A 56,204-nucleotide genomic window follows, 5' to 3' on the forward strand; every position below is an offset into this window, starting at 1 on the left:
AACTGTACAAAACCATTTCTTACCTTCTGAAGCAGCGTGGTCATTACGATAAAGAACTTTGGATTACTCAAAAAATTCTGGAGTGGCGACCTTTTGATGCACAGAGTCACAGAGATTACGCTTTGGCGTTGGTAGATAACAAAAGACCACAGGAAGCTTTAAATATTTACAAATCAATTTTATATCAGGAATTTACAGATGAAATAGCTGATCGTGACAACGGAATCGAGGAAATTTTGATTATGGAAATCAACAATATTCTCAAACAGAATAAAAATGTAGACGGAAGTAAGGTAGATGACCGTTTAAAAGCTGATTTACCCGTCGACATTCGTGTCGTGATCAACTGGAATAAAGACAATACCGACATTGATCTTTGGGTAACAGATCCGAAAGGAGAGGATTGCTCCTATTCTCACAAATCTACACAGATTGGAGGTAGGCTAAGCAATGATTTTACGCAAGGTTTTGGTCCTGAACAGTTTTTACTGAAAAATGCCATTAAAGGAAAGTATAAAATCACAACCAATTTCTTTGGGGAAAGGCAGAATGTTTTATCTGGACCAACAACGATTATGGCTGAAGTTTATCTGTATTATTCTGATGGAAGGCAGGAAAGAAAAATTGCTGTTTTCCAGAATCAAAAAGAAAACAAACCTGAAAGCGACAGCAAAATTCTGATAGGAGAATTTGAATTTTGACAATAAAAAATGCCGGAGACAGTTCTTCGGCATTTTCCTTTAATTAAAATTTGCTAAGCTTTGTCTGCGAAAGCAAAAATATTTCCAAGTTTAATGCTGGAATATCCACTGCTTTTAATTTTTGCAGAATTAATCATCGCTTTGGCCAGAATTTGTGTCGGTAAAGGTTTGTGACTTTCCAAAAGTCCTATTTTATTGGCGAATTTAATGATTCGTCCGCCCAAAACTTCGCCGTTTCTTTCAGAATCTTTACGTTCAAGCATTCCAGGTTTAAAGATTGTAATTTTATTAAAATGAAGTTCTCTGACAGCGATTTCGAGCTCGCCCTTCATTCTTGAGTAAAATATTTTTGATTTCGGATCCGCACCATAAGCCGAAACCAAGACAAAATCTTCAACATCATTTTCTTTGGCAGATTTGGCAAAATTGTACTGATAGTCGTAATCAACCTTCCACTGTGCATCTTTGCTGCCTGCGTCTTTCAACGTTGTCCCAAGACAGGAAAAGGCAACGTCGCCTTTCACAAGATTTTTCCACCGATCGGGTTTGTTGAAATCCACCACATGAACCTTCAGTTTATCATTAAAAATTCCCAACGGTTTTCTGACGAAAATATCAACAGCTGAGTAATCCGGATCGTTGAGAAGTTGCTGTACCAGATCTTTGCCTGTGGCGCCCGTTGCACCAATAACTAATGCTTTCATGTGTGGAAAAATTTTGCGATGACCTAATTTATGAAAAAAGATTCAAAATGGAGTAGAACCTCAGGACTTTTACTGCAATCTGTATTCCGAAATATCAGGTTTAATGCCGGATTGAGAAGAATATATATTTTAACTTAAATTTTCCGCGATTATAATAAACAGCAAAGTTTTTTAACTTATGTTTAACTACAACATAAAGCTGTTTCGGCAATTTGATAATTGTATTAGCCGTACCTTTAGCGATTATAAAAAATGATTGATGGGGATATTTGATATGTTTACGGAAGAGATTGCGATAGATTTGGGAACAGCCAACACGCTGATTATTCACAACAATAAAATTGTGATCGATGAACCTTCCATTGTAGCGATTGACCGTTTAACAGGTAAGGCACTTGCTGTAGGGACACAGGCAAAATTGATGCAGGGTAAAACCCACGAAGATATAAAGGTAATCAGACCGCTGAAAGATGGCGTTATTGCAGACTTTCATGCATCTGAACACATGATAAAAGAATTTATCAAACAGATTACTCAGATAAAAGGCAAACTGATACAGCCAGCATTGAGAATTGTAATCTGCATACCGTCCGGAATTACGGAGGTCGAGAAAAGGGCAGTACGTGATTCTGCACAGAAGGTTAACGCAAAAGAGGTTATTTTGATTTACGAACCGATGGCAGCAGCCATAGGAGCAGGGATTGATGTTGAAAGCCCTGAAGGAAACATGATTGTAGATATTGGTGGCGGTACAACTGAAATTGCCGTCATTGCTTTAGGTGGAATTGTAGTCGACAAATCACTGAAGATTGCCGGCGATGTTTTTACCAATGATATTTCATATTTTATCAGAACACAGCACAACCTGAACATCGGTGAGCGCACTGCGGAAAGAATCAAAATTGAAGTAGGTTCAGCTTTGGAGGAATTGGATTTCGATTTAGACGATATTGCTGTTCAGGGAAGAGATCTGATCACGGGTAAACCTAAAGAAATAATGGTGAGTTACAAGGAAATTTTCAGAGCGTTGGATAAATCCATAATGAGAATTGAAGATGCCATTTTGGAAACGCTTTCAATAACCCCGCCGGAACTTGCAACCGACATTTACAAAACCGGAATTTTTCTCGCCGGCGGCGGCGCATTGCTGAACGGGCTTGCAGAAAGGCTTCACAAAAAAACGGAACTACCGGTTTTTGTTGCCGAAGATCCTTTGAGAGCAGTAGTTCGGGGAACCGGAATTGCACTTAAAAACAAAGATAAATTCAGATTTTTGATGAAATAATAAATTTTGCAACAAGTTTTAAGACGAATTTATTTATATATTTTGGATAGAGAATAGTTTTACTTAAGAAATTTGTTTAAATTATTTTTTTCGTATTATCTCAACCAACCTCAATTACACATCCAAATAATCTGATGTGCAGTGAATGCATGGTCTGGATTTTTGATTAAAACTTTCACCTGATCCTTTTCATAAACATTAATTTCTTCACCATTCGCATCTTTTATGGTTTCAGCCTTAAATTTGTCCCGATGTAAAGTACTGTTGAACGTTGTAACCTGCTCCCGGTCATGTGAAACAATAGAAAATACATGGCATCCGCTGTTTTTCAGAATGACTGTCAATACTGTAAAAGCCGTATTTTCCAAATGTTGATTGCTGTACACTTTTACATTGGCCTCACTCGCTTCAGGATGATGTACAAGATCGAAATGTGCTGAAAGTTTGGTGTCAAGAATTTGTTCGTCAGATTGTGAAAGATGCCGAAGATTCTCAATAGTAAGTAATTGTGCTGATGACAAAAATGCCAAATGCATCAATACAAATGGTAATAATTTTGGCATAAAAGTTTTTCTGTAAATTAAATAAATAATTTTAGGGCACCAGCTGATTCAGATCATAAAAAATCCGCTTCCATGATGGAAGCGGATGGTGGTTTTTAGTTGTTCAGATCTTCAAGATTTTTAAATTTATCATGTGAAGCTTTCAGATGATGAAGCTGGTCGAGTACCACTCTTGAGCTTTCCGGGCAAAGATCGCCACTGTCTAATGCGCTTTGATACGCATCAATTGCAGCCTGCTCGCCATAGACTACATTTCCAAGACTTGCTTCGGCGTTGTCTCCTGAAAATGCATTTTTCACATCAATCCAGGCTCTGTGGATAGATCCTGCTGCAGAACCCGTCTGATCCAGCTCCCCGCCGCGCTCAGTGATTAGACCAGATAATTCATTTTTCATTGTAGCAGACTGTGCAACCATATTGTCGTAGTCGGCACGCAGGTGAGGATATCCTTCCCATACTTTGTCTTCCACTTTAGAAAATCCCTGAATTCTGTCGTTGGTAATTGTCAGTAGATCATTTAATACTGAAACTGTTTTGGTGTTGTCCATATTGTTATATTTTTTGGTACTTGTCAATTTACAATAATGGTGCCCTAAAACCTTTGTTATTGCACATGTGGTACCTAAAGTTTTTTTTCATTTGAAAAAGGGCAGACTAATTGTATCTGTGATTGTACAAACACTAAAATATATTATTATGAGAAGTATTCTTTGGCTTGTAGCCGTAATTTGTATCGCAGTATGGATTTTGGGAATGCTGGGAATTATTCCAGGTTTAGATACGGGAAGTCTTATACACGTCTTCCTGGTGATTGCCGTAATCGTAGTTGTAATTAACCTCTTTACTGGCAGAAGGCCTTTAGACTAAATCACATTCACCAAATCACATTATTATGGAAACAAACGAAACTCAGGCAATACTGAAAGACCTCATCCAGATTACCAACGACAGAATTTCTGCATTTGCAAAAGTGGAAGGTCAGATTTGGGAGAGTTATCCTGATATCAAATCTGAATATGAGAAAATGATTTCCCACACGAACGTTATGAAAAATGAGCTCGTGAATATTCTAAGGGAAAATGATTCTGAAATGAATGAAGATTCATCATCTGTGCGCGGTAACATTCACAGTACCTGGATTGATATTAAAAGTGCTTTCAATATAGATTCTGTCAACTCCACTTTAAACAGTGTGATTTCAGAAGAGGAAGCTGCTTATAAAGCGTATGAAAAAGCATTGGAGACAGAAGGTTTTTCAGTTGAAACAAAATCTGTTCTGGAAGATCATCTTTATCACCTGAAACAATCTCACAAACAGTTCAGGGAAATTCTGGAGTACAGACAAAATAAAGATTAAAAATAAGCAGTATGACATACGAAGAGGCTTTAAAACAAAAAAAAGAATCTGTAAAAAATGCAGATCAATCTGTATTAAACTTATATCACATCCTGATTTCGCCCGAAAACACAAAAGAAAGTGTAGACTTTATTGATCACTATCTGAAAAACCCAGACAGCTGCAACGATGAATCCTGTAAAAAGTTCTCGTCATCAGACAACTACCAGATTGTAAGTATCAGAAAGGAAGATCAGGAAGTATAAATTTAGATAAAAACAAAATTAAAATGGAAATAAACGACCTGCTGAAAAAAGAGATTACAGGCCTTTCAGAAGAGATTAAAAACATTATTGTAAAATATCGGAAGAAAAAAACAGTAGAAGGAATGATTTCTGAATCACATCATAATCCATTCAAAGTAGAAATTTCGCAACGTGATGTAAAAGATCCTGAAGAAAAATTTCACGAAATCGATTTTGAAAAAGCAGTTGAAATTGCTATTTACTACTATAATGGCAAAATCAGTGTTCACGCCGACAGTAAATACACAGAGTGATGATGCTCTAAAAATTTTTGAATAATTAATATGATTTCTTCAGACAACAAATTCAGCTGCTGTGCAATACTCAAAAAGAAAGATCGTGAGACTTTCGATTTCCTGTATGCCGAATTCAACAGCCAGTTTTACGGTATCGCCCTGCAGTGTCTTGGCGACAAAGATCTTGCAGACAACATTATGATCCTTACTTTTACGAATATCTGGAGAGATTTGGAAAAGTTTAAAGGAGATACCCATCAGTTAAAATCATTCTGCACTTGCATACTCATGCGTTCTTTGAGAAATCACTTTCCACCAGCATCATCGGCAGAAAACGAAGAAATCAAAAATGAAAAACAGCTGAAAACAATTTCAATTTAATATCCAACTCACTTAATAATACCCCAAAATAATGTTTAATACCCCTATTGAAAAAATTGATTTCCTACGTTTCTTTTTAGGAAATGCCAACGGCAAAAGTGCCGAACTCATCATCGACAAAGGCTTTGTTTACATCAGTGAATATTTTGGCTACTTTAAAGAAATTCTTCAGAATCCGGATAAAAAATTTTCGGAAATGAGCGAAAAGAAACTTATTTCTACATTTGAAGAAATAGGGATCACGGAATGGAAAGAAAATTATAGCAACAATGATATTTTTGAAGGAAAAGAGTGGGAGCTTGAGATGAAAATCAATAATGAACAGAAGCATTATTATTTCTTTGGTTATGAGGAATATCCATCTAAAACAGGTCATTCCAGCAGCATGAAATATTCTAATGAATTCAGAAAATTACTTCAGACTCTTAATTCCGTTTCACATTCCTCCTATTTTGCATAAAAACGGAATGACTTTTGAGAATTAAAAATAAAATAAACTATTATGAACGTTAAGAGAACATTCGGAACCATTCTTACAGTTCTTGGCATTGCCGGTTTACTGTACACAGGTTATCAGCTGATGCAAAAAAGTGAAGCCTACACCAATATGGCTGTGGTAGGAGTTATCGGATTGATCTTCTTTTTTGCAGGAATCGGTCTGGTACAAAACACCAGAGACGAAAGCTGAAAAAAGATCTGAAATTGTAATGAAATGTAAAAAAGGCATCATCCAATTCGGGTGATGCCTCTTTAATTGCTCTCTATTCATCTTTTATCTGATCATAAATCAGCTTCGTGACAATTGCTCCGAACAGATAATATCCTACAGTCATTATTTTCTTTTGATTCGTGCTCGCTACAGGATCGGGATCAAGTCCTAATTTTTGAGGGAGGGCGATGGCTCCGACACCAGCCATCAGTCCACTTGCCAGATTGTGGGTTGTAGCTGTTGTTGCGTAGTAAACTGCATTGCTGATTACGTCTCCTGCAAGTGTAGCTGCATAGAGTTGGTTTGGGTTGTTGATTTCCAAAGCAGTGCCATCGGTCATTTTAGCAAGAGCTTCTTCGCCAAGTTCGTTGATGTGCGGAACATCCTTACAGGTTTTCCTCACGATTTCGTGCAGCAGGTTGAGGGCGATTGCTCCTCCAAGTCCTGCGATCATTTTTTTTAACATAATATTTTTGTTTTGGAGTTAAATTTAGATTTAATCTTAAGTATATCTGCTTAAAAGAAGTCAAGAATAGTACCAAGTAAGAACTTTTTTAACCTCAAATAATTTTGATTCAAACTATATCAAATTATAAAATTTTCTGTAAAAAAAACTTCTTTCAGAAAAATCAAAGTCATTTATATTTCACGGAGTAAAGTTTTATAAATTATGATGTGTGACAGTAATCATAAGTTTTACCCACATTTAAAGACTATCTTTGAAAAGACATCAAATAAACTTTTTTATCACAAAATAATTTATGATAAATAAAGTGTTTTACCAAACCACAAAAAATTACAAATGAAACCTAAAAATATTCATGGAGTTCCAAAACAGGTGAAAGGTGGCTTTCACGATTCTGAAAGTATCCTCAATTTAGAAAATAATGACGAAATCGAAATTCAGTTTCATCATCTTAAAGAAAGATTTTTTGGAATAGGCGAATGGCACAAATACTGTCCGGAAACCACAGCAGATTTTAAACTCTGCAACTTCAACGGAAATGTTGTAGACCGCCTGCCACAGTTGGGTGATTACATCAGGATTGATATTCCCGGTCCCGGCGGAACAGAAGGCCGGTCATTTGACTGGACAGTTATTGATAAAATTGATTTCGAATCTCCGGACAGACTTTTAATTCAATGCAGACCTTCGCCCGATCCGAAAAAAATGAACAGTAAAAAGATTGCCCATTTCTATTGCGACAAAGCAACTTCCACTTTCGTCATTGAGCGAAGAGAAAATTCTCTGATAGCGGCTGTGTATGGCAGAAACGAATCTCCGAACTTGAAATCGGGCTTCATCAATTCGGCCAGAAATATTATGATTGCCATCGGCGGAATGTTCGGACTTTCAAAAATTCAGTGGGAATGTCTTGCGGAAGGAATGCTTAGGCCAGAAAAAACAGATCTTTAATTACAAGGTAAGATTTCCGGATAAAATAATTCAAACATCACAACAAAAAAAGGAGCAGTTTTTCAACCGCTCCCTTTGTATTTTCATACAGATTTAAAATTGAAGTTTAAAAGGTCCTTCAAAATAAGTATCGTACGAGTCGACGAGGTTTCCTTTTAAATCAAATACTCCAATGGTTATATTCTGTTTGGAAAGATCCATCTCTTTTTCAGGAAATGTAATGGTAATGGTTCCTTTCGATATTTTGTCTTTAGGAATTATAATTTTATCAGATCCGCTGAAAATCACATTTCCATGTGATGGCTCAATAACTTTTATAGTGACTGTTTTTTTGTCTGTGGATTTGTTGAGAAACGTATAACTGTAGGTATTGGTAATTAAACCGTCCCTTACAAAATAAGTACTTCCTGCGGGCTTTATAAACTTAGCTTCCATATCTCCGCGGCTGTAGAGCAAAAATCCGAGGAAAATCTGTAGTGCAATAAGAATGACCATAAAGATCTTCATCCTACCTGTGAATTTCGTTGGTTTTTCTGTTTCAATTTCTGTTTCAGAAGCGTATCTGATAAGACCTTTGGGCAAACCTACTTTTACCATTACTTCATCACATGCATCAATACACGCTGTGCAGTTCACACATTCCAGCTGCTGGCCGTCACGGATGTCGATTCCTGTTGGACAAACCACAACGCACTGGTAGCAATCTATGCAGTCACCCTTGTTTGCAGCTTTTCTGTCTTCTCCTTTTCTCCATGTAGCCCTGTTTTCGCCTCTTTTATAATCATAAAAAACATTGATGGTATCTTTATCGATCAGTACGCCCTGCAGTCTCCCGTACGGACAAACCAATGTACAAACCTGCTCACGAAACCACGCAAAAACAAAGTAAAATGCCGCTGTAAAAAGAATAATTACTATGAAATTGGTGGGATGGGCGAGTGGCCCTTCTGCGATGGTTCTGAAAACTTCTTCATAGCCCACAATCACCATCATCATAAAGTGAGTGAATATGAGAGAAAGAATAAAAAATATAGTCCATTTCAGAGATCTTTTCCAGATTTTTTCTGCGTTCCATTCCTGACGGTCCAGTTTCATCTGACGGTTTCTGTCTCCTTCAATCGCAAATTCAATCTTACGGAAAACGCTTTCAAGAAAAATTGTTTGAGGGCAGATCCAGCCACAGAAGATTCTCCCAAATGCTATTGTGAAAATAATAATGCAGATTAAACCCACGATGGCACCTAAAGTTAAGAGAAAGAAATCCTGAGGATAAAAAGGTTGTCCGAAAATAAAAAATTCCCTGTCGATAACATTAAGCAGGAGGAAAGGATTTCCGTTAATGCGGATAAACGGCACAGCCAAATAAATTGCCAGCAGAATATAAGCTACTATTGTCCTGTAATTGGTAAATTTTCCTTTCGGTCTTTTGGGAAATACCCATTTTCTTTTTCCGGACTGTTCCATTGTCCCGATCGAGTCGCGGTAGGATTCAGGATCTAAAACCTGACCTTGTCCGCCACGGATTTCTTCATTTTCATTTAAAGCCATGATTATTATTTTTCGGTAAAAGAAAAATTTCAGAATAGAAATCTTCAATTCATCATTAAGGTACAACTATGAGACCAAAGACCATCTAAGTTGAGCCTATAGGATTGATATATTTAAACTTATGACTGTAATCACAACATACACTTTAAATAATTAAAATTGTAACACAGAATAAAAAAAGACCCTTATGCGGGTCTTTCAAAATTTTGAATTATGCTTTAATCGCTTTCGAATTGAGATTGGTATCAGCAATTTTAGACAGCAAATCGTTGCAGTTTTTTTCTTCATTTAAAGTTAAAAGAAGATGCTTCAGACATTCCTTTTCTTTAAGAATTTTAGCATAAGCTGCCAGAGTTCCATAGGTTGCAATTTCGTAGTGCTCTACCTTTTGCGAAGCGGCTATAATACCTGCATCACGTACTGCTCCTGCTTTTGTTTCCTCCATGATTCCGGTTCCTTCGTCAAGAAGTCCCTGCATCGCATCACATTTTTTGGCTTCAGCTTTTTTATTTAAAGCTTTAAAACAAGCCTCAAGTCTTTTTACCTGCTCTTTTGTTTCTTCCAAATGTTGTCCGATTGCCTGTTTAAGCTTGGCATCAGTAGCATTTTTCTGCATTTTAGGAAGTGCTTTTGTCAAAGCTTTTTCAGCCCAATAGATATCTTTCAGAGAGTCTTCAAACAAATCATTAAGATTTTTGGCAGCATCATCCTTTGCCGGTGTCTTAGCAGATGCCTTCACAGCGTTTTTGGACGTTGATTTAGAAGTTACTTTTGGTGAAGATTTAGCAGAAGAAGCCGCTGTTTTTTTAGCCGGACTTTTTTTTGCGGTGGCTTTTTTGGTTTCCATAAAATAATATTTGATTGGTTTTGTTACATCAGGAGTTACAATTACCAGACCATCGGCAAAGGAAAAATCTGAATGTGGTATTTTATTTAAATTTTCCTCAGCAGATGATTGTAAGCATAGTTTCGCAGTTTTATTGGACATACATTTCACCTTTTGATTACGTAATTTTCAATCTCAGACCATATTTTTTCAATCATTTTTTATCTTTTTTTAAATAAAAGTTCTGAATTTTCATATCTGGTTTTAATTGAAAGTCTTTAAAACTAATGTGGAAGCAAAATAGGCTTGAAATTTGAGATGACTGAATCACCAACATCAAATCTTAATATAACATTTCCATGGAAATTGAACGAAATTTATTGTATGAAGTAGCAAATTTGCTGAAGAATTCTAAAGAAACAGTTTCTGTTGCCGAAAGTGTAACATCCGGTTATCTGCAGTATTCATTTTCACAGATGGCTGATGCTTCCAAATATTATCACGGTGGGATCACTGCCTACACTCTTGAAAAAAAGGTGAAATTTCTCAACATTAACAGTGAAGAGGCAGAAAAATGCGATTGTGTATCTGATAAAATCGCTGAAGAAATGGCCCGTAACATAGCAAAGTCTTTTGAAACCGACTGGGGAATTGCCGTGACAGGCTATTCTACGCCTGTGGAAGAATCTGATTTTAAAATCTATGCTTATTTCAGCTTCAGCCACAAAGATGAGATCGTCTTTACAAAAAAACTAGAACTTCACCCGAGAACAAACCAACAGAATGCACAGATCTACTATTGTGAATTTATTCTGGGATGTTTCAAAACCAAACTGTCTGAACTTCAATCTGAATAATTTTTAAGGAACAGACTTTGAATTGAGTTCGAAAATTCTTTTCTCCAAAACAAAGAAAATATCTTCTTCACAATCCTGTATCAAATGTATTTTCTTATGCCTATAGTCATAGTATTGATCGGCTTTATAAGGTTATTTTTACAGCCGATTTATTGCATGGTTAGGGAATTATTTCTTCTTTCTAAGAAATTTTGCAATAGTTTTTTAAACTACTAATGATTTATGATTATTGACGAAGAATTACTTTTTAAAAATGGAGCAGAAATTCAAAAATATAAAGCAGGTGAAACAATTTTTATAGAAGGTTCCGTACCGAAATATTATTATCAGATTCGCAGCGGACTTATTAAAATTAACGTTTACAAAGATGACGGAAGCGAGTTTATACACAGTTTGCCGTCTGATGGTCATTGCTTTGCCGAAACTTTTCTGTGGTACGATGTTCCCTACTGTGTGAATGCGGAAGTGATGAGCGACAGTGTGGTTTTGAGGGTTAGAAAAGAAAATTTCATGGAGATTGTAAACTCAAATTCCGATTTGATGCACAAACTGATGTCTCACACTTCAGAACGCATGTTTTACCGCTATAAAATGCTTACCACTTTGTCTGTCAATAATCCGTCTCACAGAATTCTGAAGGTTTTGGAATTTTTGAAATCCCATCATCAAACCTTTGAACCGTTTGATTTTATCGTTCCTTTTTCAAGGCAGCAACTGGCGTCTTTAACCGGCTTGCGCGTGGAAACAGTCATCAGAACCGTTAAAAAACTCGAAAAGCAGAATCTGGTGAAAATATCCAACGGAAAAATCTGTTTTTGATTCTGTAATTTGCTTCTTAGTACATATTATTTTGTTTACTTATATAATAAAAAATTAAGTATGATTACGGTCATAAGAAACGCCGAATTATAAAGTTAAATTTGATAACACCAACATCAAATTTAAATTTTATGAAAACTTTTTTATGCAGTTGCCTCGCGACAGGGGCAGCATCTGTGAGCTTTTCCCAGGCTTGCAAAAATAATTATCTCAGGAGAAATCACAATATTATTTCATCTACAGGATTGACTTCCATCTTTCCACCGCATTCTGAACCGTCGATAAGTTTAACCTAAAAAACATCTCAAGTTCTGAAACTATTTCGCTGGAATTTCAGGCAGAAAAATTTCAACAGATATTGCATTACAGACAGAAATCTGCATGTATTTACAATACATCAAACCTTATAATTCGACAAGTAAATAAAGGATTTTAAATTAATTACCCTTATTACTGATTTTTAAAACATTCACACAATTAAATAATATGGATACAAACAAAGAAAACAACGACAAGTTAGATCAGCTTGATCTTTACAAGACAGACAATTCCGGAGAGAAACTGACGACCAACCAAGGCCTTAAAATTCGCAATAATCAGGATTCTCTTAAAGACGGTGAGCGTGGTGCTACACTTTTGGAAGATTTTATTCTCAGAGAGAAAATTACCCATTTTGACCATGAAAGAATTCCGGAAAGAATCGTTCATGCAAGAGGTTCTGGTGCACACGGAGTTTTTAAGCTGAATAAAAATATGCAGCAGTTCACAAAAGCTAAATTATTCACAGACCTTGAAAAGGAAACTCCTGTATTTGTAAGATTTTCTACCGTTGCAGGAAGCAGGGGTAGCACCGATCTTGCAAGAGATGTACGCGGCTTTGCGATCAAATTTTATACTGACGAAGGAAACTACGATTTGGTAGGAAACAATATTCCTGTATTTTTTATTCAGGATGCGATGAAATTTCCGGATTTGGTACACGCCGTAAAACCAGAACCGGACAACGAAATTCCGCAGGCTGCCTCTGCACATGATACTTTCTGGGATTTCATTTCCCTGATGCCGGAAAGTATGCACATGATCATGTGGCTGATGAGTGACAGAGCTTTACCAAGAAGTTACAGAATGATGGAAGGTTTTGGGGTGCACTCATTCAGATTCATCAACAGTGAAGGCTCAGCATTTTTTGTGAAGTTTCACTTAAAACCAAAACTGGGTGTGCATTCAGTTGCATGGCCGGAAGCTCAGAAAATTTCGGGTGCAGATCCTGATTTCCACAGGAGAGATCTTTGGGAAGCCATTGAAAACGGTGCTTTTCCGGAATGGGATCTAGGTGTACAGATTGTGCCTGAAGAAAATGAATTCGATTTCGATTTTGACCTTTTGGATCCTACAAAAATTATACCTGAAGAAACCGTTCCGGTAGAAATTATGGGAACTTTAACCTTAAACAGAAATCCTGATAATTTCTTCGCAGAAACTGAGCAGATCGCTTTCCATCCAGGGCATTTAATTCCTGGTATAGATTTTACCAATGATCCTTTGTTGCAGGGACGTTTGTTTTCATATACAGACACACAGCTTTCAAGATTAGGTTCTCCAAATTTTCATGAGATTCCGATTAATAAATCTGTACCAACTGTTCACAACAACCAGCGTGACGGGCACATGAGACAGCAGATTGCCAAAGGAAAAGTAAGTTACGAACCCAATTCTATGGGCGGAGGTTGCCCTTATCAGGCTATGATGTCTGAAGGTGGTTTTGATACTTATGGTGAGAGAATCAGCGGTACCAAAATCAGAGCCAGAAGCGAATCTTTTGTTGAGCATTATTCTCAGGCAAAATTATTTTACAACAGCCAGTCTGCTCCGGAAAAAACGCATTTACAAAAAGCATTGGTTTTCGAATTGTCTAAAGTAACGATTCCGGCAATCAGGGAAAGAATGGTTTCGCAGCTTAATTTTATCAATAAAGAATTGGCTCAAATGGTGGCCGAAAAACTGGGAGTTGAGGTGAAAACTCTTGAACAGCCCAACGGAAGCATACCTGCGGACGCCGATGTAGAATCTCTGCAAAGCGAAGAACGTGAGACTTCATTGGATTCTTCAGATGCCCTGAGCATGAAAAATACGGTAAAGGATTCAATTGAATCGAGAATCATCGCTTTTGTGATTGCAGATGGTTGCAATGCGACACGTATTTCAGAATTAAAATCAGAACTTGAAGCAAAAGGCGCGGTAGTACAGTTTGTAGCGCCTGAAATGGCTACGGTAAAAGCTGACGATGGCACTGAACTCACGCCAAAACATTCAATATCAAGTACAATGAGTGTATGTTTTGATGCAGTTTACGTAGCTGCCGGAGCAGAATCCACGCAACAATGGCTTCAGCCTGATTATAAAAACAGCGTTATTGAATTTGTAAACGAAGCTTACCGTCATTGTAAGGCAATTTTCTTTGATAAGGAGACAGACGCGCTATTTAAAAAGACAGATGTCGCTGATTATCATTCTGAAGATCCAGCTGTTGTTCTGGAAAAAAACAATGATGCTGACAACAGTTTTATTACAGCAATAGCTTCTCACAGAGTCTGGGAATTTGAAAAACACAGAAACGGATTCACAGGTCACGACAACCAGCCAAAAAATTAATTATTATGAAAGCAGCAGTTTTTCATTCTCCAGGTGTAATTACCTGTGACACTGTAGAAGACCCAACCATTCAGGATGAAAATGACATCATCCTGAAAGTAACTTCCACGGCGATTTGTGGCAGCGATCTGCACATGTATTCCGGCGGAATCCCGCAAGCCAGACCCATGGTGATGGGACATGAATTTATGGGAGAGGTCGTGGAAAAAGGAAAAAACATTACCCATCTTCATCAGGGAGACAGGGTAGTGGTACCATTTCCCGTGGCCTGCGGTTGCTGTTATTTCTGTGAAAACGAACTTCCTGGAGGCTGCGAAAATTCCAATCCGGAAAATTATGGACCCGAAGGTGGAATTATGACTGAAAAAGGAGGAGGAATGTTTGGCTACACAGATCTGTACGGAGGCTACACTGGCGGACAGGCTCAGTATGTGAGAGTTCCTTATGCCAATTTTGGCCCCAGAAAAGTACCGGATATTTTAACGGATGAGCAGGCATTATTCCTCACCGATATTTTCCCTACCGGATACACCGGAGTGATGTGGGGTGATTTGAAAGGTGGCGAATCGGTAGCAATATTCGGTGCAGGCCCTGTAGGATCAATGTCTGTAAAAAGTGCCATTTTGCATAATGCAGGAAAAATAATCGTAATCGATACTTTACAGTACAGATTGGATCAGATTAAAAAACTCACAGGCTGTGAAACGATTTTGTGGGAAGATGCAGAATCAACCGTAGAAAAAATAAGAGAAATGACTCATGGCAGAGGTGCAGATTTATGTATTGATGCGGTGGGATTTGAACCTGAAAGATCATTTTTAGACAGAGCAAAAGCTGTAGTTAATTTTGAAAAAGGTTCAATGAAAGTATTGGAAGCCTGTATGAGCGGCGTAAGAAGAGGAGGAACTGTTTCCGTTTTGGGAGTGTATGCTGTCAATTATGATAACTTTAGATTGGGCCAGATTTTCGATAAAGGAATTATCCTCCGAGCAGGTCAGGCGCCGGTTCACGCGATCATAGACAAGCTTCTGAAATATGTTGAGAGCGGACAGGTTCGTCTGGACGATATTATCACTCACCGTCTGTCTTTAAATGACGTGGCGAAAGGCTATCAGATTTTTGATAAGAAAGAAGATGGTTGTGTAAAGGTGATCCTCGATCCATGGAGCTGAAACAAACTGTTTTAGTGTTCATAATTAATAAAAACAACAGCTTCGTAAATGAAGCTGTTGTTTTTATTTTAATTTTCTGAGATTTAATTAAACATAAATCTTCCGGTCAATAATTTTAAGGTAGTTTTCTTTCTCGAGTCTTTTTACTGTCCGGATTACAGTTTCTACGCGGAGTGCGGTCAGTGCAGCAATTTGCTGTCTTGTAAGCGGAATTTCATAGGAATATTTATCTTTATTGTCGCTGAAACTTTTATGGTATTCCAGTGTTCCTTTAATTCTTTTTTCGGGGCTCAGTGCTGAATTATTTTCCAACATAATGTATTTGTAGTACAGCCTTTCCGATAAAAATCTGCGGATATCAGCTGCTGCATCAGGATTTTCATCGAGAAGAAGATTAAATGCTTTCTTCGGCAGTTTCAGAACTGTGCATTTTTCGAAAGTGATTGCATTTACAGGATAAGTTTTGTCTATAAACAAAAGCAACTCGCACACGCTCAGTCCTTTATCTAAAATTGCGAGAATGAGCTCCTTACCTTCATCATTGTAATGATTTAGTTTTATTCTCCCTTCAGTGATCTGATAATAATTTTTTGGCGTATCGCCTTCATCAAAAATGGTTTCGCCACGTTTGTAGGTTTCTTCGGTAGCACCATATTTCAGTAAAATATCTTTGGGAATCAGCATAATTATTAGTTTTTTAAAGTCAATAATATTTGTCAAAAATGCAGAAGTTTAGCAGGATAACTTTTTTAAATATACGTACATTTATAATTCAAACCTGCAAAAATTTAAGGTAAAAATTTTTCCGGATACAGACATTAAATTATCAATGAAAAAAACCAAAAACAAATGCGCTTTTGGTTTATAGGCTTAAAATTGATTTTAAATCTATTTCTTCCGAATCAAATTTTCAATTTTTTCGATTACATCATCGATATCGAAAGGTTTGCTTACAAACACATCTGCATCACAACGTTCTGTAACCTCTGTATTTTTCGCATGAGCACTCATAATCATAACCGGAATTCCCGCGGTTGCAGAATCATTTTTGAGCTGATTACAGACATCGGTGCCCAGACCGTCGGGCATCATCACATCCAGAATAAAAATATCCGGAACTTCAGACTCCTTTCTGCTGTTAAACGCTTCAATGGTAGAAAATGAGCGTACTTCATAATTTTCAAATGATAAGAGCAGTTGTAAAGCATCTCTGATGCCCGTCTCATCTTCAAGTATATAGATAGTTTTCATATCCGTGGTTAAGCAAATCCGAAGCCAACCAAAATTTTTAAATCAAAATATTTTAAATTTAATTCTAAATTTCTTTTCTGATTAAAATTTGAATTATGAGAATTTATCATTGTCAGCTCATCGTTCCTGATTTTCATTCAGATAAAATAAGAGAACCTAAACGGGAAGCGTAAACCAGAAAGTACTGCCGTTACCTTTCTTGCTTTCCACACCGATCTCGCCGCCGTGTCGCTTGATAATTTCAGCGGAAATATAAAGCCCGAGTCCCAAACCTGAATAATGTTTCTCTTCATGATTGGCCCTGAAGTATCTTTCAAAAAGATACGGCTGTATTTCTTCATCGATGCCGTCACCGAAATCCTGCACCCCAATTTTTATAAAGTCATCAGTTTTTTCGATATTCAGATGAAATTCCTTTGACTGAGACGCGTATTTCACAGCATTGTTGAGGAAATTCACCACCACCTGATCAATTCTGTCTTCATCTGCAAATGCCTTAATATTCTGATCTCCGGTAATTTTCACTTTATGGCTGTCGGTAAGTCTTGTAAATTCACAACAGGATTCCAGCATTTCAGAAACATTGAATTCAGTTTTTACCAGTTCCATTCTTCCTCCGCTTAATCTGTTCAGATTTAAAAGATCATCTACCAGACCTGTTAATTTTTCGATACTTTTTGTAGACTGCTCGATTAATTTCGGAATTTTTTCGTGTGTTGGTTTATTTTTAAGCCTGTCAAGAAGCTGAATGCTCGCTTTCAAACTTGTAATCGGAGTTTTCAGTTCGTGGCTTGCGATGCTGAGAAAATCGTCTTTTTGCGTCTCGTAATTTTTTCTCTTCGTTACATTGGAAGTTACACCTGTCATAAATGCGGGGTTGCCATCTGCGTCGTAACTTGGCAAACCGGAGGCATTCATCCAGTGAAAGGAGCCGTCAGGCCTTTGTATCAGATATTCAGAGTTATAGGGCATCCCGCTTTTTATCGAATCATTTACCTTTTCACTGACCATTTTTCTGTGTTCGGGAACCACGGTTTCAATAAAATCGTCAAAATCAAATCTGTCACTGCTGGATCTTCCGTAATTACTTTTGCAAACATCGCTGCAGATCATTTTACCCGTTTTCAGATCCAGAGTGTACGTTCCAAGCTGACCGGCTTTCAGTGCAAGTTCGTACCGTTGATTCAGGTTTTCCAGTTCTTCCTTTTTGTTGATTCTATCGGTCACTTCGTTGGCAATCACAATAATTGATGAGGTATTACCATTCTCATCCTTTAGAGGTTCGTAAATAAAATCAAACCAGCCTTCGTGCAAAACACCTTCATCCTCTAAAATTGCTTTGGCAGTATTACCAAAAAAAGGCTTCCCCGTTTTTAATACATTTGCCAAAATATCAAAATAGGGTTGGTCTTTCAGTTCAGGAAGTGCTTCGCGAATGGGCTTTCCAATAACATCCCTGTCTTTTCGCCATACTTTTAAGATCATCTCGTTGGCGGTTTCTACAATTAAATCATCACCGCGCAAAATACCAAACGCAATTGGGGCCTTGGTAATAAAAGACTTTAACCTGAGCTCGCTCTGCTCCAGTTTTTTATTGGATAAATTTAATTTATTGTTGTACTCACGTGATTCCTCATTGATTCTGGCCAACTTTTCAATTGTTTCAAGTGCAGAAAGCCGTAGTTCTATCTGATCCATCACAGTTTTGGCAAGTCCCTGCAGAATTTTACTATCGTGACTATCAAAAGTACGTGGTTTCTGATCGATGATGCAGAGGGTACCAATCATGTAGCCGTCCTGCGTTGTAAGTGGTGCTCCAGCATAAAACCGCAAACCAAAATCTCCGATAACATTAGGATTTGAAAGCAGACATGGCTCCTTCAAGGCATCTTCGAATACAGTAACATCCTTATCAAGCACAGCAAGAGAACAAAGGCTTTTTCCGCGGTTGGCTTTTTTTGCATTTCCCATCCCAAAATTTGCTTTGAAGAAAACAGATTCTGCATCAACCAAAGAAATCAAAGCAACGGGCACATCAAAAATCTGAGCCGCCAGCCTGGCAATTCCGTCGAAACTTTCTTCAGACGGAGTATCTGTAATGCGGTACCGGTGCAGTGCCCTTAACCTCTCTTCCTCGTTATCAGGAATAATATTTTTACCAAAGGTATTGTCAATCATTGGAGGGAAATTAAAAGTTTATAAAGGTATGGATATTTGCCTATCAAACAGTATGCTAATAAATTTTAAAAGAGGATGAAAAACTGCTCATAAGTGCAATAGGTACAGATTTTGTTCAAAGCAAATTGATCAAAGATTTTTAAGATTTTTTTCTGAAAATTCCTTCGGATCTCATCACCAAATTTCTTACAATGAAAAAACTGAAAACCATAATCCTTAAGATATTTAAATGGACGGGAATTGCCGTTGTCACGGTACTTTTTCTAATGTTCATTATTCCTGTCCTGTTTCCCGGAACCATTTCTAAGCAGGTGAAGTCTTTTGCCAACAAACATCTTGCGGGCGAGCTTGATTATAAAAAAACGCATCTCACGTTTTTCAGACATTTTCCCTCGCTCACGGTTTCAGTGGATGATTTACTTTTAAAAGGTTCAAAACCTTTTCAGAAAGACACTTTGCTTGCAGCTAAGGAAGTTTCTGTGGGAATTAATCTTAAGAATCTGATTTTCGATGGTGAAGTAAAAATCGATGAAATCTACGTTACAGATGCGGTTGCCAATGTTTTTGTGAATACAAAAGGTCAGGCGAATTACAACGTTTACGTTTCAAAACCTTCTGAAAAACCGAAAGATTCAACGGAAAGCGGAGCCTCAATAAAACTGGATTTAATAAAATTTAAAAACTGGAATGTAAAATACCATGACCTTTCTGCCAGAGTTTTGGTAGACGCAAAAGGTTTGAATTACACAGGTGAAGGTGGTCTCAGTGAAGATGTATTTGATCTTCAGACCGATTTGGATATTAATAAACTTGATTTCAGCTTAGACCGAATTTATTACGCCAAACAGAAAACTTTACATGCAGATTTAATTACAAGAATCAATACCGATGCTTTGACTTTTGTTTTGAGGAAAAATGAATTGAGAATTAACGAACTTCCTTTAAAGTTCACAGGTTTTTTGAGTATTCTTAAAGATGGATATGATCTGGACATTAAAGCTGCTTCAGAAAAAACAACAATTCGCGATATGATTTCAGTTTTGCCGCCACAATATCTGGAATGGGCAAAAGACACTAAAATTCAGGGGAACAGCGATCTGTTTTTCAGTCTAAAAGGTAAATTCAGTGAAGCCAGGAACCTGAAACCCAATTTAAATGCAAGACTTTTGGTAAAAGAAGGCTTTGTTTCCAATGCGAAAGCTCCGGTTCCGATGAACAATCTGAATATGGATTTAAATGTTGCTTTACCGGCTTTGAATACCGACATACTCACAATCGATCTTAAGAATCTAAGTTTTGACTTGGGTAAAAATAACAGTTTCCGCGCTGTGGTGAAGACCAAAGGTTTAGACGAGATATTAGTCAACGCAAAAATAAAAGGTGCTGTCAATCTTCAGACACTTGATGACGCTCTGGGATTGAACGAGATTGATATGAAAGGCTTCATTGACACCGATATTCAATCCAACGGGATTTTTAATTTAGACAAAAAACTTTTTCCTAAAACGAAAGGTTATTTTAATCTTAAAAATGGCTGGCTGAAAACTTCATATTATCCAAATGCGATTCAGAATATCAACATTTTAGCGAACGTAAGCAATACCGATGGAACATTTAAAAGTTTAGGTGTAAAACTCGACCCATTTAAATTTGATTTTGAAGGAAATCCGGTGTTCATCAATGCAGAACTGCAGAATTTTGAGGATTTGCTGTATAAAGTCCGTGCAAAAGGAACGCTGAATGTGGGAAGAATTTATAAAGTATTTGCTAAAAAAGGTTTCGATGTTTCTGGTTTAATTATGGCAGATTTATCTTTAAAAGGAAGACAAAGCTATGCAACAACAGGTCAGTACAGCAAGCTTGATAACAAAGGAACACTGATTCTGAAAAATATTAAAGCGACAACAGAAACGCTTCCAAAATCATTCTTCATCAGAGAAGGAAATTTCGAGTTTGAAAATGAAAAAATGTGGTTCAGAAAGTTCTTTGCCAATTATGGAAAGTCAGATTTTGCACTGAACGGGCATCTTTTAAATACCATCAATTATTTTATTGAAAGAAAAGGAACACTGCACGGAAAGTTTAATTTAAATTCAAAATACATTCTTGTTGATGAATTTATGGCTCTGAAAAGTGGCGATAATTCCAAAAAATCCATCGATGTGGAATATGCCAAAGTTGAAAATCCCAACAGCAGTGGTGTGGTGGTTATTCCGAAAAATCTGGATGTATCTCTTGGTGTCAACGCACGTAAAGTAGAATTTCAGGGTTTAGGATTAAATAATGTGAAAGGAACGGCATCTGTAAATTCCGGTCAGGTCTATTTAAAAAACACTACGTTCGACATTATTGGAAGCCGGATGGGTATCGACGCAAGATATCAGGATGAATCTCCGCTTACGGCTAATTATGATGTGGCGGTAAAAGTTCAGGATTTCAATGTTCAAAGGGCGTACAAGGAAATTGACATGATTAAAGAAGTAGCAACATCTGCTAAAGATGTGAAAGGAATTGTTTCCATAGACTACAAACTGAAAGGTGATTTTGATAAAAACATGAACCCAATTTATCCGTCGCTTGAAGGCGGTGGTGTGATCAATCTCCGTGATGTGGAAGTAAAAAACCTGAAAATGCTCTCTGCAGTAGGAAATGGTATTGGTTCGAAAGGGTTTAATGATCCCGATATGAAAGGTGTTGACATTGAAACGCACATTAAAAACAATCTGATTCACGTAGATAAATTTACCTTTAAAGTTTCGGTTTTAAGACCTTCTGTGAGCGGAACCACGAGTTTTAACGGTCTTCTTGATCTATTAGTCAGAATCGGATTGCCACCAGGAGGATGGATAGGTTTGCCAGTCGTGGTAACCGGAACACATGAGAAACCAAAAATCAAATTTCTGAGTAAAAACGGACAGGGAATTACAGAAGCACTCTACAATAAAAAAATAAATAAAGTAATCAGACAGGAGCAAAGAGCAGAAAAGAAAACCCGCAGACAGCAGCGTTTAGATAAAAAAGCTCAGGAAGCCAAAGCCAAATCAGCAGAGAAACAGATTGATAAAAATCTAAAAAAATAGAATATATCTTGTAACATTTAAAAGTCATCAAAGCTTTATTCATAACAGTTTTGATGATTTTTTTATCTTTAAATTTAAATCAGACTCAATGAAATACAATTTTGATGAAATCATCGAAAGACGAAATACCAATTCGGTAAAATGGGATTTTTTTGCTGACAATATTCTCCCAATGTGGGTGGCAGATATGGATTTTAAAATCGCTCCGGAAATTCAGAAAGCCGTTACAGATAAGGCATTGTCGGGAATGATGGGCTACCAGTTTCTCTCACCTGATTTTAAAACAAGCACAATCAATTGGTTAAAAAAGCATTATCATTTTACCGTTTCTGCAGATAAAATCCTGCCTGTTCCGGGAATGCTTTTGGGTGTTTCTGCCATCATCAGAACATTTTTGAAAACAGATGAAAAAATAATCCTGCAGCCACCGGTTTACGATCATTTTTTCGAAACTGTGAAAAACAGCGGTGCAGAAACTTTTTGCAACGATTTGATTTACAGAGAAAATTCTTACTCAATCGATTTTGATGATTTAGAGGAAAAAGCATCAGACCCATTGACAAAATTTTTACTGTTTTGCAATCCACACAATCCCATTGGGAAAGTCTGGAAGGAAGAAGATCTCAGGAAAATTGCTGAAATCTGTTCTGCAAATAATGTGATCGTGATTTCGGATGAAATTCATTCTGATTTGGTTTTTGAAGGTTTTAAACATATTCCGTTTGCTAGAATTGCAGCTGATTATGATCTGATTTCGTTTACTTTGGGTTCGCCGTGTAAAACGTTCAATCTTTCAGGTTTGTCTGCAGCTTACATTATCTGTGATCAGGCAGAAAGTTTAGAAAAAGTTAGAAAAACGCTTCAACAGCAGGAAACCGAATGGCTCAATCCGTTTTCAGCAGAAGCTTTTACCGCAGCTTACACCTTTGGTGAAGACTGGATGATGGAAATGAAAAATTACATTTTTAAAAATTATCTTTTTGCTAAAAGTTATATTGAGGAGAAAATTCCTCAAATAAAAACAGTTCACGCTGAATCAACTTATCTGATGTGGCTGGACTGCAGAAATTTGAATTTAAACTCAACAATTTTAGAAGATAGATTAATCAATGAAGCTCAACTTAAACTCAATGCGGGAAACAGATACGGCCTGGCTGGCGAAGGTTTTATGCGGATTAATATTGCGTGCCCCAGAGAAATCCTGACGGAAGGTTTGAAAAGACTTGAAAATTTCGTGAATTCTTTATAATTAAAAAATATTTCGGGCTGATTTGGCATTTTGATTGTTTAAAAGTAAATACATCAAAATTATTCGATATGAAAAATTCAACAAAGATCTATTCCGTACTTACGCTGGCATTTTTGTTGGCAGCATGCCATCCGCCACCAAGACCAAAAAGACCGGAACCACCACGCAGACCCGAAAGACCAAGACCTCCACACGGTATGATTGAAAAGAAAACGACAGATAAAATCGCAATCTTCCAAACAGTAAAAACTTCAAAAGAAGTCTGAATATAAAGCTCCATTTCGGGGCTTTTTTTGTTTTAAAAATGTAAATCTTGCTTTATTCACGAGTTTTGCAGAAATTGCAGTTAAGTTGAAGATTAAAATTTAAACTTTATCACATCGCATGAACAAATTAATCTCAGAAGAATTCGGAAAAACAGCAAATGGCGAACCTATAAACAAATATATCCTTCGCAACGAAAACGGGATGCAGGTGGAAATCATCAATTTCGGAGCAATTATTACTTCATTGAAAGTTCCCGATAGAGACGGGAAATTTGATGATGTGGTTTTAGGTTTTAAAAATTCTGAAGATTATTTCAATTCTAATCAATATACCTACGGTGCAGTGGTTGGAAGATATGCCAATCGTATTGCAAATGCCAGATTTTCAATTAAATGTAAGGAATATCAGGTGACAAAAAACGAAGGCAATAATCATATCCACGGCGGTAAACAGGGATTTTCCAACAAAATCTGGAATGCAGAAATTTTAGAAAATTCAGAATCCTGTTCTCTTGCTTTGCATTATTTAAGTGAAGATGGGGAAGAAGGCTATCCCGGAAACCTTTCTGTGAAGGTGCTTTACACTCTTACAGACGAAAACGCACTTGAAATTGAATATTCTGCGACAACAGATCAACCGACAATCATCAATCTCACGCAGCATTCTTATTTTAATCTTTCTGGGGATCATTCTCAGGAAATTACAGATCATCAACTGCAGCTCAACGCTGATCACTATCTCCCAATTGATCAACATTCAATTCCAACCAGTGAGCTCTCTGATGTAAAAGAATCTCCATTTGATTTTAGCAGTATGAAGGAAATCGGCAAAGATATTAATCTGGATCATAAGCAGCTTAAACTAGGAAAAGGCTACGATCATTGCTGGGTTTTGAATGGCAATGGTTTGCGAAGTGCAGGAAATTTGTTTCATCAGAAAACAGGTCGAAACATGGAAATTTTTACCACTGAACCGGGAATTCAGCTGTACACCGGGAATTTTCTGGACGGAAAATTTGAAACGAAGACAGGTGGGAAAAATAATTTCCGCACAGGACTCTGTCTTGAAACCCAACATTTTCCGGATTCACCAAATCGTAGCTCTTTTCCTTCAACTGTCTTAAATCCAGATGAAAAATATGAAAGCAAAACGGTTTATAAGTTTTCAGTAATATATTAGAATTTACATTGATTAATATAAAAAGGTAAATATTTTTAATTTCAAAAATTTAATTCTAATAAAAAATTCTATTTAATTATATATTTTATTAATAATATACATTTTTGTTAATATATTAATGAATTTGATATTCACGATTTGGAGAAAATGCTTAACTTTTTTCTATCTATAATCATTTTTTACCAACTTTTTACAATAAACAATACTTTATGCTGTAATTTTATCAGAAAGATGGAAATATATGAACTAAACATTTTTTTTCTTGCTAATTGCAAAATTTTTATTAATTTTGGTGAAAAAATACAAAGATGAAAAAGATCGAGTTCCTATCAGAGGCCGGCGAAATGCTTGGTGACATTGCAATAAAAGGTATCAGCGTTGCAGAAATTCAGAAATTTTTAGAAGAGATTGATAATGAAAGTTTTGAATACTTTTCACTTTATTATGACGAAGAAAATAAAATTCTTTGCATTGAGGAGGAGAGAGGTGTAATTTTCCCGCAATACGGCCATTTTATAACCAAAATTTCAGACAGTAAATACAGACATTGCTTTGATTTTGTTTAAATCAATGTTTTGACATAAAAAAACGGTACCGAAAAGTACCGTTTTTTATTACCAGTTTTTGTCGATCATAAAAACCATCTGACTCATCACCACCGCTCCCAGAAGCAGTTCGCGCCTGTTTACTTTATCAAAAGTATCCTCGGTGGAATGATGGTAATCAAAATATCGTTGAGTGTCAACCACCATTTCAGCCAGGGGAATGTCTATTTTTTTCAGTGGTAAAACATCCTGAATGGCTTCAGTCTGATCAAAATCGTAAACGCCGTAAGGCAGAAAATAATTTTTCCATTCAAAAATCAACCTTCTCCGTTGTGGAGACATATCTAGCCTGAAACCTCTCGGGGAATATCCACCAGAATCTGAACCTAATGCCAGAATATGTTTTTCTTCTTTCTTCTTAACATAAGCTGCGTACATATCGCGACCCTGACCGCCATTTTCGCTATTAGCATACAATACGACTCTGATTGTATGATTATTTTCCAAACCTAAAGCCTTAAAAGCACGCAAAACCTCAATGCATTGCACTACACCAGCACCGTCATCGTGTGCACCTTCAGCAAAATCCCATGAATCGAGCTGAGCTCCCAGTAAAATAATTTTCCCGTCTTTTTTTCCGGGAATTTCTGCGATAATATTTTGGTTAACTGTTTCGCCTTTAGACTGTGCAGACATATTCAGTTTTGCCTTAACACTTTGTTTAGACAATAATTTCTCCAGTTCATCAGCAGATTTTGCTCCAATGGTTACCGCAGGAATTCTTGCCTTGTCATCTGGTTCGTAGACAATCATTTTTGCATGTGGAACATCGTCATTAGCCGTGGTTAGAGATCTTATGATTAAACCTTTTGCTCCTTTTTGACCAATTACGGAAGCTGCAAGAAGTTTGTTTTTTGCGGCAGCTAAATAAGCATCAACAGTATTTACATACGTTTGATCCATCGGGTAATTAACGAAGATGATTTTATCTTTAACATCTGCGGAAGTGAGTTTGTTTAAATCTTTCACATCGTTAATCATCATCAGATCTGCAATCAGATCTTTTCCGCCTGTACCTTCAGAATTCCCGAAAGAAAGCATTCTGATGGATTTCCAGTCACCGTTGGATGTTTTAATTTGCAGAGATTCACGCCCACGGATCCAGACGGGAACTTTTACATCCTGTCTCCAGACTTTTTCTGCGCCTGCTTCTTTCAGATTTTTTTCTGCCCAATCTGCAGCTTTAGTGTAACCCGCAGTTCCGCTGAATCTTGCGCCAACACCTTTCGTCAGTTCGCCCAGATTGTTGTATGCAGTTCCGTTAATCATAATTTCATCTGATATTTTTTTGAATTCAGAATGATAATTAAACTTTTCAGCTGCCGGTTTGGGCTTCCTTACAGGTTTTTTCTGTGAAAATAAAAATCCACTCAGAAAGAGTGGAAGTATAATGAGAATTTTTTTCATTTTAAAACTGCCCGAATCATTTCAGAGCATAAATTTAATTAAAAAATAAAATAATTACTGTTTCATGTCATACATTAACAATGCTGTAACCAATTTTGGTTCTATAAAAGTACATTTTGGTGGCATTCTTAACTTTAAATCTGAAATTTTAATCATATCATTAAAACTTACAGGGAAAATCCCAAATCCTACTTTGCCTTCACCGTTATCTACTTTTTCTTTCAGAAGATTGATTCCTGCCAGATTGGAAGAACCTTTTACGTAAGAGATTTTATCGGAACTGTCTGAATCTTCGATATTTAAAATATCATTGATGATGTATTTGTCTAAAAGATGGTGATCCAGATTGTCCAAAGACATTTCCTGAGAACGGAGATCATGTTTTACGTGGAGAGAGTAGTATTTCCCGTCCAAATACATAGAAATATGGAACTTTTGAGAAGGGTAGTACGGAGTTTCACCTTTTTCGTGAATCAAAAAGTATTTTTCGATTTTCTTTAAAAATTCCTCTGTCGAAAGACCATTGAGATCAGTGACGATACGGTTGTAATCGTGAATTTTGATAGATTGGTTTGAAACGATAAAGCTGTAAACAAAATTATACGCTTCGGTTCCTGTATGTCTTTTGTTTTTTTCCTTCAAACGCTGAGCGTGAAGCGCTGTAGAGCCAATTCTGTGGTGCCCGTCAGCGATGTAAAAAGAATCAATCTGGTCAATTACTTCTTTAAACTGCTGAAGTTTTAAACGGTTATCGATTCTCCAGATTTTATGTCTGATTCCGATGGTGTCTACATGGTTGAAAATTGGAACATTTTTTTCCTCATGATTCATCAGAAGCTCGATTTTCGGACTCGACTGATAGGTCAGTAAAACCGGTTCTGCCTGCAAATTAACTTTATCTAAATAATGAGCCAGTTTCTCTTTTTTCTGTGGAATGGTACTTTCGTGTCTTTTGATTTTTCCGTTCCAGAAATCTTCAATACTCGCAAGTCCCATTAAACCTCTGTAAACCTGTTTATTTGGATAAATCTGCTCGTAAAGATAAAATGCAGAGCTGTCCTGCACCAAAATATTTTCCTCGAGAAGTTCTTCAAAAGTTGTGCGTATTTTCCTTAGATTCCTGTCTACATCTTTAGATTTGCTCACCACATAGGGTTTGATCATATTGATATATGTATTTTCCTTCTGAGCTTTTTCTGTAATCTGAGCCTGAGTGAAATTGTCTAAAGGGTGCGTAGGGAAAGTAGACTCATGGTCTTTATGAGGTCTGATTCCGCGGAATGGTCTAAAAACAGGCATATTTTATTATATAGTTTGGTTGATTTTAATAATTTGCTCAGCAAGCTCGAGCCCGATTTTCTCCTGTGCATCCATGGTATTTCCGCCAACGTGTGGTGAAAGTGAAAGATTAGGATTCATGAGAAGAATTAATTCAGGTTTAGGTTCGTTTTCGAAAACATCAAGAGCTGCACCTGCAACTTTTCCGCTTTCTATAAAGTCGAGTAGGGCAACTTCGTTCAGAACGCCGCCTCTTGCAGTATTTACAATAAACACTCCATCTTTCATTTTTTCAAACTGTGGAGTATCAATAATATATTCTTTGGTTTTTGGTGTGTTGATGCTGATAAAATCAGATTCTTTCAGAAATTCATCAGTATCGTTTATAGAAGTGATTTCGAAATTTAAACTCTGTCCGTCAAAAAAATTTAATTTTAAAACTTCAGTTCTAGGTTTTCTTGTCAGTACCTTAATTTTCATACCTAGAGAAATTCCGATTTTTACCACTTCCTGACCGATGCTTCCAAAACCGATAACGCCCAAAGTTTTACCAGAAAGTTCACAGGCTTTGTTAAACGATTTTTTCATTGCATCAAAATGCGTGTCACCCTCCAAAGGCATCAGCCTGTTGGATTCATGAAGAAATCTCGCAAGAGAAAAAAAATGTCCGAAAACAAGTTCAGCAACAGATTTTGAGGATGCCGTTGGTGTATTAATGACGTAAAGCCCTTTCTCAATGGCGTATTCCACATCGATGTTGTCCATCCCGATACCGCCTCTTCCAACAATTTTCAGGCTTGGGCAGGCATCAATGAGCTCTTTTCTTACTTTGGTTGCACTTCTTACAAGAAGAACACTGACGTTGTTTTCGTTAATAAAATCAGCAAGGTGATCCTGAGCAACTTTGTGCTCCAAAAACTCGAAACCTGCATTTTTGAGTGCGATTTCTCCACTTTTTGAAATTCCGTCGTTGGCTAAAATTTTCATGCTCATTTTATTTAGTGAATATCAGACATCAGAAAAAGAAAAATCCTGTTCCAATGTCTGATATTTTACTTTTAATTATATTAAAAATTGGGTCGTCTAATATAAGTTATTTTATTGAATTCATCACATCAACCAAAACCTGCACGCTTTCAATAGGTAAGGCATTGTAAATACTTGCACGATATCCCCCTAAACTGCGGTGACCGTTTAGCCCGCTGATGCCTGCAGATTTCCACGCAGTATCAAATTCTTCTTTCCTGGAATCATCAATTAATTTAAATGAAACATTCATCAAAGAACGGTCTTCGTCACGACAATACGTCTCAAATAAAGGATGATTATCAATGGTATCGTATAATAATTTAGCTTTGGCAATATTTCTTTCTTCAGCAGCTGCGATTCCACCATTGTTTTCCAAATGCTGTAATGTAAGCAAAGTAGCATAAACAGGGAAGACCGGTGGTGTATTGTACATAGATTCTTTAGAAATATGCTGAGAATAATCAAGAATTGAGAACATATTTTCTCTTCCTGTTTTTCCTAAAATTTCTTTTTTAATAACCACTAAAGTAACTCCGGCAGGGCCCATATTTTTCTGAGCTCCGGCGTAGATTAAATCAAATTTAGAGAAATCCAGTTGTCTTGAAAAAATATCTGAACTCATGTCGCAAACCATTAAAGTATCCACTTCAGGAAATTCTTTAATCTGCGTTCCGTAGATGGTATTGTTTGATGTACAGTGGAAATAATCGTATTCTGAACCTACTTTATAATCTTTAGGAATGTAAGAATAATTGTCTTCTTTTGAAGAACCCACCACATCAACTTCGCCCACTTTCTTTGCTTCTTTAATGGCTCCGGCAGCCCAAACTCCTGTATCCAGATAAGCAGTTTTACCACCAACCTTCAGGATATTGTAAGGCACCATTGCAAACTGTAAGCTCGCACCGCCACCCAAATAAAGCACTTCATAATCATCACCAAGATTCATTAATCTTTTTACAATGGCACGCGCTTCATCCATTACAGCTACAAAATCTTTACTTCTGTGGGAAATCTCAAGAAGAGACAAACCAATTCCGTTAAAATCTAAAATTGCTTCCGCTGATTTCTGAAAGACTTCCTGAGGTAAGATACAAGGTCCTGCGCTGAAGTTGTGCTTTTTGCCCATAATTTCAAATTGTTTTTTGCAGTTTCTAAGCTGCGGTTTATTTATTAGAGTTTATATTTTTAAAAGTTTAAAGATAAAAAAAAACCGCCTCATTTCAGTTGAGACGGCATATTTTATTCACCATGAAGGAAAGCTTTTTTCTCAAGCAGTGCTTCTTCTGTTTCTACGTGGTCTTCATCCGGTACACAACAGTCTACAGGACAGACAGCAGCACATTGAGGCTCTTCGTGGAAGCCTTTACATTCTGTACATTTATCTGTTACAATAAAGTAAACATCGTCGCTCACAGGTTCCTGCGGAGAATCTGCATCTATTGTAAGTCCGGAAGGCATCGTCACTTTTCCGCTGAGTTCTGTTCCTTCAGAAGCTTTCCAGTCTACGGCACCTTCATATATTGCATTGTTGGGACATTCCGGTTCGCAGGCTCCGCAATTAATGCATTCATCAGTTATTTTAATAGCCATCGCTAATTTTTTTTAAATTTGCACAAAATTACGAAATATTCCCAAACGAAACGAATTATGAATGTGGAGCAGAGAGTTTTAGAACTTATCCATTTAAGTGACTGGATAAAAGCATATTTATCAAAAAATCCCGAGAATTTTAATGAAAATGATCTGGAATTTGAGCAAATATTGAAAAGATCCGAAATTGAAAATCCGTGGTTTACACAGGAAAATCAAAAATCAGCTCTTGAACAGTGGATTTCTGTTTTAAATCGTACCCAAATTGAGCAGTGGCTGAGCGAATATTCCGAAAATAAAGTTCAGAAGAGAGTCGGGCTGATACTTGCAGGAAATATTCCGATGGTGGGATTTCATGATGTGATTTCTGTGATTCTGAGCAATCATATTCCGGTCATTAAATTATCTTTCAAAGACAAATTAATGCTTCCTTTTTTACTTAAAAAGTGGAAAGAATTCTCCAATGGGAATCTTCAATATGAAATTGTAGAGAGACTTGAAGATTTTGATGCAGTAATAGCCACAGGAAGCAACAATACAGCGCGTTATCTTGAGTATTATTTCAAAAAACATCCTTCAATCATACGTAAAAACAGAACTTCTGTAGCCGTAATTTCAGGAAATGAAACCGAGGAAGAACTGAAGCTTTTGGCTAAAGATATTTTCCAGTATTTTGGTTTGGGATGCAGAAATGTGACCCGACTTTTTGTGCCAAAAGATTTTTTAATCGACAGAATTTTTGAGAGTTTTATTGATTTTAAAGAAATCATCAATCATAATAAATACGCCAATAATTACGATTACAACCGTGCAGTTTATCTTTTAAATCAGGATAAATTCTGGGATAACAATTTTGTTATGTTGAAAGAAGATGAAAAGCTATTCAGTCCGCTTTCTGTGATTCATTTCAGCAGGTATGAAAATTTGGATGAAGTGAGAAACTTTCTAGCTGAAAATGAAGAAAGTATTCAATGCGTAGTTTCTAAAGCTGAAGGTTTTGAAAATGCAGTTCCTTTTGGTGAAGCTCAGAATCCGAGCCTTGATACGTATGCGGATAATGTGGACACAATGAAATTTCTCTCAGAGATCTGATAATTTTTTGTATCTTCATCCTACCAAAATCCAGAATATGAAAAAGCTGATTGTCTTTTCGGCATTGATTTTATCACAACTCTTTTTCTCGCAGACGACAGGAGGAATCAGGGTGGTTGAAAGCAAAAAAACAGACCTGAAATCTGAACTTTCTAAAGATAAGATAAAACTGTATGATTCTAATTTTCAAAGCTTTGTGTTGGCAATGAAAAATTCAGATAAAACAAAGATTTCTTCTTTACTTTCAGAAAAGGTGAAGGAAATAGTAACGGATGATCATATTAAAAAACTTTCAGGAGGCATCAGTTTCGACAGAAAAATGGAAGTTTACAAAAGCGGTTATCAGACGATTATCAACAATGAAACGTATCCTGCGATTCAGTATAAATTTGTGGATGACAAATCTGTACCGCCGGCTGACCTTGTGACGGCAATCTTCGAAGAGGACGGGAAAATTTTAGGTATAAAACCTGAATTCAGACAATAAAATTTAAACAGATATTATATAATTATGAACACGAATGTTTTAGTATCGCATTCTACAGACATCGAGAGAGGCGATTTTTACAGAAAAACTTACACGCACGTTGCTTTGGCAATTTTAGCATTTATCGGTGTTGAAACGGTATTGCTCAATATTGTTCCTGCTGAAGTGATCTACCTGATGATCGGGCAGCGATACAGTTGGCTACTTATTTTGGGAGTTTTTTGGCTTGCATCTTTTTTAGCTACAAAATGGACTTTATCTCAAAGTAAGGCAGTACAGTATTTAGGTTTAGGTGTTTATATTTTACTTGAGGCTGCGATTTTCTTGCCAATGATTTATTATGCAATGGCTCAAGAAGGAGCTGGAAACATTATCGTTCAGGCAGCAACACTTACCATCGCAATGTTTGCGGGAATTTCAGCAATCGCTTTCACGTCAAAGAGAGATTTTTCATTCTTAAGAAATATTATTACCATCGGCGGTTTCATCGCAATTGGACTGATTGTGGGTGGAATGCTTTTCGGTTTTAATCTTGGTCTTTGGTTCTCTGTGGGTATGGTGATTTTGGCTTCTGCAACGATTCTGTACCAGACCAGCAAACTGAAAGATTCTTATGCAACAGATCAATACGTTGGAGCAGCTTTACAGCTTTTCGCTTCGATTATGCTTTTGTTTTGGTATATTTTAAGTATTTTAATGAGCAGAAGAAGTTAATAAACAACTTTAAAAACAATAAAACAGCCGCTGATTTTCAGCGGCTGTTTCTTTTTGAATAAGAATTTATAAAGAGAATTTTCTTAAAATGTGAGTTTTTTAGTTTTGGTATTAAAGACAATAAAATCTCTTTCTCCTGGTAGTTTTTCAAGTTCATCGACTTTAATCAACTTTAAGTTTTTCGGCTTGTAAATGGTAATTTCATTTTTTTCAGTATCACAAATGGTCTTTTCGGCTTCGCAATTGAAATATTCAGACTTAAAAGAAACGTTTCCTGTGTAAGTTACCATATTCTTTCCTTTATTCACTTGCCTAAAATCTCCTTTAAACTGAAGTGTATTTTCCTGTTTCTCCTGCGCAAAGATTAAAGTTGAAACTGTAATCATCACACCTCCCAAAAGTAGTTTTACGTTCATCATAATTAAGTATTTTTAAGGTTTATATAATTCAAGGTTTAAGTAATTGTTTTCATTTTTCAGACTTTCTTTTCGGGCTTTTTCAGATTCTCTCATCATCTCTTCCTGCGAATAGCTTTTTCCATTAAAAGTCATTGATGTAACCACAGCTCCGGAGGTCGATAAAATGGCTTGTCGCATATCTTTCACAGGATCTTTCCTGTAATCCTGCCAGTATTTTTTAAATTTTTCCTCATCCAAAACGATTTCCCTTCCTGTGATTCTGTGTTTTTTTTCAGGTTCTGAAGAAGTAACTTTTTTAGTTCCAACCAAAATGAAAGTATGATCTTTTTTAGAGTCTTCAATTTTTACGATAAGTCCTGGAAGACCATAAAATTGATGCGGACCGTCCTGAATAGGAATTTCCGGTGCAAACCAGGCAATCCATTCCCTGCCTGCAAATTTTGTTGTTGCTTTCTGTACCTTGTGACCTAATACTTCAGATTTTTCTTTTGACACTTTCCATTCAGGTTTTTTTGACAGAGTAATTGCTAGTGGGATAGAACCTGGCGAAATTTTATAGACAGTTTCATATGATGGGTATTTTTTGGATACTTCAGCTCTTACTGCAGGCTGCCGTATTTCTGTGAGATCAATAGGTTTTCCACCTCCTCCGTTCATCTGTTTTAAACTTGCATCAAGAATGGAATCTTCAACAATTTTTTTCTGACTTAAAAATCTGGAACCCTCAGTTTTCGTTTCAAGAACCATATTTTCAAGGGTAACTTTTTCTCTGTTGAGGGAATCTGGTTTAAATTTATATTCGTAGATAAACTGTGTAGACTGAGCTGATAAAACTCCTGCCATCAGACAAAAAACTGCAGTAGAAATTATTTTCATAAACTATTTTTTAAATCACTTTAACTGGGAATAAAAGTAAAAATTAATCCCGATTAAAATCACGGGATAATGAAAAAAATAACATATTTTAACCTTTACGTTAGAATATTTAGAAAAGCGTACTGAAAATTAACAAAACAGTACGAAAGTCATTTGGAAAGCCAGTCTTTTCAACAACATTATTTTTATCTTTACCTATTAAAAATTTAAATAAATGAAGATTGAAATCTGGTCAGACGTGATGTGTCCGTTTTGCTACATTGGAAAAAAGAATTTTGAAAATGCTTTGGCAGAACTTCCGTTTAAAGATAAAATTGATGTTGAATGGAAAAGTTTTCAGCTTGATCCAAGTCTTGAAACAGGCGTGTCTACAACAACTGCAGAATATTTCAGAGATAAAAAAGGCTTTCCTGAAGCTCAGGCAAAACAGATGACCGCTCAGGTTACCGAAATGGGAAAATCTGTGGGAATTGATTTTAATTTTGAAAATGCCATCATTACCAATACTTTTCCTGCACATAAGCTCATTCATTTAGCTAAGAAAAAGAATTTAGGTGCTGAAATGGAAGAAGAGTTATTCAAAGCTCATTTTCTGGACGGAAAAAACATTGGCGATGAGAAAATATTAATCAATTTGGGCGAAAATTTAGGTTTAAAATCTGAAGATATTACAGAAGCGCTTTCGAATCAAGAAATAGATTTAGAAGTAAAACATGAAATCATCGAAGCTTCCCAACTCGGGATTTCAGGTGTTCCGTTTTTTGTAATAGACCAAAAATATGGCGTTTCGGGAGCACAACCTGTCGAAACTTTTAAAGAAGCAATTACACAGGCCTACAACGAAAACACAGTTACTCTGAGCAACAATAATGATGCTACCTGTGGCGAAGACGGCTGTGAAATTTAATAAATTCTAAAAAAATTTCACTTCAACCTTAACCTTAGCCTCAAACTCCGCCTCAACCTAACATGATTCAATTTAATAAAGACCATCAATATCCCTTAGAAGATATTCTTTTTGTCTTCGCACTGGAATTCGAAGCCAAAGAAATGTTTAATCATACCCGAAAAGTCATCACAGGAATCGGGAAAGTGACAGCTGCCATCAATCTCACGAAAGCCATTTACGAAAAACGACCGAAACTGATTGTAAATCTCGGTTCTGCGGGCGGTTTTGGTTTTAAAAAAGGAGATGTTGTATGCTGTACAAAGTTTATCCAGCGCGATATGGATGTGCAGGGACTTGGTTTTAAGAAATTTGAAACACCGCTTTCCAAAATCCCGATCATTCTTGAAAACGGTATCGAAATCGAGAATCTTCCGGTCGGAATTTGCGGAACCGGCGACAGTTTCGAGACCAATCACATCAACACAGAATACAACGTCATCGACATGGAAGCTTATTCACTTGCTTTGATTGCGTGGCAGGAAAATATTCCGTTCATTTCACTTAAATATATTTCTGATGATGCCAACAGCGATGCCGCCGACGATTGGGCTGTGCAGGTACATCTTGCTGCGGAAGCTTTTAAGAATATTTTATTCAGGGAAGAACTGCTTTAAATCTCAATTTAACTGATCTTTCGGGGCAAATAAATCAATTACTCATTTTTAAGAGAAAATATCGTAATTTTGTACCCTCAAATTATGACTGGACTTATAGAATATTTACCGTATGCTTTTGCTCTGATTGTGGCGATACCTTTTTTGGTTTTGCTGAGGCAGTTTGTGTACACTTACATCAACCTTAAAAATAAGGAATTACAGATGTTGAGCATAAAATCAAACTCAGAAAATAAAGCACATTCTTATGAAAGAATGACTCTTTTTCTGGAAAGAATAAAACCTTCCAATCTCATTCAGAAATTTGATAAAGATTTGGCGATACACGAGTTTATCTTTCTTACAGAAAAATCTATCACAGAAGAATTTGAGTATAACGCTTCTCAGCAGCTTTACATCACAAAAAATTCATGGAAGAATATTGTTGATTCTAAAAATGCTGTGATAGAGCTTCTCCATAAAACTTACGACGGCATAAACAACAATGCTTCATTAAGCGACTATAAAACTGTTTTTCTGATGAATTTCATGGGCGAAAACGACTACATCGCCGATACCATCGAAGATCTCAGAAAAGAAATCAAAATTATTGCATAAACTAAAAAATAATAAATTTATAATAATGACTCAAAAATTTACTGCACACCCTTGGCATGGAATTTCTGCAGGGGAAAATGCACCTGAAACCGTAAATGTTTTTGTAGAAATTGTTCCTTCAGATACAATTAAATACGAAATTGACAAAGAAACAGGTTTCATGAAAGTAGACAGACCTCAGAAATTTTCAAATATCATCCCTGCACTTTACGGTTTTGTTCCACAGACGTACTGTGACCAAAGAGTGATGAAACTTGCTGTTGAAAGCGGTTCTACAGACGTAACAATGGGCGATCACGATCCTTTGGATATCTGTGTTTTAAGTTCGCACAATTTCAGTTCAGGAGGGATTCTGATGGAGGCAAGACCAATCGGCGGATTTAAAATGATCGACGGCGGAGAAGCTGATGATAAAATTGTAGCAGTTTTATTGGGAGATCATGCTTTTGGTCATTTCACAGATATTTCTGAACTTCCGGAAGCTGAAGTAAACAGATTGATGCACTACTTTTTAACCTACAAAAACCTACCAAACGAGCCTGCAAAATGCAGAATCGATCAGGTGTACGGAGCTGTAGCTGCAAAGGAAGTTATAAACGCTTCAATGGAAGATTACAATGATAAATACGCAGGTTAATCTCTGATATTAAATATTAAAGCAGGCAATTTTTGTCTGCTTTTTTTTGTGAAAGTTATTATCTGTAAAATTCCTTAATTATATTTAATTCTAAACCTTTATATTTGTATTAATCAATTAATTATGAAATGGAAAGTATAATTGTATACCCGAAGGATGAAAAGCAGAAATCTCTGTTAAAATCTTTATTGGAAGAATTAAAAGTCAGATTTGAGATAGGAGAGGCCGATACCATTTTGACCGAAGAAGAATTCTATACCAAGATTGATAAGTCGATACAGCAGTCAAATGAGGGAAAAACCAATATTCTCTCAAAAGACAAACAGAAAGAAATTTTAGGTCTATGATTTTTGAATTGGAATTGACAGATTTGGCATTTTCCGACATTGAAAAACATAAAAAATCGGGAGATAAAAAATTATTACTGAAAATTAATAAAATTCTTAACGAATTAAGAGAACACCCCGAGTCGGGAACCGGCAAACCTGAAAAGCTAAAATATTATTCAAAGGCAACATGGTCCAGAAGAATTTCAGGAAAACACAGATTGATTTATAGAATTGAAAATGAGAAGGTAGTTGTTCTCATTCTTTCACTTTGGGGACATTACGATGATAAATAAATTATTTTTAAAGATTCATTTTCAAATGCTGCAGCGCATCAATGATAATCTCATCTTTTTTCACAAAACTAAACCGTATAAAATCTGAATCCTGTTTATTCTGATAAAACGCAGACATTGGCAAACACGACACTTTTTTTTCAACAGTAAGCCATTTTGAAAACTCCACATCAGTCATTGTTTTGGAAATATCTCTGAAATTAACAGTCTGAAAAAATCCTCCTTGTGATTTTTCATTTAAAATAAATGGTGTTTCGGCAATCATTTCACAAAAAACATCTCTTTTATTCTGCATAATTTTTCGGTTAACTTCAGGATCAAAAATATCAAGATACTTTGCAATTGCGTACTGACAAGGCGCATTGGTACTGTAAGAAATATATTGCTGGTGATTTCTGAAAGTTTTAAGCAGATCTGGCGCAGCCAAAAGATAACTCACCTTCCAACCCGTTGAATGAAACATTTTCCCGAATGAAAAAATGCTGAAAGTTCTTTTTCTTAATTCCGGATGTAAAAAAGCACTGTAATGTAAATGCTCATCATAGCAGTAAATATCATAAATTTCTTCAGAAATCACATAAATATTATTTTCTCTAATTAATTCATACAAATTTTGCCAATCCACTTTACCCCAGATTTTTCCGGTAGGATTTTGAGGTGTGTTGACGATGATTGCTTTTGTTTTTTCAGAAATAAGAAGCTTTAATTTCTCCCAGGAAATACTGAAATCATCTTCCACTTCATAAAAAACCGGAACACCGCCGTTAATCACGATTGAAGGAGCATAAGTGTAGTAAGAAGGCTGAATTATAATCACTTCGTCCCCAAAATTTAAAATTGACTTTAAGGAAGTGTACAGCGCAAAGGTAGAGCAGGGAACAATATTCACTTCCTCTTTCGAAATCAATACAGGATTTTGTCTGGAAGCATTAAATTCAACAATTTTCTCCATCAATAAAGGGTTTCCCGCAAGAGATTCATAGCTGTGTGAAATGCTGTCGGCAGATTCCTTTAAATAAAATCTGAGTCTTTCATCCACCTCAAAATCGGGCAATCCCAAAGACAGGTCGTAGCTTTGATTTTGCTTAGCGAGAAGCGACATCTCTGTAAAAAACGAATAATCAGTAAATTGTAAATTTGTTTCCATAGTTTCAATCAAATATATAAAAAAACTTAAGTTGTATAAGATTTTAGATATTTTTCTTAATTTTAGACAAATATTTTACATGAATAAAATTCTTTTGCCGCTTTTTTCAGCGGTTGTTCTTTCCTCTTGTGGCAGTACAAATTCTACTGCAGTAAAAACTGATTCCGCAACTGCTGCTGTAAGTACACCTAGTGGAAAAGAAGGCAAAGCTTATAAAACGGCATATCAGAGTATCAGTTTAGAAAGCCTTAAAAAAAATCTTACCGTGATTGCTTCTGATGAGATGGAAGGCCGTGATACCGGAAGCAAAGGACAGAAGAAAGCCGGTGAATACATGATTAATTTCTATAAGCAAAACGGAATTTCTTTCCCAAAAGCTCTTGGATCATTTTACCAGAAGGTTCCGGCAGCCTACATGGCAAAGCGTGGTGGCGGAAGTCTTCCTGATTCTGAAAATATTTTAGCCTTCATTGAAGGAAGTGAAAAACCTGAAGAAATCATTGTAATTTCGGGACATTATGATCATGTTGGAAGCAGAAATGGAGTAGTGTACAATGGTGCAGATGACGACGGAAGCGGTACAGTTGCCGTAATGGAAATTGCAAAAGCCTTTAATGAGGCGAAAAAAGCAGGACACGGCCCGAAACGTTCGATTTTATTTCTTCACGTGACAGGAGAGGAGCACGGACTTTTCGGTTCTGAATTTTATACAGACAATCCTGTTTTTCCTTTAGTGAATACGGTTGCAGATTTAAATATTGACATGATCGGTCGTGATGATCCTGAGAATCGTGGCAAACAGTACGTTTATGTCATCGGTTCAGAAATGCTGAGCTCACAGTTGAAAGTGATCACTGAGGCGGCAAATAAAAACACCAACAGCCTTGAATTAAATTATAAATACGACGATCCTGCCGATACAGAAAGATTGTATTACAGATCTGACCATTATAATTTTGCGAAAAACAATATTCCGGTAGCATTTTTCTTTGATGGAATTCACGAAGATTATCACAAACCAACTGATGATGTTGAGAAAATCGATTTTCCTTTGCTTCAAAAAAGAACTCAGCTTGTTTTTGCTACGGCTTGGGAACTGGCGAACAGAAAAGACAGAATTGTGGTTGACAAAAAATAATATTTTCACGCTGATTTAAAAGATATGCAGATTCTCTTTGAAATTAATCTGCACAATTCCCCAAATCTGCGAGAGATTTACAATCTCCTGAAAGTTCAAAATAAAAGTCTGCGAAATATTTTTGCAGACTTTTTTTTATTTAAAAATTACAGTTCCAGCGTCAGTATTTTCTCAATCATTTTCTGATTTAAACTTTCAGGCATAGAACGCATCAAAAAGTTTCGGAGAGAATTTCCTTTTTCCCACTGCGAAATTTTTCCAATTGTCCAGCTGTTTTTGACAATGTAATCGACCTTTTTTCTTCTGATTTTCTGAAATTCATCAAAAATCAAATTGAAATCCTGACTTTTTTCCAAAAGTTTTCCAATCACATAAGCATCTTCCACCGACTGGCAGGCTCCCTGTCCCATATTCGGCGTCGTGGCGTGAGCTGCATCGCCAACCAGACAGAGATTTTCAGCATACCATTTTGGAATAGGAGTGAGGTCGATAATATCGTTCAGAATTATATTTTGAGTTTTTGTTGATTCTAAAATTTCTAAGACGATCGGATCGAAGTCTTTAAATTCTTCAGTGAAATTATGGTTTGCTTTAAATTTATTTTCATTTACCAAAGCGTACCAGTACACCAGATTTCCCGAAAGCTTCACAAAACCGAAACGTTTTCCTTTTCCCCAGATTTCCAAAGCATTATGATGGTATTTTTCAGGAAGTTCAAAAGTGGTCAGTCCGCGCCAGCATTTTTGCCGAGCATTTCTGATGTTTCCCGTTTTTAAAATCTGATTTCTGACTTTTGAATGAATGCCGTCTGCTCCAAAAACAATTTTGCTTTCAATCTCATTTCCGTTTTCAAATTCTAATAGATAATTTTCTTTCCTTGAGATCTGTTTTAAAGAATGATTTAATTTTATATTTTCAAAACCAATATTTTCGACTAAAATTTTCTGAAGCTCCGCCCTGTGAATCGCAACATTACAGGAATTGAATTTCTTTTCCAAAGCCAGAACATTCGTGGTAGAAATGGTTTTCAGCTTTTCATCAGTAATCGAAATTCCATGAATTTTGTTTCCGGCATTTTCAATTTTCTCTTTTAAACCTAGTTTATCAAAAATCTGCATCGCATTTACAGCCATCATGATTCCGGCTCCGACAGGTTTTATTTCCGGTGCTGATTCGTAAATTGTAAAATCAAGATTGTGTTTCTTTAAGATGTTTCCTAAAGTCAGGCCACCAATTCCTGCTCCGATGATTGAGATTTGATTCATTTTAAACCAAATTTAAATAGATTAATTCCCAATTCTAATAATTTTACATTTTGATTTTTGAATTCATTATTTGGAAAAGGTTGTGCATCTGGGTTTATGTTTTCAACTATACCATAACTATATAATTCTTGACTAATTTTTTCTCTATTTAAATAATACATGTAATCTTCGTATCCTAATTTATTTATAAATGATCTTGGGTACTTTTCAGCTTCTTTTATCACTAGTATTTCTAATAGGAAAACATTTTCTACCAGATGTGATAACTTTAAAAATTTATTATAGTCAATTTCTTTCAAAAGAAAACTTTTGAATAGTCTACCAACAATTTTAGGCTTTTCATCAGAATCAATCCTAGTAATAATTTCCAAAAGTTTTTCTCCAACCTTTTGAGTATATCTCTCTGAATCATCAATATAATTGATTTCTTTTAAAATTAGATCTTGGTTTATATCTTCTAATTCTTTCAAAAATTGAAATAATTTTTTTGTAAACAATCTATCATTTATTGTAGTGCCAATACTTAATAATTTTGAAATTGTCCCAATCATTGGTATGTCTTTTATGATTTCGTCTTTAGCTAAACTGTCCAATGAAATTTCTGCAAAATCTGAGATTAAAGCAAAAGAATCACTCTTTATAATCTGATTAAATTTATTTTCTTCCATATTCAAATATAAAAAAACGGAGCCTGAAAAATTCAGACTCCGCTTAATAGTTATGAAAACTAAAATTATTTACCCAAATAAGATTTCAAAATCTTACTTCTGGTATTGTGTTTCAGTCTTTTAATTGCTTTTTCTTTAATCTGACGAACTCTTTCTCTCGTCAAATCAAAAGTTTCACCAATTTCTTCCAAAGTCATTGGATGTTTTCCGTTCAATCCGAAATACAGTCTTACCAAATCAGCCTCTCTCGGCGTCAGAGTGTTCAAAGCTCTTTCGATTTCAATCTGAAGAGATTCAAGCATCAAATCCTTATCCGGACTTGGAGATTCACCTGAACGCAAAACGTCGTATAAGTTAGAATCTTCACCTTCCACCAACGGAGCATCCATAGACAGGTGTCTTCCGGAGTTTTTCATTGATTCTTTGATGTCTTCCTCGCTCATATCCAAAACTTCAGCCAGCTCTTCGGGTGAAGGTGGTCTTTCGTTTTCCTGCTCAAGGTGTGCGTACGCTTTGTTGATTTTGTTAATCGAACCGATTTTGTTCAATGGCAATCTTACAATTCTAGACTGCTCTGCCAAAGCCTGTAAAATCGACTGACGGATCCACCAAACCGCATAAGAGATAAATTTGAAACCTCTCGTCTCGTCATATCTTTTTGCAGCTTTCATTAATCCTAAATTCCCTTCATTGATCAAATCGGGAAGAGAAAGTCCTTGGTTTTGGTACTGTTTAGAAACTGAAACTACGAAACGAAGGTTGGCTTTAATCAGTTTTTCCAGTGCGACTCTATCGCCTGCACGGATTTTTTGTGCCAAATCTACTTCTTCGTCTGCTGTAATCAGTTCTACTTTACCAATTTCCTGCAAATACTTGTCTAATGAAGCGGTCTCCCTGTTGGTAACCTGCTTGGTTATTTTTAGTTGTCTCATTTATTTTATGCTCAAAAATAGAGTTGCTATTATATTATACGCTCAAAACACTACAAAGGTTACACCAGTTACAAAAATATTTTATATAATTAAATCATCGTTCGGAAATTAGTTGTAAATTATTACGCTTCAAATATCTTCAAACATTTTTGATATTGAGCTTGATCCTTTTCAGGAGCTTTATCCCGCTATCCACTGTATCTTTTTGGTGGCCGTCTCCATTTCATTCCGTCAGCCACCAAAAAGGATGTCGTTTCTATCGGGGCTAGTTACAACCCCCGTCAAAAGAAATTAAAGTTTAGTAATTTGCGTCACTTCGAGTAACGTAGCGAAGCGAAGTATATCGAGAAGTTTTGATTGAAAAAACAAAATTTGTGGTTCGGTTCACTAGTTCTCGATACATTTTTTCTACACTTCGTTTCGTAAAAACACTCGAACTGACGGAATAAAAAAAGCGAAACCAAAGTTCCGCTCCATATTTAAAAGGTAAATTTAAATCTAATTTTTATAATTCAACTTTCATAAAATATCCACACAGTTTGTTATCCTGAAAGGATCTAAAATTGAATCTCTAATACTATGTTGAGATGCTTTGACTTCGTCGAACCTAAAGGTTTCAGCATGACAAACTAAGTGAAAAATTGTTACATTTAAAACAAAAAAGCGAAACCGAAGTTCCGCTATAATATTTTAGTGATAATTTAAAATCGACATTCAAAATTCACCACTGACAATTCTCTATTCACTTTTTAATGATTCAAAATTGACTATTGAAAGTTGACAATTCACTTTTAAAATTCACTTTTAAAACAAATCATTCAGCAGCTTCGCCAGTCTCAAACCTCCGTTCAAAAGCTGTCTTTCCATAATATCATTAAATTTATACTGATAATCAAAAGAAAGTTTTGAGCCATCCGGAGTCTGTGCATAGATTTTATTGGCAATCTGATGAGAATCGTACAACCAGTTTTCTAAAGTTCCAGACTGAATTTGTTTTACTTCATCCTTGGTTTTAATATCCAAAAGTTTCGCATATTCTGTGTAGCTGTATTTTTGAGAATCTACCAGTTTACCGTCCCAAACAGAATGTAAATTTGTTTTTTCTCCAAAATAAGTCACGTTGATTTTGTTTCCTCCCAAATCTTCAGATCTTCCGGTGTGCATCGGCTGAGCCAAATCTCCCATCATGTGAATCAGGAAAATCAAAGCGATTTTTCTGTCTTTTTCAGACGTTTTTGCATCCTTAATCTGGCTCGATAAAACTTTAATCTGAGAATATAAATTTGCTCCAGCCTGAGCTTTTAAATCTTTTTCAAATGCTGTGAAATCTGTTTGAGGATCGATGTTTACGTAATGCCACGCTGAAGCCTGCTTCCATGCTCCGGTGGTATCAGACTTGATAAAATCCGGCCAGTTTGCCCAATACGCCATTTTTTCCTTTCCCAACATTTTTCTGAGTTCTCTTTTCGCCTTCCCGGAAAGATGGTTTTCTGCAATTTCCGCAATCACTCGGTGCCCTGTCAATCCCCATGCATACGAATAAACCGAACTGGCCACGAATGCTAAAATCAGAATTTTAGAATAAATACTTTTCATTTCTTAATTATTTTCAGTTTGCAAAGATAAGCCTCATCAGGGTAAAATGAACAGGATGAATAAAAATTCACAGTAAGTTTAATTATTTGAAAATTTTTAGAAAAAAATAAACCAAACGTTTTTTAAATTTAGAACTTATCTTATCTTTACGATACCAAACCCCACTATAAAATGTATGAACACGGCATTCTGGAAATGCAATACAATAAACTGCAGACCGACTTCAGGGCGGAAGCTGTAGCTGTAAATCTGATGAAATACCACAGCTCACTTTCTCTGGTTTTTGTAGAGCGCCTCGGAATTAATGACAGAGCTTATCTCAAAGATATCAAGACAATTACTAAACAGTATCTTGGGTTCGACGATGAGATTTACAACATAAAAACCTACAGAGAAGGTATTTACGACTATTTACCTGAAGGGATTTTTCATCCGCCATCACTCAATTCAAAACGAAGTAATGTAGAAAGCGTTGTAAAAGAAATACGCCGCCAAAAGAAGGTAGAAGATGATGCACGCAAATTTTTCAGACCTTTTGAACTCGAAGTTTTCTTTACAGAAATTACTGCCTTACTTAAAGAGCAGGAATTTGATCTCAACAGCCAGACTGATTCTCTGATTAAAACATTCAGCGAACTATGGCCGCTGATCAAACTGCTCGACAGAAATTCGGCGTGTATTTTCGTTTACATTCTTCCTTTTCTGCATAAAATAAGAGGAGATAAAAGACTGTTTGAGCAATGTTTGAGTGCATTTCTGGAAATTCCTGTTGAAGTGACTTTTCAGGCAAGGGTTTTAGAGAAAATCGAGGAAGACAACAATTCTGTTTTTCTGGGAAATTCCCGTTTAGGACTGGATTACATTCCAAGCGGAAGACACTTTGACGGAGAACGGAACTGGGTAGTTAATATTGGCCCTATTCCATACGATCGAATGAAAGATTTTGTAGAGGGAAGCCGCTTCAAGAAAATTCTTACCGCATTTTATGAATATTGTCTACCATTGAATACAGATTTCAAAGAGAATTTTGTAACCGAAAAGCAACCGTTTTCATTTGTGCTGGATGAGGAAGAAGAAAACCAGACAAGGCTGGGATATTCTACATTTCTCTGATTTTATTTACTATATTTACAAGACCAACAATACACAAACTTAAAATTTGAAAAAGAAATTATGGACGTTTCTTCAGTAAAAGGTATTTTTCTACGATACATTCTCCTGCCGCTGATCGCGGTGATTATGATGTTTATTCTGGGTATCATTACCCGAAATAAACCTGCGATAAAAATTCGTACCGTTATCATTTATATTCTCCTGTGCAGTCTTTGCCTTGCACTTCCTGGCTTTATGGGTTTTACAGGCAATACTTTTAATCCTTACGGATATTTGATTTCTCAGGTGGTTTTTTTGCTGCTCGGGATTCTGCATGTCAATCTTCTGCACCGTTTTTTCCGAAAGCATTTAAAATCCAATGTGTTTATCATTCTTTTTGAGAGTATTCTGTCTGTAACGTGTACTTTGGCTGGAGGATATTTATTTGTTTTAATTTTCAGATGGGTAAGCAAAGACACCGGTTATCCGATTATGGCGGCTACCAGCCTGATTACATTCTATGTTCCATTGGTTTTTTATTATTGCTATGTACAGTTAATCAGCATTCCGGTGGATATTTACAGAACGTGGCATTACAGTCCGGACCAGAAGCTACCGGACTTTGACGGAGTAGATTTTGACCGTCTCATGGTTTTGAATGTAGAACTGAGCAAAAATCTTGAAGACAGCAACAGATTCAGAATTAAAGCTAAAACACTTCCTACAGGCATACATTTTGGTGATTGGTTTTACAGAGTTGTGGATGACTATAACCATAAAAATCCGGGATCTGTAATTCACTTAACCGATACCTCAAGGGAACCATATTACTGGATATTTTATATCAAAAAATCATTTTTCAGTTTCAGAAAATATGTTGATTTTGAAAATGATATCAACACCAATGGTATCAAAGAAAATGATGTAATCATCTGTAAAAGAGTGATACAGCATCAGGAAGAGGGCAAGCTAAATAACAACACAAAATATTAATCACAATGATACAGCCAATTAAACATCCTGCCATCAATTGGGTAGACGGCATGAAGGTTTCGCAGAGACATCTTAACGAGCAGGATAACCATCTTTTAGACAATATCAGAGATTCAAATTCAATAAAAATCAGCAATTACAATTACGGATTGCTCCCGATTTCAAATGAATACACAGATAAAACGGTTTTCGATGTTCACAATACTGCAACCAACGATGTTCAGTTGACCATCAAAAACTGCAGTGCAGTTACCGCAGCCGGTTACCGTATTGAACTGAAAGACAGAAAGGTGAGCGTGAAGTCCCTTGCGAAATTTATTAATTTTGAAGAAAACAATACCGACGGAGAATTCTATATTTTAGTTTCGGTAAATCCTTTTGAGAAAGTACCTTTTGGAGATATAGATGCAGACGAAATTCCACCAAGACATCCTTATTCACAACCAAATTATCATATTGAACTTTTGCCTTTACAGTCGGTTAATCAAGGGTTTGCAGGTGGTAATTATCTGGTGATAGGGAAGGTCAACTTAAAAGGAAATATTGCACAGGTTGACAGTAATTTTATTCCGCCGTGTACATCAGTTCAAAGTCATCCGTCTTTGCTGGAATACTACAACAGTTTTGCGAAATACATTGGAAATCTGCAGCAGTATTCATTTAAAATCATTCAGAAATCGTCACATAAAAATGCCAATACAGCATTGGCAATCAATGTGAAAAATCTGTGTACAACGATGGTCAATACTTTTGCTGATGTGTATTTTCAGTTTAGAAATGTGGTTCCTTATGAATCGCCGATATTTTTAACGGAAGTGTTCTCAAAACTGGCTCTTAAAATTTATAATTCCACGCAGATGATTGTTCCCGCAGAACTAGAAGAAATGCTGAACTACAGTCTGGAATGGAGCGAAATTGCGCCCCACACACTTTTAAATCAGCTCTCCATCGTTGCTGAAATCAATTACGATCATCATAATTCCGGTGAGCATCTTTACCAGATTCAGCTTTTGATGAGAAGTCTGGATACCATTTTCTCTAAACTTAGTGAACTGGAATACATCGGTCAGCGCAAGGAAAATATTATTGTTACAGAGCAGGAAGTCAGCTCAAACAACAATCCGAAGCGGGGTTGGAGTGTTTTAGACTAGATAAATAACAGGGGCATTTGTAAAAAATGTCCCTTATTTTTTGACCAGAATTTTTTCAGTTGCCTGTCTGCTCAGAATTTCTTTAGAATTATTGATTTCAATCGTCATTGATTTGTCGAAATTTTCTATTTTCAGAACTACAATTTCCGTGTTTAGTAATAAATTTTTGTCAGTGAGATAGGTCAGAAAACCGTCATCAGACAAAGTCAGTGATGTGAAAATTACTTTATCGCCAACGTTGCAACCAGACAGCTGCATCAGATCCTGAGCGATAATATTTCCCTGTTTGTCAGGGATGGGTTCACCGTGCGGATCGTATTTTGGATAATTTAAAATTTCATCCATCTTGTCAAAAAAGACCTGAGAATGCACGTGCTCCAGCTGTTCTGCAATTTCGTGCACATTTTCCCAGCCGAAATTCATTTTCTGCACCAGAAACATTTCAGTGAGACGGTGTTTCCTTACAACCAAAGCCGCTTCACGCATTCCTGAAGACGTCACGGTAAGCGGTTTGTAGGTTTCGTAGATCACCCAGTTTTTATCGGCAAACTTCTTCATCATGTTGTTTGTACTGGGCATTTTTACATTCAAAAATTTGCTCAGTTCATTGATGGTCACTTTGGTGTTGTCATCAACGAGATGAAACAGAGCTTTCAGATAATTTTCTTCGGTAAGTGTTGCTTTCAAAATGTTAGAAACTTTTTGATACAAATCTAACAAAATAATATTTTATGAATAAAAATTTCCATTTAAATTTTATCTTTACTTTATGAAAATTTCTTTTAAAAACGACTATTCTGAAGGAGCTCATCCTGCTATTTTACAAGCGTTAGTGAATTATAATGATGATCAGCAGGCAGGTTATGGCGAAGATATGTATTCCTTAAAAGCCAAAGAATTAATTAAGAAAAAGCTGAAGTCTGATCAATCTGATATTTATTTTGTTTCTGGCGGAACTCAGGCTAATCTAATCGTAATCTCATCTATTTTAAAACCTTATCAGGCGGTAATTTCTGCGACAAGCGGACATATTTTAAATAATGAAACCGGAGCAATTGAGGCAACAGGTCATAAGATTTTGGGAATAGAAACTGCTGACGGCAAACTTCGTCCTTCAGATATTATTCCTGTTCTTGAAAATCACAGAAATATTCCGCATCAGGTGATGCCGAAACTGGTTTATATTTCAAATTCTACGGAATTGGGAACGATTTATCAGAAAAAAGAATTGGAAGAACTTTCTCAGTTTTGTAAAGAAAACAATCTCTATCTTTTTATGGATGGAGCAAGGCTTGCACAGGCGCTGACTTCCGAAATTAATGATTTGAATTTTGAACAACTCGCTGATTTGACGGATGTTTTTTACATTGGAGGCACTAAAAACGGAGCTTTGCTAGGAGAGGGGATTGTGATTAATAACCCAGAATTGCAGCAGGATTTTGCATTTAATATTAAACAAAAAGGAGCACTTTTAGCGAAAGGTAGACTTCTTGGAATTCAGTTTCTGGAGCTTTTTAAAGATAATTTATATTTTGAATCAGGTCACAATGCCAATATTCAGGCTATGAAAATTAAAAATTTTATGACTGAAAAAGGAATCCAATTTTTAAGTGATACATCGACCAACCAGATTTTTCCAATACTTGAAAATTCTGTTATAGAAAAACTTTTAGAGAATTTTGAATTTTATGTTTGGCAAAAATTGGATGAAACTCAATCGGCGATTCGGCTCATTACATCTTGGAATACGAAAGATTATGCAACGGATAAATTCTTAGAAAAACTGAACGAAATATTATAAAAAAAATCAGCCAGTGAATAATCAATTGGCTGAGTTTTTTTTATTTTAAAATTCTGCTGATTTTTTCACAATCTACAGATTCCAGTTTTTGATCTTCAGGATAAGAAATTTTTTTTTCGTTGGTATAAACCATTTGTCCGCCGTTATCTTTCTGATCTCCTATACCTTCAAAAAGTGAATTATCTTTCTGTAAAAAGAAAATATCGCGTTTGCTGGTGGTTCCTTCAGAAGCAAATTCGTAGGTCAACTTCAGCGTATCTCCGGATCTGAAACCAGTGACATCGCCTTTGGAACTGTCTTTTTCATGATTTTTATAAGCCAGTTTGCCGATTAAAGTACCGAGATTGTCGTCAATGCTTGCAACAATTGTATCTTTACCAATAACGTGCATGTAGCAAAAAGTTTTGCTTCCAAGTGTATCAATTGGCTTAGAAACAATTTCGGCAGAATCTGTTTTTACAGGATCTAGTTTTGGAGTTTCTTTTTTCCCGCAGCTCAAAGCAACGATGCTCAAAATTCCGGTAAATATTAATTTTTTCATTGAATTGATTTCTTAAATTTTGGTTTAGCTAATTTAGTTAAGATATTACAATTTGGCAAACTGATATCATATTTTACCGCTGTAAACGGAGCTTTAAAAAAAATCCTATAATTTATATTATGTTAACTTTTATGTTTTAACTGTTTTCGGTTTTATTTAAAAAACATCTATTTAAACTGTTTATAGATAACCTAATCTCACTGAATACAAAGTTGAGAATCAAAATTGAAACTTTCAGAAAAATGATTATTAATTCTCTTTTCTTGGCTTCATGATCATTCTTATGGACGCATTATTTGTGATAAATAACCTAAACCATTCTGCTGCCAGCCTGTATCTGTTTCTAAAACCAGTTAATGGGATAATGTGAATAAACAACCATGTAAACCATGCAAAAATACCGGTAAAGGAAAACTGAGGAAGATCTACCACAGCATTATATTTTGAAATAATCGCCATACTTCCTTTATCGTTATATCTGAATTCCTCCGGAGCTTGATTTTTAAATTTCCTTTTGATATTTTTTGCCAGAAGTTTCGCCTGCTGAATGGCAACCTGCGCAACCTGAGGATGACCCTTCGGAAACTCAGGATCAGTCATGTTAATACAGATGTCACCCAATGCATAGATATTATTGAAACCGTTCACCAAATTGTAAGAATCCACAATGATTCTTTTTCCTTTTGCCAGCGAAGTTTCGGGAATGCCTTCGATGGTTCTGCCGATTACTCCCGAAGACCAGATCAAAGTTTTTGTTGGAATTTTGGTGCCGTCGGATAAAATTACATTTTCTTCCACATAATCTTTCACAGAAACATTTAATTTTATATTAACTCCCAATCTTTTGAGATTATCGTAAGCTGTCTTTTTTGCAGTATCACTCATGTTGGAAAGTAATGAAGGCAATGCATCTACCAAATAAAGATTACCGTGCCCGAAAGAAATATCCGGATAGTCTTTTTCTGCGATGTAGCCAGCCATTTCAGCAATCATTCCGGAAAGCTCAACACCGGTTGGTCCGCCTCCCGCAATTACGACATTGATAAGACTTTGTACATCTTCAGTCTTTGCATTTCGGGATGCTGTTTCAAGATTTTGGAGAATATGATTACGGATGTAAAGCGCCTCGTCTATTGTTTTCATAGGAAGAGCACATTTTCTAACATTTTCAAGACCAAAGAAATTGGTTTCTGTTCCCAATGCCAAAACAAGTTCATCATAATACAAAGTTCCCTCGTCTGTGATAATCTTATTCTCTTCAGGCACTACCCTTTCAAGGCTTGCCATATAAAGAGAAACATTTGAATATTTTGAAAACAATTTTCTGAATGGATAAGAAATATGAGAAGGCTCAATAAATGCCGTAGCTACCTGATATATGAGCGGAGGGAAAAAGTGATAATTATTTCTGTCTACCAGTGTGATTCTGAATCTTTCGTCATCCCCGATCGTCTTGATAAGATTTAAACCGGCAAAACCTCCGCCGACTATTACAATGTGCTTTTCCATAACAAAGAATTCTGTTGTGGTGAAGCCAACCAATATGAGACCAATTAGCCATTAAAAACCATTAAAATTTAAGAATTTTATTGAGAATTTTCGGAAGCAGCATTGTTCAAAAATTATCATTTTAAATTTCAATCTAAACTAAAACAGACAAAGATTCCAATTTGCTTTTAAATATTTTAATTGCCTTAAAGCTTTCATTGTCTACTACTCTCTTCATTGATGCTGGATCAAAAATATCCCAAATCCCGCTGTGATGCCAGTCATTCAGATCATCCCAGTCCGGACGGTCAACCACAGGATAAAAACAGCAACCTAAAAGCGGAATTCCTTTTTTCAAAACGGATAAACATTCTTTCGTAATGGAACGGATCCACTTTGCACGGTCTTCGCCGGGATGGCTGGTTTCTGAAATGACAACCGGTCTTCCATATCTCACAAAAACAGATTCAAGCAAATCATGAAGCGTTCGGTACTGGGGATGCGGCGGAATTTCAGCCCAAGGCAAAAATTCGTGGGTTTCATTAATCCATTGATTGTTATAATAAAAATTCACTCCGATAATATCGAGATATTCAGGTTTACCGCCCAATTCGGGACAGATTCTACCTGATAAAATATCGTGTACCTGAAACTGCTCAAAATGCTTTTCCTCTGCAAATAAAACAGAATGTGGATCATTTTGATGATTCGAAACAATACTGATCAAAGGTTCAGTAACCATAATTCTCACAGATGAATCCACAATTTTCATCAACTCGATGCCTTCAATGTAAGCTTTCATCAGGGCATACTTCACTTCCCACCCTTGTCCAACGCAGTACGGTGAAGTTCCTCTTGCGTCGCCGCCAAGCCACGAAATAAAGCTCACTTCGTTAATAGGTGTTATAATTAAAGCACCTTCGGGAACCAGACTTCGGTACTTGATTACAAATTCCCTGCAGAGGCTACTGAATCTTCTTGCAAACATCGGATGTAGCGGCGTAAGATCGTCGGGATAACCGAAATGACAGATATCCCAAATAATCTGTATATTTTTATTTTGCGAAACCTGAATTAACCTTTCCACTTCAGACCAATCGTACTGATATGGTTTTGTTTCCACAGCACTCCAGCGGATTCCTTCACGAACAGTTTTCATTCCGAGTGCATGCAGGCAGTCGTAGTCTTCTTCCAGATAGAGTTCATGACCAGAAGTTGCATACAAATCAACTCTTTCGCCAAATGTATTCTGATGGTCTGCACATTCAAATCCGCCCATCAGAAAACTGTTGAACGGATTGATATTGTTTGCAGAAAAATCATTACTGAACATATTCTTCCTGATTTTTTATTTTTCTGAACAGAGCAAGAGACTGTGCCACCACCTGATCCATATTGTAATACTTGTAAGTTGCCAAACGTCCTGTGAAAAGCACATCAGGATGTTCTTCCGCAAGTTTTCTGTACTGATTGTAAATTTCCTGATTCTGTTTTCTCGGGATCGGATAGTAAGGATCTCCATCAGCGGTAGGATATTCGTAAACAATGGTGGTTTTATCGTTTTTCTGTCCGGTAAGAAATTTAAATTCCGTAATTCTTGTATATAAATTTGAAGTAGGGAAATTAACGGTTCCTGTGGACTGGTAATTATCCTGATTTAAAGTTTCAAATTTAAAATCGATCGAGCGGTATGGCAGTTTTCCGTAACAGTAGTCAAAATAAGTGTCGATAGGTCCGGTATAAATCAGCTTTCTGAACGGAATAACATCTACAACATCCCTGTAATCAGTCTGAAGCATGATGCTGATATTTTTGTGAGACAACATTTTTTTAAACATTTCCGTATAACCGTTCTTCGGCATTGCCTGAAATGTATCTGTAAAATACCGGTCGTCTTTATTGGTTCTTGTAGGAACACGTGCAGTCACCGATGCATCAAGCTCCGATGGGTCAAGATCCCACTGCTTTTTAGTATAACCTTTAAAGAATTTTTCATAAAGTTCCTTTCCCACAACATTCAGAACAACATCTTCAGAAGTAAGAATAGGATTCCTTTTTTCTGCTTTTGAAGCCAAAAAATCGGTGACCTCATCTGATGTTAAATTCTTTCCATACAGATCATTTATTGTTGTAAGATTAATAGGAATCGGCACCAGCAAACCATCTACGCTTCCCAAAACACGGTGTTCGTAAGGTCTCCACTCCGTGAATTTCCCTAAATATTTAAATACATCTTCAGAATTGGTATGGAAAATATGCGGTCCGTATTTATGAATTAGAATTCCCTCTTCGTTGTAATAATCATAGGCATTCCCGCCGATATGGTTGCGCTTGTCAACAATTAAGATTTTTTTTCCTTCCTCTGCAAGGCGTTCTGCCAATACTGCTCCGGCAAAACCGCAACCTACTATTAAAAAATCATACATTGTTGATCTGTTTTTGTTTTTGTGTTACTTCAATTTTATTGATCAGTGCATTCATTCTGTTGAAAGTGTGATCCCATGATTCGTCTTCAAGAAAATGGTCTACAGTACGCAGCCAGTGATCTTTGTCGGGATCTGTAAGGATTTTTTCTGCAGCTGAAATAAATGAGTCTGCATCATCTACAATCTGCACCAGTGCTGCGTTCCCGTACGGGTTCACAACGTCTTTAATCGCTGTAGAAATCACAGGCTTCCCTGCCGCAAGGTATTCAGGAGTTTTGGTAGGGCTGATGAACTCCGTAGACTCATTCAGGGCAAACAAAATCAGGGCAATGTCCCAGTGGGCAATGTAAGCCGGAAGGTCTGTATAGCTTTTCGAGCCTAAATAATGAATGTTTTCTGCACGTGGCAAATCATCAGGATTGATCTTCACAACCGGACCGATAATGACAAACTGCCAGTCGGGACGGTTGGCAGATACATTTCGCAGTAATTCTATATCAAATCTTTCATCCACAACACCAAAAAATCCCATTCTCGGGAATCCTATGGCTTGCTGATCTTCGGGATCCGGCTGAAAAGTCCTCGCTTTCTCAAAATGCTGTTTGTCTATACTGCTTGGCATTGCATGGATGTTGTGATGCCTGTTTTTCTTCGCCTGATAAAGAGAATTTCCTCCCGTAAACACTACATCTGCTTTTTTGAAAAGGTCTTCTTCGAGTTGTAGAAGCTGAGGCGGTGCAAATCTGAATGCAGAAAGCTCATCCATAGAATCGTAGATTACTTTCTGAGGTCTGAGCTCAGTGGTAAACTGCAGAGCCATCGGGGTGTAATACCAACTTACATATTCTGTAATATCATATTCCCTTAAGACATGTAAAATAAGATTTTGAATTCTCTGGTTTGTAAAGTCATCATAGGCTGATATAATCAGTTCTACGATATAGACTCCATCCTGTACATTAACGGTGTGTCTGTCTGAATCTCCCAGTTTCGGCTCTTCAAAATAAAAGACCTGATACTGTTTTGCAAACCTTGTGAGTAAATGTTGTGGTCTTTGATAGACAAAGTTCCACGATAAGTGACTGAAACATAGTAAATACTTCATATTTTATTGTTGTGGTTTAATTGTTAACAATTTAAAATAAGTATTTTATAATTGTTATGATTACAATCATAGAATTAAAATATTAAAATATTAAAAATTATGGCGTGATTTTAGTGAGATTTTTTCAAAATAAATTTTTAGAAAACTGTTTTAATTTTATAAAAAATTATAACAAAAGATGAAAATTTTTCAGTTAGTAAAATTCAATTATTTATAAAGATTATATGGCAACAGTAGTATTTAAAAAAGAAGATTTTGTAGAAAACGAATCCGGAGAATTTCTTGTAGAATATAAGATCCAGGAAATTGGTCAGGGAAGCAATCTCATCGTTGAGGAAATGAACAGCAGTGGCGAATACGAAGTGGTACAGGTTCCCATCAGGCGTCAGAATGAAAGTATGTTTATCTGCTTCTCGCATCCGGCTGACGGCAGACTTATTTTTGAAAAATATGATTAAAATAGAAGTTACTGTGATTCAAGACAAGACACCTATTGCTAATGATATGTTCTATAATTTTGTTGCGTTAATTAATACGCCGAAGCACACAAACCTTATATTCAGCATTTGTGTTTTTTTAACCTCTCTCCGGAGAGGGTTTTTCTTGATTATATTTTGAGACAAAGATTACATCCGACAATAACGAATCCGTCTCACAACAAAATTTGAGGCGGATTTTTTATTTCAGTAAAATGTATATTATTTTGGAAAATAGAAAAAGTTGTCCTCTTTAGGCAACTTTCTTTCTTAGATTGTGTGCTAAAGCGTGTAAACCGAACTCCAATTCTACTTTTTTCAGACCTTTGAGGGTAAACCGCTTAAAATTATTGCAATGTTTGAGATGTGCAAACACAGGTTCTACTTCAACCGAGCGTTGTTTTCTTTTTTTAATGCCTTTTTCACTGTTTAAAAGCTTTCGTATTTTCTCTTTGTAATCTTCCAAATGATGGTTCCGTTCGATGCTTCGGTTTTCTTTGGAACTGTGGCAAACGCCTCTAATTGGGCATCCATAGCAGTTTTTAGCCTGATAATGGGAGAGCTTTTGAGGATAACCGGTCTTGGTTTTGCGCGTGCTTTCGTGCGTTTTTTCCATCTTTTGTCCCATCGGACAGATATAAAAATCGCCTTCCCCGTTGTAATGCAGATTTTCTTTGCTGAAAGTCTTGTGTTTCGCCTGATAATGGGCATTCTGCTCTTTGTCGAAAGTATTGTATTTTACAAATGGTGT

62 protein-coding genes (2 of these 62 only partly in view) are annotated in these 56,204 nt (G+C 36.3%); 33 read left to right on the forward strand and 29 right to left on the reverse strand.

From position 1 onward, the window contains the following. Positions 1–701 carry the end of a VIT domain-containing protein gene (locus NG809_RS01610; RefSeq protein WP_262147468.1) on the forward strand. It extends 2,155 nt beyond the left edge of the window, so 701 of the gene's 2,856 nt are visible here — the last part of the coding sequence; the start codon falls outside the window, past its left edge; the stop codon is at positions 699–701. A 53-nt stretch (positions 702–754) separates the two neighbouring features. Here the strand turns inward: NG809_RS01610 and NG809_RS01615 are convergent, their stop codons facing one another. Next, positions 755–1,405, reverse strand: a complete 651-nt coding sequence (locus tag NG809_RS01615; protein ID WP_262147470.1) for an NAD(P)H-binding protein — start codon at positions 1,403–1,405, stop codon at positions 755–757. A gap of 259 nt (positions 1,406–1,664) precedes the next feature. Here NG809_RS01615 and NG809_RS01620 point away from each other — a divergent pair, with 259 nt between their 5' ends. After that, positions 1,665–2,690 carry a rod shape-determining protein gene (locus NG809_RS01620; RefSeq protein WP_262147472.1) on the forward strand — a complete coding sequence of 342 codons (1,026 nt, stop codon included), beginning with the start codon at positions 1,665–1,667 and terminating at the stop codon, positions 2,688–2,690. Between the two features lie 110 nt (positions 2,691–2,800). Here NG809_RS01620 and NG809_RS01625 read toward each other — a convergent pair whose 3' ends face one another. Next, on the reverse strand, positions 2,801–3,253 hold the full coding sequence (locus tag NG809_RS01625; protein ID WP_262147474.1) for a hypothetical protein: 453 nt from the start codon (positions 3,251–3,253) through the stop codon (positions 2,801–2,803). Between the two features lie 95 nt (positions 3,254–3,348). Then, positions 3,349–3,801 carry a ferritin-like domain-containing protein gene (locus NG809_RS01630; RefSeq protein WP_262147475.1) on the reverse strand — a complete coding sequence of 151 codons (453 nt, stop codon included), beginning with the start codon at positions 3,799–3,801 and terminating at the stop codon, positions 3,349–3,351. Positions 3,802–3,949: 148 nt separating this feature from the next. Here NG809_RS01630 and NG809_RS01635 point away from each other — a divergent pair, with 148 nt between their 5' ends. From NG809_RS01635 to NG809_RS01665, 7 genes are read left to right on the forward strand one after another with little or no spacing between them, the layout of a single operon-like run. Further along, complete coding sequence (locus NG809_RS01635) at positions 3,950–4,120, forward strand: lmo0937 family membrane protein (protein WP_262147476.1); 171 nt, start codon at positions 3,950–3,952, stop codon at positions 4,118–4,120. A gap of 25 nt (positions 4,121–4,145) precedes the next feature. Further along, positions 4,146–4,610, forward strand: coding sequence for a PA2169 family four-helix-bundle protein (locus NG809_RS01640; protein WP_262147478.1), 465 nt, complete (start codon positions 4,146–4,148; stop codon positions 4,608–4,610). 11 nt (positions 4,611–4,621) lie between these two features. Then, a complete protein-coding gene (locus NG809_RS01645; RefSeq protein WP_262147479.1) occupies positions 4,622–4,855 on the forward strand; it encodes a hypothetical protein in 234 nt (77 codons plus the stop codon). 23 nt (positions 4,856–4,878) lie between these two features. Then, positions 4,879–5,148 carry a hypothetical protein gene (locus tag NG809_RS01650; RefSeq protein WP_262147480.1) on the forward strand — a complete coding sequence of 90 codons (270 nt, stop codon included), beginning with the start codon at positions 4,879–4,881 and terminating at the stop codon, positions 5,146–5,148. Positions 5,149–5,178: 30 nt separating this feature from the next. Further along, positions 5,179–5,511 (forward strand): RNA polymerase sigma factor, encoded by a 333-nt coding sequence (locus tag NG809_RS01655; RefSeq protein ID WP_262147482.1) that lies wholly within the window; start codon positions 5,179–5,181, stop codon positions 5,509–5,511. A 31-nt stretch (positions 5,512–5,542) separates the two neighbouring features. Further along, positions 5,543–5,971: a hypothetical protein gene (locus NG809_RS01660; RefSeq protein ID WP_262147484.1), complete on the forward strand. Its 429-nt coding sequence runs from the start codon at positions 5,543–5,545 to the stop codon at positions 5,969–5,971. A 42-nt stretch (positions 5,972–6,013) separates the two neighbouring features. Continuing rightward, the gene (locus tag NG809_RS01665) at positions 6,014–6,199 is read left to right on the forward strand and encodes a hypothetical protein (protein WP_262147485.1); all 186 of its coding nucleotides are present in this window, start codon (positions 6,014–6,016) and stop codon (positions 6,197–6,199) included. Between the two features lie 73 nt (positions 6,200–6,272). On the opposite strand, the gene NG809_RS01670 is transcribed toward NG809_RS01665, so the two are convergent. Then, the gene (locus NG809_RS01670; protein ID WP_262147487.1) at positions 6,273–6,686 is read right to left on the reverse strand and encodes a hypothetical protein; all 414 of its coding nucleotides are present in this window, start codon (positions 6,684–6,686) and stop codon (positions 6,273–6,275) included. 336 nt (positions 6,687–7,022) lie between these two features. Here NG809_RS01670 and NG809_RS01675 point away from each other — a divergent pair, with 336 nt between their 5' ends. Next, positions 7,023–7,637 carry a hypothetical protein gene (locus tag NG809_RS01675; protein WP_262147489.1) on the forward strand — a complete coding sequence of 205 codons (615 nt, stop codon included), beginning with the start codon at positions 7,023–7,025 and terminating at the stop codon, positions 7,635–7,637. A 93-nt stretch (positions 7,638–7,730) separates the two neighbouring features. On the opposite strand, the gene ccoG is transcribed toward NG809_RS01675, so the two are convergent. Together ccoG and NG809_RS01685 are read right to left on the reverse strand one after the other, a co-directional pair. Next, positions 7,731–9,185 (reverse strand): cytochrome c oxidase accessory protein CcoG, encoded by a 1,455-nt coding sequence (gene ccoG / locus NG809_RS01680; protein WP_262147491.1) that lies wholly within the window; start codon positions 9,183–9,185, stop codon positions 7,731–7,733. 211 nt (positions 9,186–9,396) lie between these two features. Beyond that, positions 9,397–10,173, reverse strand: coding sequence for a YciE/YciF ferroxidase family protein (locus NG809_RS01685; protein WP_317619140.1), 777 nt, complete (start codon positions 10,171–10,173; stop codon positions 9,397–9,399). Positions 10,174–10,370: 197 nt separating this feature from the next. Between NG809_RS01685 and NG809_RS01690 the strand changes: the two genes are divergently transcribed. The 4 genes from NG809_RS01690 (at position 10,371) to NG809_RS01705 (ending at position 15,511) form a co-directional block, all read left to right on the forward strand. Beyond that, positions 10,371–10,868, forward strand: a complete 498-nt coding sequence (locus tag NG809_RS01690) for a CinA family protein (protein ID WP_262147493.1) — start codon at positions 10,371–10,373, stop codon at positions 10,866–10,868. A gap of 222 nt (positions 10,869–11,090) precedes the next feature. Continuing rightward, positions 11,091–11,687 carry a Crp/Fnr family transcriptional regulator gene (locus NG809_RS01695; RefSeq protein ID WP_262147495.1) on the forward strand — a complete coding sequence of 199 codons (597 nt, stop codon included), beginning with the start codon at positions 11,091–11,093 and terminating at the stop codon, positions 11,685–11,687. A gap of 486 nt (positions 11,688–12,173) precedes the next feature. After that, a complete protein-coding gene (locus NG809_RS01700) occupies positions 12,174–14,339 on the forward strand; it encodes a catalase (RefSeq protein ID WP_262147497.1) in 2,166 nt (721 codons plus the stop codon). A 5-nt stretch (positions 14,340–14,344) separates the two neighbouring features. Beyond that, a complete protein-coding gene (locus NG809_RS01705) occupies positions 14,345–15,511 on the forward strand; it encodes a zinc-dependent alcohol dehydrogenase (protein ID WP_262147499.1) in 1,167 nt (388 codons plus the stop codon). An 87-nt stretch (positions 15,512–15,598) separates the two neighbouring features. Here the strand turns inward: NG809_RS01705 and NG809_RS01710 are convergent, their stop codons facing one another. The 3 genes from NG809_RS01710 to NG809_RS01720 all read right to left on the reverse strand — a co-directional run bounded on the left by NG809_RS01710 (position 15,599) and on the right by NG809_RS01720 (position 18,940). After that, positions 15,599–16,195: a Crp/Fnr family transcriptional regulator gene (locus tag NG809_RS01710; RefSeq protein WP_262147501.1), complete on the reverse strand. Its 597-nt coding sequence runs from the start codon at positions 16,193–16,195 to the stop codon at positions 15,599–15,601. A 204-nt stretch (positions 16,196–16,399) separates the two neighbouring features. Beyond that, positions 16,400–16,762 (reverse strand): response regulator transcription factor, encoded by a 363-nt coding sequence (locus NG809_RS01715; protein ID WP_262147502.1) that lies wholly within the window; start codon positions 16,760–16,762, stop codon positions 16,400–16,402. A 156-nt stretch (positions 16,763–16,918) separates the two neighbouring features. Beyond that, complete coding sequence (locus tag NG809_RS01720; RefSeq protein ID WP_262147504.1) at positions 16,919–18,940, reverse strand: ATP-binding protein; 2,022 nt, start codon at positions 18,938–18,940, stop codon at positions 16,919–16,921. 191 nt (positions 18,941–19,131) lie between these two features. Here NG809_RS01720 and NG809_RS01725 point away from each other — a divergent pair, with 191 nt between their 5' ends. Next, positions 19,132–22,020 (forward strand): AsmA-like C-terminal region-containing protein, encoded by a 2,889-nt coding sequence (locus NG809_RS01725; protein ID WP_262147507.1) that lies wholly within the window; start codon positions 19,132–19,134, stop codon positions 22,018–22,020. An 88-nt stretch (positions 22,021–22,108) separates the two neighbouring features. After that, entirely contained in the window at positions 22,109–23,269 is a 1,161-nt protein-coding gene (locus NG809_RS01730; RefSeq protein ID WP_262147509.1) for a MalY/PatB family protein, read from the forward strand. Positions 23,270–23,357: 88 nt separating this feature from the next. Here the strand turns inward: NG809_RS01730 and NG809_RS01735 are convergent, their stop codons facing one another. Next, the gene (locus NG809_RS01735) at positions 23,358–23,549 is read right to left on the reverse strand and encodes a hypothetical protein (RefSeq protein ID WP_262147511.1); all 192 of its coding nucleotides are present in this window, start codon (positions 23,547–23,549) and stop codon (positions 23,358–23,360) included. A gap of 104 nt (positions 23,550–23,653) precedes the next feature. On the opposite strand from NG809_RS01735, the gene NG809_RS01740 reads away from it, so the two are divergent. Then, complete coding sequence (locus tag NG809_RS01740) at positions 23,654–24,715, forward strand: aldose epimerase family protein (protein ID WP_262147513.1); 1,062 nt, start codon at positions 23,654–23,656, stop codon at positions 24,713–24,715. Positions 24,716–25,023: 308 nt separating this feature from the next. Continuing rightward, on the forward strand, positions 25,024–25,281 hold the full coding sequence (locus NG809_RS01745) for a hypothetical protein (protein WP_262147515.1): 258 nt from the start codon (positions 25,024–25,026) through the stop codon (positions 25,279–25,281). Between the two features lie 48 nt (positions 25,282–25,329). On the opposite strand, the gene NG809_RS01750 is transcribed toward NG809_RS01745, so the two are convergent. The 5 genes from NG809_RS01750 to NG809_RS01770 form a co-directional block, all read right to left on the reverse strand. Then, complete coding sequence (locus NG809_RS01750) at positions 25,330–26,727, reverse strand: M28 family peptidase (RefSeq protein WP_262147517.1); 1,398 nt, start codon at positions 26,725–26,727, stop codon at positions 25,330–25,332. Positions 26,728–26,781: 54 nt separating this feature from the next. Further along, positions 26,782–28,026, reverse strand: a complete 1,245-nt coding sequence (locus tag NG809_RS01755) for a DUF1015 domain-containing protein (protein WP_262147519.1) — start codon at positions 28,024–28,026, stop codon at positions 26,782–26,784. A gap of 6 nt (positions 28,027–28,032) precedes the next feature. Next, a complete protein-coding gene (locus NG809_RS01760; protein WP_262147521.1) occupies positions 28,033–28,992 on the reverse strand; it encodes a D-2-hydroxyacid dehydrogenase in 960 nt (319 codons plus the stop codon). Positions 28,993–29,098: 106 nt separating this feature from the next. Then, the gene (gene serC, locus NG809_RS01765; protein WP_262147523.1) at positions 29,099–30,163 is read right to left on the reverse strand and encodes a 3-phosphoserine/phosphohydroxythreonine transaminase; all 1,065 of its coding nucleotides are present in this window, start codon (positions 30,161–30,163) and stop codon (positions 29,099–29,101) included. A 113-nt stretch (positions 30,164–30,276) separates the two neighbouring features. Continuing rightward, positions 30,277–30,627 (reverse strand): 4Fe-4S dicluster domain-containing protein, encoded by a 351-nt coding sequence (locus NG809_RS01770; RefSeq protein ID WP_056079778.1) that lies wholly within the window; start codon positions 30,625–30,627, stop codon positions 30,277–30,279. A 57-nt stretch (positions 30,628–30,684) separates the two neighbouring features. Between NG809_RS01770 and NG809_RS01775 the strand changes: the two genes are divergently transcribed. Genes NG809_RS01775 through NG809_RS01785 form a run of 3 tightly spaced genes read left to right on the forward strand, consistent with a single transcriptional unit; the run spans position 30,685 to position 32,920 of the window. Beyond that, positions 30,685–31,719, forward strand: coding sequence for an acyl-CoA reductase (locus tag NG809_RS01775; protein WP_262147525.1), 1,035 nt, complete (start codon positions 30,685–30,687; stop codon positions 31,717–31,719). A gap of 37 nt (positions 31,720–31,756) precedes the next feature. Further along, complete coding sequence (locus NG809_RS01780) at positions 31,757–32,206, forward strand: peptidylprolyl isomerase (RefSeq protein WP_262147527.1); 450 nt, start codon at positions 31,757–31,759, stop codon at positions 32,204–32,206. 24 nt (positions 32,207–32,230) lie between these two features. Further along, positions 32,231–32,920 (forward strand): Bax inhibitor-1/YccA family protein, encoded by a 690-nt coding sequence (locus tag NG809_RS01785; RefSeq protein ID WP_262147529.1) that lies wholly within the window; start codon positions 32,231–32,233, stop codon positions 32,918–32,920. A gap of 83 nt (positions 32,921–33,003) precedes the next feature. Here the strand turns inward: NG809_RS01785 and NG809_RS01790 are convergent, their stop codons facing one another. Together NG809_RS01790 and NG809_RS01795 are read right to left on the reverse strand one after the other, a co-directional pair. Next, positions 33,004–33,339, reverse strand: coding sequence for a hypothetical protein (locus NG809_RS01790; protein WP_262147531.1), 336 nt, complete (start codon positions 33,337–33,339; stop codon positions 33,004–33,006). Positions 33,340–33,351: 12 nt separating this feature from the next. After that, complete coding sequence (locus NG809_RS01795; RefSeq protein WP_262147534.1) at positions 33,352–34,215, reverse strand: GLPGLI family protein; 864 nt, start codon at positions 34,213–34,215, stop codon at positions 33,352–33,354. Positions 34,216–34,429: 214 nt separating this feature from the next. Here NG809_RS01795 and NG809_RS01800 point away from each other — a divergent pair, with 214 nt between their 5' ends. From NG809_RS01800 to NG809_RS01825, 6 genes are all read left to right on the forward strand, one after another. Further along, positions 34,430–35,122, forward strand: a complete 693-nt coding sequence (locus NG809_RS01800; protein ID WP_262147535.1) for a DsbA family oxidoreductase — start codon at positions 34,430–34,432, stop codon at positions 35,120–35,122. Between the two features lie 62 nt (positions 35,123–35,184). After that, positions 35,185–35,778 carry a 5'-methylthioadenosine/S-adenosylhomocysteine nucleosidase family protein gene (locus NG809_RS01805; RefSeq protein ID WP_262147537.1) on the forward strand — a complete coding sequence of 198 codons (594 nt, stop codon included), beginning with the start codon at positions 35,185–35,187 and terminating at the stop codon, positions 35,776–35,778. Between the two features lie 84 nt (positions 35,779–35,862). After that, positions 35,863–36,375, forward strand: a complete 513-nt coding sequence (locus NG809_RS01810; RefSeq protein WP_262147539.1) for a DUF7935 family protein — start codon at positions 35,863–35,865, stop codon at positions 36,373–36,375. A 25-nt stretch (positions 36,376–36,400) separates the two neighbouring features. Then, complete coding sequence (locus tag NG809_RS01815) at positions 36,401–37,012, forward strand: inorganic pyrophosphatase (RefSeq protein WP_262147541.1); 612 nt, start codon at positions 36,401–36,403, stop codon at positions 37,010–37,012. Between the two features lie 128 nt (positions 37,013–37,140). After that, the gene (locus tag NG809_RS01820; RefSeq protein WP_262147543.1) at positions 37,141–37,359 is read left to right on the forward strand and encodes a DUF2683 family protein; all 219 of its coding nucleotides are present in this window, start codon (positions 37,141–37,143) and stop codon (positions 37,357–37,359) included. Continuing rightward, the gene (locus NG809_RS01825; RefSeq protein ID WP_262147545.1) at positions 37,356–37,634 is read left to right on the forward strand and encodes a Txe/YoeB family addiction module toxin; all 279 of its coding nucleotides are present in this window, start codon (positions 37,356–37,358) and stop codon (positions 37,632–37,634) included. Before NG809_RS01820 ends, NG809_RS01825 begins: the two co-directional genes overlap by 4 nt. A gap of 7 nt (positions 37,635–37,641) precedes the next feature. On the opposite strand, the gene NG809_RS01830 is transcribed toward NG809_RS01825, so the two are convergent. Then, positions 37,642–38,781 carry an aminotransferase class I/II-fold pyridoxal phosphate-dependent enzyme gene (locus NG809_RS01830; protein ID WP_262147547.1) on the reverse strand — a complete coding sequence of 380 codons (1,140 nt, stop codon included), beginning with the start codon at positions 38,779–38,781 and terminating at the stop codon, positions 37,642–37,644. A 79-nt stretch (positions 38,782–38,860) separates the two neighbouring features. On the opposite strand from NG809_RS01830, the gene NG809_RS01835 reads away from it, so the two are divergent. Further along, positions 38,861–39,919: a M28 family metallopeptidase gene (locus tag NG809_RS01835; protein WP_262147548.1), complete on the forward strand. Its 1,059-nt coding sequence runs from the start codon at positions 38,861–38,863 to the stop codon at positions 39,917–39,919. 146 nt (positions 39,920–40,065) lie between these two features. Here NG809_RS01835 and NG809_RS01840 read toward each other — a convergent pair whose 3' ends face one another. The 4 genes from NG809_RS01840 to NG809_RS01855 all read right to left on the reverse strand — a co-directional run bounded on the left by NG809_RS01840 (position 40,066) and on the right by NG809_RS01855 (position 44,380). Next, on the reverse strand, positions 40,066–41,184 hold the full coding sequence (locus NG809_RS01840) for an FAD-dependent monooxygenase (RefSeq protein WP_262147549.1): 1,119 nt from the start codon (positions 41,182–41,184) through the stop codon (positions 40,066–40,068). Beyond that, entirely contained in the window at positions 41,181–41,852 is a 672-nt protein-coding gene (locus NG809_RS01845; protein WP_262147550.1) for a hypothetical protein, read from the reverse strand. The genes NG809_RS01840 and NG809_RS01845 overlap by 4 nt, the downstream gene beginning before the upstream one ends. 65 nt (positions 41,853–41,917) lie before the next feature. Further along, the gene (locus tag NG809_RS01850) at positions 41,918–42,784 is read right to left on the reverse strand and encodes a sigma-70 family RNA polymerase sigma factor (protein ID WP_034757900.1); all 867 of its coding nucleotides are present in this window, start codon (positions 42,782–42,784) and stop codon (positions 41,918–41,920) included. Positions 42,785–43,588: 804 nt separating this feature from the next. Continuing rightward, positions 43,589–44,380, reverse strand: coding sequence for a S1/P1 nuclease (locus tag NG809_RS01855; protein WP_262147552.1), 792 nt, complete (start codon positions 44,378–44,380; stop codon positions 43,589–43,591). A gap of 171 nt (positions 44,381–44,551) precedes the next feature. Between NG809_RS01855 and NG809_RS01860 the strand changes: the two genes are divergently transcribed. Genes NG809_RS01860 through NG809_RS01870 form a run of 3 tightly spaced genes read left to right on the forward strand, consistent with a single transcriptional unit; the run spans position 44,552 to position 47,616 of the window. After that, positions 44,552–45,493, forward strand: a complete 942-nt coding sequence (locus tag NG809_RS01860; protein ID WP_262147553.1) for a type VI secretion system baseplate subunit TssG — start codon at positions 44,552–44,554, stop codon at positions 45,491–45,493. 60 nt (positions 45,494–45,553) lie between these two features. Beyond that, positions 45,554–46,465 (forward strand): TssN family type VI secretion system protein, encoded by a 912-nt coding sequence (locus NG809_RS01865; RefSeq protein WP_262147557.1) that lies wholly within the window; start codon positions 45,554–45,556, stop codon positions 46,463–46,465. A 5-nt stretch (positions 46,466–46,470) separates the two neighbouring features. Continuing rightward, positions 46,471–47,616, forward strand: coding sequence for a hypothetical protein (locus NG809_RS01870; RefSeq protein ID WP_262147559.1), 1,146 nt, complete (start codon positions 46,471–46,473; stop codon positions 47,614–47,616). Positions 47,617–47,649: 33 nt separating this feature from the next. Here NG809_RS01870 and NG809_RS01875 read toward each other — a convergent pair whose 3' ends face one another. Continuing rightward, on the reverse strand, positions 47,650–48,303 hold the full coding sequence (locus NG809_RS01875; protein ID WP_262147561.1) for a metal-dependent transcriptional regulator: 654 nt from the start codon (positions 48,301–48,303) through the stop codon (positions 47,650–47,652). An 82-nt stretch (positions 48,304–48,385) separates the two neighbouring features. Here NG809_RS01875 and NG809_RS01880 point away from each other — a divergent pair, with 82 nt between their 5' ends. After that, entirely contained in the window at positions 48,386–49,417 is a 1,032-nt protein-coding gene (locus NG809_RS01880; protein ID WP_262147563.1) for a threonine aldolase family protein, read from the forward strand. 40 nt (positions 49,418–49,457) lie between these two features. Here the strand turns inward: NG809_RS01880 and NG809_RS01885 are convergent, their stop codons facing one another. From NG809_RS01885 to NG809_RS01905, 5 genes are all read right to left on the reverse strand, one after another. Continuing rightward, positions 49,458–49,958, reverse strand: coding sequence for a hypothetical protein (locus NG809_RS01885; protein ID WP_262147565.1), 501 nt, complete (start codon positions 49,956–49,958; stop codon positions 49,458–49,460). Between the two features lie 249 nt (positions 49,959–50,207). After that, positions 50,208–51,467 (reverse strand): NAD(P)/FAD-dependent oxidoreductase, encoded by a 1,260-nt coding sequence (locus NG809_RS01890; RefSeq protein WP_262147566.1) that lies wholly within the window; start codon positions 51,465–51,467, stop codon positions 50,208–50,210. 133 nt (positions 51,468–51,600) lie between these two features. Next, positions 51,601–52,779 (reverse strand): hypothetical protein, encoded by a 1,179-nt coding sequence (locus NG809_RS01895; protein WP_262147568.1) that lies wholly within the window; start codon positions 52,777–52,779, stop codon positions 51,601–51,603. Continuing rightward, positions 52,769–53,872 carry a UDP-galactopyranose mutase gene (gene glf / locus NG809_RS01900; protein ID WP_262147570.1) on the reverse strand — a complete coding sequence of 368 codons (1,104 nt, stop codon included), beginning with the start codon at positions 53,870–53,872 and terminating at the stop codon, positions 52,769–52,771. Before glf ends, NG809_RS01895 begins: the two co-directional genes overlap by 11 nt. Continuing rightward, positions 53,865–54,977, reverse strand: a complete 1,113-nt coding sequence (locus NG809_RS01905) for a glycosyltransferase (RefSeq protein WP_262147572.1) — start codon at positions 54,975–54,977, stop codon at positions 53,865–53,867. Before NG809_RS01905 ends, glf begins: the two co-directional genes overlap by 8 nt. Before the next feature lie 224 nt (positions 54,978–55,201). Here NG809_RS01905 and NG809_RS01910 point away from each other — a divergent pair, with 224 nt between their 5' ends. Then, positions 55,202–55,435 (forward strand): glutathione synthase, encoded by a 234-nt coding sequence (locus NG809_RS01910; protein WP_262147574.1) that lies wholly within the window; start codon positions 55,202–55,204, stop codon positions 55,433–55,435. Positions 55,436–55,706: 271 nt separating this feature from the next. On the opposite strand, the gene NG809_RS01915 is transcribed toward NG809_RS01910, so the two are convergent. Further along, positions 55,707–56,204, reverse strand: partial view of an IS1182 family transposase gene (locus tag NG809_RS01915; RefSeq protein WP_262147575.1) — the 3' portion only. Its footprint extends 1,047 nt past the window's final position; 498 of the gene's 1,545 nt are visible here — the last part of the coding sequence; its start codon lies off the right edge, out of view; the stop codon is at positions 55,707–55,709.

It is taken from the genome of Chryseobacterium foetidum (genome assembly GCF_025457425.1).
Lineage (GTDB): Bacteria > Bacteroidota > Bacteroidia > Flavobacteriales > Weeksellaceae > Chryseobacterium > Chryseobacterium foetidum.

What these genes read in the sequence shown, in the direction of transcription:
- NG809_RS01615 (WP_262147470.1), bottom strand. Translation starts at nt 1,405, where the DNA reads ATGAAAGCATTAGTTATTGGTGCAACGGGCGCCACAGGCAAAGATCTG.
- NG809_RS01620 (WP_262147472.1), top strand. Translation starts at nt 1,665, where the DNA reads ATGGGGATATTTGATATGTTTACGGAAGAGATTGCGATAGATTTGGGA.
- NG809_RS01625 (WP_262147474.1), bottom strand. Translation starts at nt 3,253, where the DNA reads ATGCCAAAATTATTACCATTTGTATTGATGCATTTGGCATTTTTGTCA.
- NG809_RS01630 (WP_262147475.1), bottom strand. Translation starts at nt 3,801, where the DNA reads ATGGACAACACCAAAACAGTTTCAGTATTAAATGATCTACTGACAATT.
- NG809_RS01635 (WP_262147476.1), top strand. Translation starts at nt 3,950, where the DNA reads ATGAGAAGTATTCTTTGGCTTGTAGCCGTAATTTGTATCGCAGTATGG.
- NG809_RS01640 (WP_262147478.1), top strand. Translation starts at nt 4,146, where the DNA reads ATGGAAACAAACGAAACTCAGGCAATACTGAAAGACCTCATCCAGATT.
- NG809_RS01645 (WP_262147479.1), top strand. Translation starts at nt 4,622, where the DNA reads ATGACATACGAAGAGGCTTTAAAACAAAAAAAAGAATCTGTAAAAAAT.
- NG809_RS01650 (WP_262147480.1), top strand. Translation starts at nt 4,879, where the DNA reads ATGGAAATAAACGACCTGCTGAAAAAAGAGATTACAGGCCTTTCAGAA.
- NG809_RS01655 (WP_262147482.1), top strand. Translation starts at nt 5,179, where the DNA reads ATGATTTCTTCAGACAACAAATTCAGCTGCTGTGCAATACTCAAAAAG.
- NG809_RS01660 (WP_262147484.1), top strand. Translation starts at nt 5,543, where the DNA reads ATGTTTAATACCCCTATTGAAAAAATTGATTTCCTACGTTTCTTTTTA.
- NG809_RS01665 (WP_262147485.1), top strand. Translation starts at nt 6,014, where the DNA reads ATGAACGTTAAGAGAACATTCGGAACCATTCTTACAGTTCTTGGCATT.
- NG809_RS01670 (WP_262147487.1), bottom strand. Translation starts at nt 6,686, where the DNA reads ATGTTAAAAAAAATGATCGCAGGACTTGGAGGAGCAATCGCCCTCAAC.
- NG809_RS01675 (WP_262147489.1), top strand. Translation starts at nt 7,023, where the DNA reads ATGAAACCTAAAAATATTCATGGAGTTCCAAAACAGGTGAAAGGTGGC.
- ccoG (WP_262147491.1), bottom strand. Translation starts at nt 9,185, where the DNA reads ATGGCTTTAAATGAAAATGAAGAAATCCGTGGCGGACAAGGTCAGGTT.
- NG809_RS01685 (WP_317619140.1), bottom strand. Translation starts at nt 10,173, where the DNA reads ATGTCCAATAAAACTGCGAAACTATGCTTACAATCATCTGCTGAGGAA.
- NG809_RS01690 (WP_262147493.1), top strand. Translation starts at nt 10,371, where the DNA reads ATGGAAATTGAACGAAATTTATTGTATGAAGTAGCAAATTTGCTGAAG.
- NG809_RS01695 (WP_262147495.1), top strand. Translation starts at nt 11,091, where the DNA reads ATGATTATTGACGAAGAATTACTTTTTAAAAATGGAGCAGAAATTCAA.
- NG809_RS01700 (WP_262147497.1), top strand. Translation starts at nt 12,174, where the DNA reads ATGGATACAAACAAAGAAAACAACGACAAGTTAGATCAGCTTGATCTT.
- NG809_RS01705 (WP_262147499.1), top strand. Translation starts at nt 14,345, where the DNA reads ATGAAAGCAGCAGTTTTTCATTCTCCAGGTGTAATTACCTGTGACACT.
- NG809_RS01710 (WP_262147501.1), bottom strand. Translation starts at nt 16,195, where the DNA reads ATGCTGATTCCCAAAGATATTTTACTGAAATATGGTGCTACCGAAGAA.
- NG809_RS01715 (WP_262147502.1), bottom strand. Translation starts at nt 16,762, where the DNA reads ATGAAAACTATCTATATACTTGAAGATGAGACGGGCATCAGAGATGCT.
- NG809_RS01720 (WP_262147504.1), bottom strand. Translation starts at nt 18,940, where the DNA reads ATGATTGACAATACCTTTGGTAAAAATATTATTCCTGATAACGAGGAA.
- NG809_RS01725 (WP_262147507.1), top strand. Translation starts at nt 19,132, where the DNA reads ATGAAAAAACTGAAAACCATAATCCTTAAGATATTTAAATGGACGGGA.
- NG809_RS01730 (WP_262147509.1), top strand. Translation starts at nt 22,109, where the DNA reads ATGAAATACAATTTTGATGAAATCATCGAAAGACGAAATACCAATTCG.
- NG809_RS01735 (WP_262147511.1), bottom strand. Translation starts at nt 23,549, where the DNA reads ATGGAGCTTTATATTCAGACTTCTTTTGAAGTTTTTACTGTTTGGAAG.
- NG809_RS01740 (WP_262147513.1), top strand. Translation starts at nt 23,654, where the DNA reads ATGAACAAATTAATCTCAGAAGAATTCGGAAAAACAGCAAATGGCGAA.
- NG809_RS01745 (WP_262147515.1), top strand. Translation starts at nt 25,024, where the DNA reads ATGAAAAAGATCGAGTTCCTATCAGAGGCCGGCGAAATGCTTGGTGAC.
- NG809_RS01750 (WP_262147517.1), bottom strand. Translation starts at nt 26,727, where the DNA reads ATGAAAAAAATTCTCATTATACTTCCACTCTTTCTGAGTGGATTTTTA.
- NG809_RS01755 (WP_262147519.1), bottom strand. Translation starts at nt 28,026, where the DNA reads ATGCCTGTTTTTAGACCATTCCGCGGAATCAGACCTCATAAAGACCAT.
- NG809_RS01760 (WP_262147521.1), bottom strand. Translation starts at nt 28,992, where the DNA reads ATGAAAATTTTAGCCAACGACGGAATTTCAAAAAGTGGAGAAATCGCA.
- serC (WP_262147523.1), bottom strand. Translation starts at nt 30,163, where the DNA reads ATGGGCAAAAAGCACAACTTCAGCGCAGGACCTTGTATCTTACCTCAG.
- NG809_RS01770 (WP_056079778.1), bottom strand. Translation starts at nt 30,627, where the DNA reads ATGGCTATTAAAATAACTGATGAATGCATTAATTGCGGAGCCTGCGAA.
- NG809_RS01775 (WP_262147525.1), top strand. Translation starts at nt 30,685, where the DNA reads ATGAATGTGGAGCAGAGAGTTTTAGAACTTATCCATTTAAGTGACTGG.
- NG809_RS01780 (WP_262147527.1), top strand. Translation starts at nt 31,757, where the DNA reads ATGAAAAAGCTGATTGTCTTTTCGGCATTGATTTTATCACAACTCTTT.
- NG809_RS01785 (WP_262147529.1), top strand. Translation starts at nt 32,231, where the DNA reads ATGAACACGAATGTTTTAGTATCGCATTCTACAGACATCGAGAGAGGC.
- NG809_RS01790 (WP_262147531.1), bottom strand. Translation starts at nt 33,339, where the DNA reads ATGATGAACGTAAAACTACTTTTGGGAGGTGTGATGATTACAGTTTCA.
- NG809_RS01795 (WP_262147534.1), bottom strand. Translation starts at nt 34,215, where the DNA reads ATGAAAATAATTTCTACTGCAGTTTTTTGTCTGATGGCAGGAGTTTTA.
- NG809_RS01800 (WP_262147535.1), top strand. Translation starts at nt 34,430, where the DNA reads ATGAAGATTGAAATCTGGTCAGACGTGATGTGTCCGTTTTGCTACATT.
- NG809_RS01805 (WP_262147537.1), top strand. Translation starts at nt 35,185, where the DNA reads ATGATTCAATTTAATAAAGACCATCAATATCCCTTAGAAGATATTCTT.
- NG809_RS01810 (WP_262147539.1), top strand. Translation starts at nt 35,863, where the DNA reads ATGACTGGACTTATAGAATATTTACCGTATGCTTTTGCTCTGATTGTG.
- NG809_RS01815 (WP_262147541.1), top strand. Translation starts at nt 36,401, where the DNA reads ATGACTCAAAAATTTACTGCACACCCTTGGCATGGAATTTCTGCAGGG.
- NG809_RS01820 (WP_262147543.1), top strand. Translation starts at nt 37,141, where the DNA reads ATGGAAAGTATAATTGTATACCCGAAGGATGAAAAGCAGAAATCTCTG.
- NG809_RS01825 (WP_262147545.1), top strand. Translation starts at nt 37,356, where the DNA reads ATGATTTTTGAATTGGAATTGACAGATTTGGCATTTTCCGACATTGAA.
- NG809_RS01830 (WP_262147547.1), bottom strand. Translation starts at nt 38,781, where the DNA reads ATGGAAACAAATTTACAATTTACTGATTATTCGTTTTTTACAGAGATG.
- NG809_RS01835 (WP_262147548.1), top strand. Translation starts at nt 38,861, where the DNA reads ATGAATAAAATTCTTTTGCCGCTTTTTTCAGCGGTTGTTCTTTCCTCT.
- NG809_RS01840 (WP_262147549.1), bottom strand. Translation starts at nt 41,184, where the DNA reads ATGAATCAAATCTCAATCATCGGAGCAGGAATTGGTGGCCTGACTTTA.
- NG809_RS01845 (WP_262147550.1), bottom strand. Translation starts at nt 41,852, where the DNA reads ATGGAAGAAAATAAATTTAATCAGATTATAAAGAGTGATTCTTTTGCT.
- NG809_RS01850 (WP_034757900.1), bottom strand. Translation starts at nt 42,784, where the DNA reads ATGAGACAACTAAAAATAACCAAGCAGGTTACCAACAGGGAGACCGCT.
- NG809_RS01855 (WP_262147552.1), bottom strand. Translation starts at nt 44,380, where the DNA reads ATGAAAAGTATTTATTCTAAAATTCTGATTTTAGCATTCGTGGCCAGT.
- NG809_RS01860 (WP_262147553.1), top strand. Translation starts at nt 44,552, where the DNA reads ATGTATGAACACGGCATTCTGGAAATGCAATACAATAAACTGCAGACC.
- NG809_RS01865 (WP_262147557.1), top strand. Translation starts at nt 45,554, where the DNA reads ATGGACGTTTCTTCAGTAAAAGGTATTTTTCTACGATACATTCTCCTG.
- NG809_RS01870 (WP_262147559.1), top strand. Translation starts at nt 46,471, where the DNA reads ATGATACAGCCAATTAAACATCCTGCCATCAATTGGGTAGACGGCATG.
- NG809_RS01880 (WP_262147563.1), top strand. Translation starts at nt 48,386, where the DNA reads ATGAAAATTTCTTTTAAAAACGACTATTCTGAAGGAGCTCATCCTGCT.
- NG809_RS01885 (WP_262147565.1), bottom strand. Translation starts at nt 49,958, where the DNA reads ATGAAAAAATTAATATTTACCGGAATTTTGAGCATCGTTGCTTTGAGC.
- NG809_RS01890 (WP_262147566.1), bottom strand. Translation starts at nt 51,467, where the DNA reads ATGGAAAAGCACATTGTAATAGTCGGCGGAGGTTTTGCCGGTTTAAAT.
- NG809_RS01895 (WP_262147568.1), bottom strand. Translation starts at nt 52,779, where the DNA reads ATGTTCAGTAATGATTTTTCTGCAAACAATATCAATCCGTTCAACAGT.
- glf (WP_262147570.1), bottom strand. Translation starts at nt 53,872, where the DNA reads ATGTATGATTTTTTAATAGTAGGTTGCGGTTTTGCCGGAGCAGTATTG.
- NG809_RS01905 (WP_262147572.1), bottom strand. Translation starts at nt 54,977, where the DNA reads ATGAAGTATTTACTATGTTTCAGTCACTTATCGTGGAACTTTGTCTAT.
- NG809_RS01910 (WP_262147574.1), top strand. Translation starts at nt 55,202, where the DNA reads ATGGCAACAGTAGTATTTAAAAAAGAAGATTTTGTAGAAAACGAATCC.